Raw genomic sequence first — 56,289 nt, 5'->3', positions numbered from 1 at the left:
GTTCTATCCGTACGGTGATCGCGACTACGTGCTGCGCCGGGCCGAGACGTTCAACGAGATCGGCCGGCTCTGCGCCGAGCGGGGGATGCGGTTCTATTACCACAACCATTATCAGGAGTTCCAGGAGCTGGACGGCACCCCGATCTATCAGTTGATCTTGGATCACACGGATCCGGAGCTGGTCTTCCTCGAGCTCGACACCTACTGGATGTATCGCGGCGGGCAGGACCCGATCGACTGGATGCGCCGCTACCCGGATCGGGTGATTCTGCTGCACCAGAAGGATTTCCCGGCCGACGCGCCGCAGCCGCTGAACCTGTATGACGGCGTGGTCGACCCGTCGGGTCCGATCACCATGGAGTCGTTCCAGGCCACCCTGGAGCCGCGCTGCTTCACCGAGATCGGCACCGGCACGCTGCCGATCCCCGCCATCGTCGCCGCGGCCGAGGCGCTGCCGAATTTCGAGTGCCTGCTGCTCGAGCAAGATCACACCGCGCTGGCCGAGCTCGAGTCCGTCCGGGTCAGTCTCGAGGCGTTCGGCCGTCTGACGGCCTAGGGCAGGTGCTTGCTCGTTCCCTGAGCTTGTCGAAGGGCGAGGCCGGGTTCCGTCGTTGCGTCGTGAGCGCAATGATCATCTGGTCTGCCCCCTTCGACAGGCTCAGGACATGCTTCGACGGGCTCAGGGAACGAGCAGCTAGTGCTTGGCGAGCCAGTCTCGGACCAGGTTGCTCAGCTCCACCGGGGCGTCGTACTGGATCAGGTGACCGGCCTCGGGCACCTCGGTGTAGGTGGCATCGGTGATCAACCCGGCCAGCCGGCGTCCGGTGGTGGTCGGGATCCAGGTGTCGTCGGCGCCCCAGATCACGTCGGCCGGGAGCTCCAGCTCGGGCAGCCGCTCCTCGATCTTGGCCAGGTAGGTCTCGTCGTACTGGGCGATCTGCCGGTAGAAGGCCGGCTGACCCTGGTCGGTGGTCCAGGGCTCGACCAGCGCGGCCAACTCATCCTCGCGCAGGCCCCGGTGGCTGGCCCCGCGGATGTAGGCGTCCAAGATCGCCGCGTGGATGTAGGGCGGCAGCTGGTCCAACACCGTCGGATGATCTTGGACGAACTTGAAGAACGGTGAGCCGCTGGGCGGGATCGCGACGACGTCGACCAACAACAGCGCCGCATACCGGGCCTGCTCGAACAAGGCGGCGCCGAGGCTGACCGCACCGCCGAAATCATGAGCGATCACCAGCGGTCGGTCGAGTCCCCAGTGATCGAGCAGGGCGGCGAAGCCGCGGGCCTGGGTGGCGAAGTCGACCGCATGGTCAGGGTCCTTCGACGACCGGCCGTAGCCGGGCAGGTCCCACAGGTGCACCGTGAACTCGTCGGTCAACGCGTCGGCGTAACGGGACCAGACCACCGACGACCACGGCGTCCCGTGACAGAAGACGAGATCCGGTCCGCTGCCGGCCCGTCCGTACGCTATCCGTCGTCCCTGCCACTCGAACTCGTCCGTCAACCGCATCCGGCCAGCCAACCACACCCGGTCAGGTCACCGGGCGGAAGCCCAGCCGGTGCTGCCGAGACGTCACTTGTGCACCGACACGCCGCAAAACCCGGTGCACTAGTGACGGGTCGGCGGGGTTTTTACCAGATGCGGACGCGGTGGGTGGGGGCTAGGTAGAGGGCGTCGGATTCCTGCACGTTGAAGGCTTCGTAGAAGGCGTCGACGTTGCGGACGATCTGGTTGCAGCGGAACTCGGGCGGGGAGTGCGGGTCGACGGCGAGGCGCTGCAGGACGGTCTCGTTGCGGGCCTTGGTCTGCCAGACCGCGGCCCAGCTGAGGAACAGGCGCTGCACCCCGGTGTAGTCGTCGATCGGGGCCGGATCCTGATCCCCGGTCGCGATCCGCCAGGCCTTGAGCGCGATCGACAGGCCGCCGAGGTCGCCGATGTTCTCGCCGATGGTCAGCGAGCCGTTGACCTTGTGGCCGGGCGTCTGCTCCGGCTCCAGGGCGTCGTACTGCTCGACCAGGGTCGCGGTCCGCTGCTCGAAGGCGGCCCGGTCATCAGCGGTCCACCAGTCGCGCAGGGCTCCGTCACCGTCGCAGGTGGAACCTTGATCATCGAAGCCGTGGCCGATCTCGTGGCCGATCACGGCGCCGATCGCGCCGTAGTTGACCGCGTCGTCGGCGTGCTCGTTGAAGAACGGCGGCTGCAGGATCGCGGCCGGGAAGACGATTTCGTTGCGCAGCGGGTGATAGTAGGCGTTGACCGTCTGCGGCGTCATCATCCACTCCTCGCGGTCGACCGGCTGGCCGATCTTGGCGAGGTTGCGGCCGATCTCGAACTGGACCGCCCGGGCGACGTTGCCGACCAGGTCGTCCCGGATGATCTCCAGCGAGGAGTAGTCGCGCCACTTCGACGGAAAGCCGATGTGCGGCCGGAACTTGCCGAGCTTGTCCAACGCCTGCTGCTTGGTCTCCGCGGTCATCCAGTCCAGGTCGGTGATCGACTGCCGATAGGCCTCGATCAGGTGCCCGACCAGCTCGTCCATCCGCTCCTTGGCGGTGGGGGAGAAGTGCCGGTCGACATAGACCTGACCGACCGCCTCGCCGAGCGAGCCCTCGACCAGCTCGACGCCGCGCTTCCAGCGCTCCTTGAGCTTCGGCGTGCCCGACAGGGTCGTGCCGTAGAAGGAGAACCGCTCGTCGACGAAGGCGCTGGAGAGGTACGGCGACAGCGAGGAGATGATCTTCCACCGGGCCCAGGCGCGCCAGGAGTCGAGCCGGTTGCGGGTCAGCAGTGCCGCCGCCTCGGAGAAGAAGGACGGCTGGGTGACGACCAGCTCGGCCATCAGTTCGCGGTCGATGCCGAGGCCCGCCGCGTACTCCGGCCAGTTCAGGTCGGGGTAGTTCGCCTCGAACTCGGTCAGCGACATCAGGTTGTACATCAGCCGCAGGTCGCGGCACTTGACCTTGTCCCAGTGCGCGGCGGCGATCTCGGTCTCCAGGTCGAACACCCGCTTGGCCTGGGTGGCCGGGTAGTCGACCCCGGCCAGCTCGAACGACGCCGAGATGTGCTCCTGATACTTGGTCCGGATCTCCGCGTGCGCCTCCAGCCGGTAGTACTCCTCGTCCGGCAGCCCGAGCCCGGACTGGCCGACGAAGATCACCGACCGGTTCGGGTCGCCGGGGTCGGACTCGACGTCGATCGCGACCAGGCCGGAGATGCCGCGGCGGAAGAAGCCGCCGAGCAGCCGGACCAGCTCGGCCGGCGTGTCCACCTGGTCCACCTCGGCCAGCAGCCCGGCCAGCGGGGTCGCGCCGGCGGCCTCCACGGCCTCGGCGTCCATGAAGCTGGCGTACAGGTCGGCGATCTTGGCCTCGTTGCTGCCCGGCGCCCCGTCGGTGATCCCGGTGATGATGTCCCGGACGGCCGCCTCCGCCGCGTCCCGCAGCCCGATGAAGACGCCGGCCATCGGCTTGTCGTCCTCGATCGTGGTCTCGGCGATCCAGCGGCCGTTGACGTGGCGGTACAGGTCATCGGTGATGCGTACGTTGCGATCGAAGCTGGAGAAGTCGATCGCCGGCACGGCGGCAGTCTCAGTCACGCAGGCATGGTAATCCAGGGCGAAAAGCGCCGCGCCGATTGCTCCGGCTCAGTAGTTGCTGGTCCAGGTGATCGGGTACGGCTCCTTGGCCAGGTCGGTGCTGATGATGTAGCCGCGCAGCTCGTCTTCCCAGGAGTTGTTGTTGAAGGTGATCGGCTTGCCGTTGAAGGTCCCGGTGCCGGCGAACCTGATCCGGAGTTTCACCTCGCCGCTGACCTCGGTCGGCGCGCTGCTGTCCAGGTTCACTTCCACGGAGTCGAAGGTCTCCTGGAGCAGGGTCCACCGGACCGAGCTCTCGTCGATCTTCTGCCCGGTGCCCGGCGTGATCAGGTTCGGGCAGTTGTCCGGGGCGAGCTTCTTCTGCGTCAGGCAGGCCTTCAGCGACTTCTGGGCGGCCTGGATGAAGGCCTTCTTGCCGGCGGCGGTCACCGCCGGGGCCAGGTCCGAGACCTCGACGGTCTCGCCGAGGTCGGCGACCAGCAGCACGTTGCTCTTGCCGTAGTCGATCGTCTTCAGCCCGCTGCTGAACTCGTACGAACCCGGCAGCAGTTGCACGCTGTCACCCTCGGCCTTGACTCCGTTGATCAACATCGGCAGCTGCGCGACCTTGACGCCGGACAGGTCGACCTCGGCGAAGGGGTTGATCAACTTCCAGGTGTCGTCCAGCTTGGTCAGGGTGAACGTCTCGCTGACCGTTTCCTGGCCGAGCTGGAAGCTGGCCTCGACGGTGGCCGAGCCGGTCTTGGTGCCCTCGACCTCGGGCACCGTGATCGCCGTCAGCGGAGCCCGGTCGGCCGACTTCTGCAGCACGTCGTCGGTGAAGTACGGATTGTCGGTGGGCGGATCGGCGATGAAGCCGAGCACGGTCGCGGCCTGCCCGGCGGCCAGGCCGCCCAGGTAGGCCTGGACCGCGCTGGTCGGCGTCGCGCCCGGCCGTTTGGCGGCCTCGTTGGCGCGGAACACGACGACGCCGCCGACGACGCCGAGCAGGACCAGGGCCAGCACTCCGGCGCCGATGATCACCAGCAGCTTGACGTTGCTCTTCTTCGCCGGCTGCGGCCCGGGGCCGCCCGGCGCCGCCTGATACCCGTAACCGGTCTGCTGGCCGGCGTACGGGGACTGGCCGTCATAGCCGGCCTGGTTGCCGTAACCGGTCTGCTGGCCGTAGCCGGTCTGGTTCCCGTAGCCGGACTGCTGGCCGTAGCCGGTCTGGTCACCGTGACCGGGCTGTTGGCCGTAGCCGGGTTGCTGACCGTAGCCGGGCTGCTGACCGCCGTACCCGGACTGGCCCCCCGGCGGGTACTGACCACTCATCCTTCGAACTCCGTCGCACTCGTGTGGATCGCCCCCGGACGGGTCTCGGTCAGTATTCCTGCTGCCAGAAGACTTCCCTCGGCTCCTTGGTCAGGTCAGTGCTGACATAGAAGTACTGCCACTTGTTCGACCAGCTGTTGTTGTTGAAGGTCCCGGGGTTCCCGTTGATCGTTCCGGCCGCGGTGAACAGGAACTTCAGCTTCAGCTTTCCCTTCGTCATGTAGCTTCCGTCGCTGTTGGCGACCAGCCCGCCCTTGAACTCGTCCCAGCCTGCCTCCGGCGACGACCACCGGATCGTGCTCGCCGTGACCACATGCCCGGGGCTCGGGTTGATCCGGTTCGGGCAGTTGGGCGGTTTGACCGCCTTCTGCGCCAGGCAGGCCTTCAACGACGCCTTCGCGGCGGAGACGAAGGCCTTGTTGCCGGCCTCGGTCAGGGTCGCCACCGGCTCCGGCAGGTCCGGCGTCTCGGTGAGGCTCTTGACCAGGAACTTGTCGTCGCCGTACCCGATCGAGTTCATGCCCGAGGTCAGTTCGTACGAGCCGAACAGCAGGTTGGCGGTCTCGGCCTCGGTCTTGACTCCGTTGATCAACATCGGCAGGCCCTCGAGCCTCAGGTCGGTCAGGTCGACGGTGGCGAAGACCTGGTCGATCTTCCAGTCGTCGCCCACCTTGGTCAGGGTGAACCGCTGGTTCACCTGCTCGTCGCCGAGGTTGAAGGTGGCGTCGACCGCGGTGGTCACGCCCTTGGGCGGGGTCTCGGACACGGGGACGTTGATGCCGCTGATCGCGGCCCGCTTCTGCGACGCCGCGAGCACCTCGTCGGTGATCAGGCTCTTGTCCGGCGGCGGCTTGGCCCCGAAGGACAACGCCTCCTCGGCCCGGCCCGCGGCCACCGCCTCGAGGTAACCCTGGACGGCCGCCGGCGGCTTGGCGGCCGCGGCCTTCTGGGCGTTGTTGAAGAGCGCGACGCCACCGAACACGCCGAGGATGACCAGCGCCAGCGCGCAGATGCCGAGGATCAACAGCAGCCGCGTGTTCCGTTTCTTCGGCGGCTGCTGCGGCTGCCCACCGTACTGGCCCGGGCCGTAGGGGCCCTGCGGCCCGCCCGGACCCGCCAGGTAGCCCGGAGTCCCCGGGCTGCCGGCCGTCGCGCCGGGTGACTGCTGGAAGCCGCCCTGGCCATAGCTCGGCGGGCTGCCGGCGCCGGACTGGGGGCTGCCAGCCCCGGGTTGTCCATAGCCGGGCTGCTGGCCGTAGCCGGGCTGCTGACCGCCGCCGGGCTGCTGACCGTAACCGGGCTGCTGTTGCCCGTAGCCGGGCTGTTGACCGCCCGGGCCGGGCTGTTGACCGCCGTATCCGGGTTGGCCGCCGTAGCCGGGCTGCTGCCCGCCGTAGCCCGGGTCCTGGCCGTAACCGGGTTGCCCACTGCCGGGCGGCTGACCATACCCGCTGTCCCCCGGCCCCTGGCCCGAGTCACCCTGCGGATTGTTCCCGTAGGGTCCGGGCTGGCCTCCAGGCGGGTACTGACCACTCATCGCTGGACTCCATCGCATCGTCTGGACCCCCTGCGGTGGTCCACTCGGAAGCCAACCTTACCGATCGGTCGTCCCACCTGAGGGGCCCGGCTCGGCGGTGTCCGGGTGAAGAATCAGGTACGAATGCGGGACCGGCGGGCCCGGAGCAGTCCGTAGGTGGTGAGCAGCATCAGGGCCAGCCAGACCAGACCGAACCCGATCCACCGGCCGAAGGACATCTGCTCACCGAAGTAGGCGACGCCGAGGATGAACTGCAGCGTCGGCGCCAGATACTGCAGCAGCCCCAGCGTGCTGAGCGGGACCCGGGTCGCCGATGCCGCGAACAACAGCAGCGGCAGCGCGGTGATCGGTCCGCTGGCGATCAGCAGCAGGGTGTGGCCCCAGCCGAGGTGGCCGAAGGTCAGCCCGCCGGTGGCCTGGAGGAAGATCAGATAGCCGAGCGCGATCGGTGCCAGATAGGCGGATTCGATGGTCAGGGTCTCCACCGCGCCGGCGTTGATCTTCTTCTTCAGGAAGCCGTACAAGGCGAACGAGACCGCCAGCACCAGCGATACCCAGGGCGGCCGGCCGTAGTCGACGGTCAGCACGACCACCGCCACCGCGGCCAGCCCGACGCACGCCCACTGCACCGGGGCCAGTCGCTCGGACCAGATGATCACGCCGAGCAGGATCGACAGGATCGGGTTGATGTAGTAGCCCAGCGCGGTCTCCACCACGTGCCCGTTGGTCGCGGCCCAGATGAAGACGCCCCAGTTGACCGAGATCACCACCGCCGCGCCGGCGAGCATGATCAACTTCGGCCGGACGAGCATCCCGCGGAGTGAGCCGCGGGGGACCAGGATCAGCCACAGGGCGAGCGAGACCAGGAAGGACCAGACCACCCGGTGGGCCAACAACTCCACCGCGCCGGCCCGGCCGACCAGCGGCCAGAAGGCGGGGAACAGGCCCCAGAGTCCGTACGCGCTGAGGCCGTAGAGCGTGCCCTTGCGCAGCCGGGAATCCTGATCGCCCGGCGTCGTCACCCGCGGGTCACAGCGAGTGCGTGGAGATCACTCCACGTCCCAGGTGTCGCCTCCGGCGATCATGGTCTGCAGATCGTCCTCGGAGCCACCCTGCTGGGCGGCCAGCACGAGCTGGTCCCGGCTCAGGTCGTCGTAGGCGGGGGCCTCGACGCTGCGGAAGACGCCGATCGGCGCCCGGTGCAACACCCCGGCGTCGGTCAGCCGGGACAGCCCGAAGGCGTACGACGGATCGGCCCGGTGTTGATCATGGATGACGATCGACTCCAGGCCGACCTCGGACACCTCGGCGACGCTGAAGTCGCCGGTCTTCGGGTCGCGGATCACGCCGAGCCGGTTGTCGGTGCCGAAGACGATCGGCTCGCCGTGCCGGAGCGGGATGATCGCGTCGGCGTTCGCGTCGCGGCCGTTCAGCTCGTCGAACGCGCCGTCGTTGAAGATCGGGCAGTTCTGATAGATCTCCACCAGCGACGAACCACGGTGCGCCGCGGCCTCCTTGAGCACACCGGTCAGGTGCTTGCGGTCGGAGTCGATGGTCCGGGCCACGAAGGTGGCCTCGGCGCCGAGCGCCAGCGAGATCGGGTTGAACGGGTTGTCCAGCGAGCCCATCGGCGTCGACTTGGTCACCTTGCCGACCTCGGAGGTCGGTGAGTACTGGCCCTTGGTCAGCCCGTAGATCCGGTTGTTGAACAACAAGATCGTGAAGTTGACGTTGCGGCGCAGGGCGTGGATCAGGTGGTTGCCGCCGATCGACAGCGCGTCGCCGTCACCGGTGATCACGAACACCGCCAGGTCCTGCCGGGCGGTGGCCACGCCGGTCGCGATCGCCGGTGCCCGGCCGTGGATCGAGTGCATCCCGTAGCTGTCGACGTAGTACGGGAACCGGGAGGAGCAGCCGATGCCGGAGACGATCACCGTGTTCTCCTTGGCGATCCCCAGCTCCGGCATGAAGCCCTGGAACGCCGCCAGCACGGCATAGTCGCCGCAGCCGGGGCACCAGCGCACCTCCTGATCGGAGGTGAAGTCCTTCCGCTTCAGCGGCTCCAGCGACAGCGGCACCCCGGCCAGGCCCGGGTATTCCGGCCGGCCGGCGTCCTGGGGGCGGGAACCGTTTGCGAGCGCGGTCACCGGCTCGCTCCTTCCAGCTTGTCGATTTCCTGTTCAAGATCAACGGCGAGCTCGCCGAGCGAGATCGGCAGCCCGCGGACCCGTGAGTACGACTGCACGTCGACCAGATACTTGGCCCGCAGCAGCAGGGCCAGCTGGCCGAGGTTCATCTCCGGCACGATCACCTTGTCGTAGGACTTCAGGATCTCGCCGAGGTTGGCCGGGAACGGGTTCAGGTGGCGCAGGTGGGTGAACGCGATCTTGCGACCGGTCTTGCGCACCCGGCGGACCGCGGCCACGATCGGGCCGTAGGTCGAGCCCCAGCCCAAGATCAACACCTTGGCGCCGTCGGAGCCGTCGTCCTCGTTCACAACAAGATCGGGAATGTCCTGGACGATCCCGTCGATCTTGGCCTGCCGGGTCCGCACCATCGCGTCGTGGTTGGCCGGGTCGTAGGAGACCGCGCCGGTGTCCTTGGCCTTCTCGATGCCGCCGATCCGGTGCTGCAGGCCGGCGGTGCCCGGGATGGCCCACGGTCGGGCCAGCGTCTCGGGATCCCGCCGGTAGGGGTAGTAGACCTCGGCGCCCTCTTTGTCGGTGCCGTTCTTGGCGGTGGCGAAGCCGGGATCGATCGGCGGGATCGCCGCGATGTCCGGCACCTTCCACGGCTCGGCGCCGTTGGCGATGTAGCCGTCGGAGAGCAAGATCACCGGCGTCCGGTACTTGATCGCGATCCGGGTCGCCTCGATCGCGGTGTCGAAGCAGTCCAGCGGCGACTGGGCGGCCAGGATCGGGACCGGCGCCTCGCCGTTGCGGCCGAACATCACCTGCAACAGGTCCGCCTGCTCGGTCTTGGTCGGCATCCCGGTGGAGGGGCCGGCGCGCTGGATGTCGCAGACCACCAGCGGCAGTTCGGTCATCACCGCCAGGCCGATCGCCTCCATCTTCAGCGCGATGCCCGGCCCGGAGCTGGTGGTCACGCCCAGGTGCCCGGCGAAGCTGGCCCCGAGGGCGGCGCCGACGCCGGCGATCTCGTCCTCGGCTTGGAACGTGGTGACCCCGAACCGCTTGTGCTTGGACAGTTCGTGCAGCACGTCGGAGGCCGGAGTGATCGGATAGGCGCCGAGGAACAGCGGAAGGCCGCTCTTCTTGGACGCGGTGATCAGCCCGTACGCCAGCGCCACGTTGCCGGAGATCTGCCGGTAGTGACCGGACGGCATCGGGGCCGGCTCGACCTGGAACGTGTTGGCGAAGACCTCGGTGGTCTCGCCGAACGCGTACCCGGTCTTGAAGGACGTGATGTTGGCGTCGCGGATGTCCGGCTTGGAGGCGAACTTGGTGGAGAGGAACTTGATCGTTCCCTCGGTCGGCCGGTGGTAGAGCCAGGACAGCAGGCCGAGCGCGAACATGTTCTTCGCCCGCGACGCGTCCTTGCGGCTCAGCCCGAACTCCTTGACCGCCTCGACGGTCAGCTGGGTCAGGTCGAACGCGTGCAGCTGGTAGGCCTCCAGGCTGCCGTCCTCGAGCGGGTTGGCGTCGTAACCGACCCGGGCCAGGTTGCGCTTGGTGAAGTCGGCCGTGTCGGCGATGATCAAGCCGCCGCGGGGCAGGTCGGCGATGTTGGCCTTGAGTGCCGCCGGGTTCATCACCACCAGCACGTCCGGCCGGTCGCCCGGCGTCATGATGTCGTAGTTGGCGAAGTGCAGCTGGAAGCTGGAGACACCCGGCAGGGTCCCGGCCGGTGCCCGGATCTCGGCCGGGAAGTTCGGCAGGGTCGAGATGTCGTTGCCGAAGACCGCCGCGTCGGCGGTGAACCGATCGCCGGTGAGTTGCATGCCGTCGCCGGAGTCGCCGGCGAATCGGATCACCACTCGATCGAGCGTCTGGACGGTTGTCACCCGGGATGCCTTCTTCCTTGGCGTCGTCTGACTGCGGGGCCGAGTCCGAGGAGAGAGCCCCGGTACGGGTGTCGGCCGCGGTCGCAGTCACCCATCATAAGGCGACCCTGACTAGACCCAATCCCGATCCACGGGATGGACCGGTGTGGCCGCTGTGACTCCTCACACCTTGTCCTCCGTCATCGAAGAACTTCCACAATAGGTACGGACTATTCTACTTGGCGAAATCATGATCCGCCGAAGGGTCCGTGACGGCTGACGGGTAGTGTGCGCCGACGATGGCATTCCAGGTCATTCAGACACGGAGGTGGTCGTGACCGGCAGGGCGCCGCTGCGCGCGGGAGTGGTGGGCCTGGGGGTCGGCCGAGGGCACATGCGGGCCTACTCCGAGTTGGACGGCGTCGAGCTGGTCGCGCTGGCCGGGCAGGAGCCCGATCAGCTCGCCGGGCTGGGTGCCGACTTCGGCGTCCGACGGCTTTATCCGGACTGGGCGACCATGATCGCCGACGGCGACCTCGACGTGATCAGCGTCGCCACCCCGACCGCGCTGCACGCTCCGATCGCCGTTGCGGCGCTGAACGCGGGGATCCACGTCCTGTCCGAGAAGCCGATGGCCGAGTCCCTGGCCTCAGCCCGGTCGATGGCCGAGGCGGCGCGGTCCAACGACCGAGTGCTCGACATCTCCTTCAATCAGCGGCAGCGCGGCGCGGTCCGGGCGATGCGGGAGTTGATCACCTCCGGGCAGCTCGGTGAGCTCTATTACGCCAAGGCCGGCTGGCTGCGGCGGCAGGGAATCCCCAGCCTCGGAAGTTGGTTCACCCGGTCGACCCTGGCCGGCGGCGGGACGATGATGGACATCGGCGTGCACATGCTGGACATGGCGCTGCACCTGCTGGATGAGCCCGCGGTGCACTCCGCGTCTGCGGCCGGCTATGCGGTCTTCGGTCCGCGGGGTCGAGGAGGGATGGCCGGCCGGGCGCGGCCGGTCGCGGATCCGGACGGCCGGGTCGCCTTCGAGGTCGAGGATCTCTCGACCGCCTTCCTTCGCCTGTCCGGCGGGGCGACGCTGCTGCTCGAGGCGAGTTGGGCGCAATGGATCCCGCATGATCAGTGCTACGTGACGGTCTACGGCACGGAGGGCGGGGCGAGCTATGAGTGGGGCGGGCCGCCGAACGCCCCGTACCAGCGGTTGAACGTGTGGACCGAGGTCGACGGGACGCCGGCCGTGCTCCAACCCCTGGTGCCGGAGAACGGCGGCATTCGGGCCACCGTGGGCAACTTCCTGGCCAAGGTGCGCTCCGGGACCTCCGGTGACCATTGGGGAGAGGAAGCGCTACGGCGGGCCGCGGTGGTGGAGGCGATCTATGCCTCGGCGGCCGAGGGAGCGGAAGTGTCGCTGGACTAGCAGAGTGGTGTCGAACGGTGACACCCTGTCTATGGGTCCCGGTCGAGCCGCTCGATCGCGGCCGCAGCGGCCGTATCGAGGTCGGCCAGGACGGTGCGGATCCGGTCGGGATCCTGACCGAGCGCGTCATGGAAAACGGTCAGGGCTCGGCGGAACGCGGGACGGCAGGTCTCCAGACAGGCCCGGCCGGCGTCGGTCAGCTCGACCCGATAGGAGCGAGCGTCGAGGGGGTTGGCGCTGCGGCTCACGTGACCGCGCCGGTCCAGGGCGGCCAGGTGCCCGGTCAGCGTCGAGCGCTTGACGCCGAGTCGTTGGCTGAGCTGCCGCGGCGTCATCGGCGCGATGCCGAGTTGGCTGTAGACGGCGAATTCCGCCGGGGTGACTCCGGCGCCGATCAGTGCCACCTCGACCAGCCGGCCGATCCGCTGATCGAGGACGTGCAGGTCGAGCAGGAGATTGCCGTCGGCGCTGCCGATCTGGCGAGCCTCGTCGCCGTCCGTCTCGTTCGCCATGGGGTTCAACCTACGAGTCTCGCCATCCGGCCGCGGCCGATCGCGATTCGGGATATAGTCCGAGCTCGTACTAGTTTCGTCCCGGGGGATGAGCCATGGGCATCGCCGCTCGCATGATCAAGATCGCCGTGGTCGCGATCGCGCTGACCTGCTCGGCCGCCGTGGCCGCCGCCGGCCCCCGGCCCGTCGAGTACGTCGTCTCCGAGACACCCGGCTTCCTGCCGGAAGGGATCGCGATCGATTCGGCCGGCACCATGATCGTCGGTTCCGATGGGACCGGGGCGATCAACCGCGGCGACGTGGGCAACCCCCGGCTCACGTCGCTGCCGGTTGACGGTCTGTCCGATCGGGGCAAGACGTTGGGTGTGCACCTGGGCCCGGGCGGCGAGATCTGGTCGGTCGGTCGTGATCAACTGACGGTGCACACGCCGCGCGGTCGGCTGATCCACCGCCGCTCCGCCGCCGGCGGCCCGCTCGGGCCGTCCGACCTGAATGATCTTGTCGTCACCCGCACCGCCGTCTACGTCACCGACTGGGCCAACCCGATCGTGTATCGCGCCACGGTGCGGGGCGGCCGGGTCGGGCCGCTGGAGCCCTGGCTCGATCTGCGGCCCGCGTTCCCCGGCTTCCCGGCGCAGTTCTGGCTGCTCAACGGGATCACCGCCTCGGCCGACGGCCGCACGCTGCTGATCGCCTCGAACGGGACCGAGGCGGTCTGGCGGGTGGAGGTCGCCGGGCGGGAGATCAGCCGGCTCGATCTCGGCGACCAGAGCTTCGGCGCCGACGGGCTCGAGCTGGTCGGCAGCACGCTCTACGGGGTGCTCAACTACGGCGCGCCGCACGGGGTCTATCTGGCCGACCTCGATCCCGCGCTGCGCCGCGGAACGATCACCCACCGGCTGCTCACCGACGCGGCGGGAAAGCCGTTCGCGTTGCCGTCCACGGTCGCCGTGCATCGCTGCCGGTTGTACGTCGTCAACAGCCAGCTGGACCAGCGGCCGGGCCGGCCGCCGTACACGGTCAGCGCGCTGCCCGATCCTGCCTGCTGAGCCCGGCCCGACCGGTGGTCCGGGTCGGCTCAGAGGATCCAGGCGGCCGAGATCACCAGCGGCAGCAGGCCGAGCAGGACGAGCGGGTGCCAGGGTTTGCGGCGGTTGATCACCAGCGTCGCGACGGCCGCGACGATGCCGATCACTCCGGTCATCACCCAGAGGCCCAGGGCGCGCTCCCGGCCGAGGTCGGCTTCGCCGCGGACGGCGAGGTAGGCGGCGAGGGCGACGGTCAGGAAGCCGAACACGACCCAGACGATCGTGCTCATCACCAGGCGCTGGACCAGGTCGAGGCTCTGTTCCTCGGCCGCCCGGGCCGAGTCGCGCCGGCCCGGATCGGGATCGGACATGGCTTCCTCACTTACTTCGTGCACGAATTGTTCGCGTACAAAGTATAATGCGGTCGTGGCTGAATCCATTCCCGCCGAGGTCGAGGAGCCGGATCTGCTCGCGCTGGAGCAGCAGGTCTGCTTCGCCCTCGCGGTCGCATCGCGGACCGTGATCGGGCTCTATCGGCCGATCCTGGAGCCGATGGGGCTGACCCATCCGCAGTATCTGGTGATGCTGGCCCTGTGGCAGCACGGCTCGCTCTCGCTGCGGGAGCTGACCGACCTCGTCTCCAATGACGCCGCCACCCTCTCTCCGCTGGTCCGGCGGCTGGCCGAGTCCGGCTACGTCCGACGCGACCGCGATCCCGACGACGAACGCAGCCTGCGGATCTCGCTCACTCCCCGCGGCCGGCGGTTGCGACAGAAGGCACTCGACATCCCGCCGACGATCATGAAGAAGCTCGACATGGACCTGGCCGAGGTCCGCCGCGTCCACGCCTCCCTCACCGATCTGATCAAACGAGCCACCACCGACGCCCCCTAACCCAGGATTGCGAGCCGCACGAGCATCGAAAGCCGCCGCGCGACTGCTACTGGCCGACGCGAGTGTTACAGCCGTCGCGTGGGCCGATAGGAGTCGCGTCGCGGCCTGACCCAGGGTCGGCGCGCTTGGGTTCAGCGGGTGTTGTGTCCGGGGTTGCGTCGAGTGTGACGTTATCGACGCCCGGTCGCCGGATCGGCGTCGTTAGGGTCACACTCGGTGCCGCCCGTCCGGCGGCCGGCCGCCCGGGTGCACTCCATGCCCAACCTGCCCTTCATCGCTGCGCTTGAAATCCCTCCCGCGACGCATCCGGTACGGCACCGCGACTCGGCGAGTGTCCAACCGGGGTCTCGCGCGCTTGGCTGAGGTTTCGGAGACTTTCTCAGTGGCCAATGGAGCGGCTTCGGGTGCTGCTCGCGTCGGGTCCGCCCTTGGTGCGTCCTTTCCGGCCGTCAGGCCGAACCCAGGAGAGGAACCGGCTGGCTTGCTCTTCGACAGCTCAGGGAACGAAACAAGCGGTCAGGGAGCCGTGGTGGCACGGGTGAGCAGGGTGCAGAGTTCCTGGATCCGGGTGATCAACTCCGGCGGCTCGTGGGCCTCGAACTCGAAGCCGAACAGGCCGACGTACAAGATCAACTCGTCCAGTGAGTCGGAGCCGGCGACCAGGGTGCAGCGGTCGTCGCCGGCCGGCTCCAGGTAGCCGACGGACGGGGTGATCCGGTCGGCGGCGACCTGGGCCGGCACGTGCAGGGTGAAGCGGCCGGTGTAGCGGTAGCCTCCGGTCGAGAAGCGGCGGACGGTCCCGCTGGCAGTGTCGACCTCGGGCGCCTCCCGGGGCGTGAAGCGGGGCCCGGTCGGGGTCCGGGGCCGGAGCCGATCGAGCCGAAAGGTGCGCCAGTCGGCCCGGTCGAGGTCCCAGGCGAGGAGGTACCAGTGCCGGCCGGTGTGCAGCAGCCGGTGCGGTTCGGTCCGGCGCCGGCTCGCGTTCGGGCCCGAGGCGTAGTCGAAGCGGAGCTGCTCGTGCGCCGCGCAGGCCGCGGCGACCGCGGCCAGCACGGCCGGGTCGACGGCGGCGGTGCCGGCCGGGACCGGCACGGTGACGCTGCCGAGGGTGCGGACCCGGTGCCGCAGCCGGGACGGCAGCACCTGTTCCAGCTTGGTCAGCGCGCGCAGCGAGCTCTCCTCGATCCCGGCGACCGTGCCCGCGGCGGCGGTCCGCAGCCCGATCGCGACGGCCACCGCCTCGTCGTCGTCCAGCAGCAGCGGCGGCACCCCGGCGCCCGCGCCGAGCCGATAGCCGGCGACGCCGGGCGTGGTCTCGACCGGATAGCCGAGGTCGCGCAGCCGTTCGATGTCGCGGCGCACGGTCCGGGCGTCGACGCCGAGCCGCTCGGTCAGTTCGGTGCCACTCCGCGGCACCGGGCCCTGCAGCAGGGACAGCAGCCGGAGCAGCCGGGCCGAGGTTTCTCGCATGTCGTCAAATCTCTCGTCAGGCTAGGGCCGTTTCCGCCCTAGGTTGATCCTAGTGTCGTTCTCATGAACCACGAGACGATCCATCCCTTCCGCATCGAGGTGACTGACGAGGAACTGGCCGGCCTGCACGCGCGGCTCGATGCGACCCGCTGGCCCGCGGCGCTGCCCGGCGACGACTGGGACACCGGCGTCCCGGTCGGCTGGCTGCGTGAACTGGTCCGCTATTGGCGCGAGGAGTACGACTGGCGCGCGGCGGAGCGGGAGCTGAACGCGTACCCGCAGTTCAAGACCGAGCTCGACGGCCAGCCGATCCACTTCCTGCACGTTCGATCGACCGAGGCCGACGCGTTGCCGCTGCTGCTGACCCACGGCTGGCCGGGCTCGGTGGTCGAGTTCCTGGACCTGATCGGGCCGCTGACCGACCCGGTCGCGCACGGCGGCGAGGCCGCGGACGCCTTCCACGTGGTCATTCCCGCGCTGCCCGGCTTCGGATTCTCCAGCCCGGTCACCTCGTCGGGTTGGACGGTGCAGCGGATCGCCCGGGCCTGGGACGAACTGATGGGACGGCTGGGCTACGACCGGTATGCGGTGCAGGGCGGCGACATCGGTGCCGCGGTCTCACCGGAGGTCGGCCGGGTCGCGCCGGAGCGGGTGGTCGGCGTGCACGTCAACGGCGGTCCCGGCCCGTTGCCGCCGCTGCCGATGGCGGACGAGGAGCGTGCCTCGCTGTCGTCGTTGGATCAGGATCGGGTGGCCCGGGTCGAGGCGTTCCTGCAGCAGGAGTTCGGCTACATCGCGATCCAGTCGACCCGGCCGCAGACGCTGGCATACGGGCTCGTCGATTCACCCGTCGGGCAGCTGGCCTGGCTGATGGACAAGTTCCGGGAGTGGACCCACCCGCAGCAGGCCGACCCCGGCGACGTGATCGGCCGGGACCGGCTGCTCACCAACGCGATGTTCTACTGGCTGACCGGCACCGCCGGCACCGCCGGTTATGTCGGTTACGCCCAAGATCAACCCTGGGGCGTCGGCAACGAGAACTCCGGCGTGCCCACCGCCGCCCTCGTCTTCGCCCACGACGTCGGCATCCGCCGGTACGCGGAGCGCGAGAACACCATCACCCGCTGGACCGACGTCGACCGCGGCGGCCACTTCGCCGCCCTGGAAGAACCGGAGCTGTTGATCAAGGACGTCCGCGAGTTCTTTCGAGACCTCCGCTAGCTGCCAGTTCGTTCCCTGAGCCTGTCGAAGGGCAAGTCACAGTCGTCAACTCCTCAGACACAGCAGGAGCATCATCGGGCCTGCCCTTCGACAGGCTCAGGGGACGAACACCCAAACCTCGCTTGACCAGGGTCGCGGCTATTTGTGGGCGTCGGGGCGGCGGAGGGGGCCGGTGCCGCCTTGTTGCCAGGGGTGCGGACCTTGCTCGGGGCGGTAGTTGACGCCTTGGGCGTCGAGGCGGATCAGGTGCTGGGCCAGGCGGGTGGAGAACTCGGCCCAGTCGCGGTCGGCCGGGTCGGACCAGGCGACCTCGGCGTGGGCGCAGGCGCGGGGATAGAGCATGTAGTCGACCCGGCGGGTGGTCGGCATGTATTCGGTCCAGACCTGGCACTGGGTGCCCAGGATTCGATCATGGAGCTCGGCCGGGATGCCGTCGGTCGGCTCCAGCGAATAGACCCGATCGGTGGTGACCAGGCCGCCGATGCCGTACTGCTCGTCATGATCATCGCTGGGGTAGTAGTCGAAGTACGTGTGCGAGGTCGGCGCCATGATCACCTCGCCGCCACCCTGGGCCGCGGCGACGCCGTAGCTGGAGTTGCGCCAGGCCATGGTGACCGCGCCCTCGAGCAGGCCCTCGTCGTTGATCTCGTCCCAGCCGACCAGCTGCCGGCCGCGCTCGGCCAGCCAGTCCCGGAGCCGCTCGGTGAACCAGCGCTGCAGTTGCTCCGGCCCCGCCAGTCCGCGCTCGGCCGCAAGCCGCTCGGTGGCCGGGTTGCCGATCCACTCGGTCCGTGGGCACTCGTCGCCGCCGACGTGCACGTACCGGCTGGGGAAGATCTCCAGCAGCTCGGTGTAGAGATCGAAGACGACCGTGAGGGCGTCGTCGGTCATGTTCAGCACCTCGGGGAAGATGCCGAAGGTGGTCGCCGTCTGATAGCCGGACTCGGGGTGGTTGCCGAGCTCCGGGTACGCGGTGAGCAGGCTCAACACGTGGCCGGGGAACTCGAGCTCGGGCACGATCGTGATCCCGCGCTGCTCGGCGTAGCGGACCAGCGACCGGAGTTGATCTTGGGTGTAGAAGCCGCCGTGCGGCGTGCCGTCACCATGATCATCGAGGTGCCGCTTCGTCTCCGTCCGCCAGCTGCCGAGCCGCTGCAGCTTCGGGTACTTCTTCGACTCGAACCGCCAGCCCTGATCCTCGGTCAGGTGCAGCTGGAAGGTGTTGTACTTGTGCAGAGCCAGCAGATCGACGAACCGGAACAGGTCGCCGAGCGGCATGAAGTGCCGGCCCACGTCGAGCATCACCCCGCGCCAGCCGAACCGCGGCCGGTCCTCGATCGTGACGCAGTCGATCGCTTGATCATCCGTGCTCGGCGCCGGCCGGAGCACGGCCGGCGGCAGCAGCTGCCGCAGCGTCTGGATCGCCCAGTTGACGCCCCGGTCGTCCGCCGCCGAGATGGTGATCTTGTCCGGCGTCACTTCCAGCCGGTACGCCTCCGGCGGCAGGTCGGCCTCGCTGATCACGAACGCACCGTCGTCGGCCGGCAACAGGTCCAGCCCGGTGCCGGGCGTCAGCAGCCGGCGGGCGATCGCGGCCCAGGCCGGCGGCGCGGCGATCCGGAGATCATGATCGAAGACGAACGTCCCGGACCCAGCGGTCACGGACGTCGGGCGAGGCAACAGGTTCACCAGCCCAGCCTAAGACTCGGCGCTTGTTTCGTTCCCTGAGCCTGTCGCAGGGCAGGCCAGATCAGGCTTGCCCTTCGACAGGCTCAGGGGACGGTTGGGGTCAGGAGGCCGCGTCGACGCGGGCCAGGAAGGCGGCCCGCTCGTCGTCGCTGAGGAGGATGCAGAACTCGTTGCCCTCCGGGTCGGCCAGGGTCATCCAGCCGGCGCCGTCCCGGCGGTGGTCGGCGACCTCGGTCGCGCCGAGGCCGAGCAGCCGGTCGATCTCCCCGGCCTGGGTCAGGTCGGTCGGGCGAAGATCGAAATGGATCCGGTTCTTCACGGTCTTGCCCTCGGGCACCTCGATGAACAGCACCTGGAGCGACCGGTCGGCGGACATGATCATGCATTCTTCGTGGCCGGGCTCGTTCGGATCGTCGGGGTCCTCGGACAGACCCAGCACGTCGGCCCACCAAACCGATTGGGCGTAGGCGTTCTTCGCGTCGATGCTGGTGTGAGAGATCCGGCTGGTCATGGCGCTAGCTTGCCAGTCGTTGTCCGGGGACGTGCGAAGGGCGCCATCCGGATCGGATGGCGCCCCACGGATTCGATGACCGGATCAGCGGTTGCCACCCTGAAGATCGTCGGCCTTGTCCTGCAGATCCTGGGCGGTGTCGCCGACCCCGGCGGCCGCGTTGTGCGCACCGTCGTCGACCGCGTTGGCGGCTTCCTGCACGGCCGGCGAATCGGCCGCGTCGGCCACGTTCTGGACCCCTTCGCCGACGGTGTCGGCCGCGGCGGCGGCGCCGTCCTCGACCTTGTCGGCCGGGGTGTCGTCACCGTCGAACCGGTCCTTCACGTCGTCGACCAGATCCTCGGCCTTGTCCCTCGCGACCTCGGCGAAGTCCTCGGCCTTGTCCTTGGCGGCCTCGAAGCCCTCCTTGGCCTTCTCGCCGAGCTCGCTGGCCTTCTCCTTGATTTCATCGAACAGACCCATTGCCATCTCCTTCGTCCAATGTCCCGCTGGCGTCGTCATCCTAGGGCTGGAAAAGTACCGGAAAACAGTCCTGACCGCAGAATTCTTCGACCGGTCGTTTCCTGCGCGGCGGGATGATCTTGGCCGGCAAGATCAACTGGACTCGCGGACCACCAGTCGGTACGACACGCGACGCCGGGCCCGGGGACCGGAGCGGGGGATCTCGCCCGCCGCCATGCCGAGTGCGAGCCCGACCGCCGCCGCGGCGACGCCCTGCACGTCGAGCGCCAGAGTGGTCAGTTGCGGGGAGACGTACGTGCCGAGGCTGAGGCCGTCGAATCCCGCCACCTTGATCTGTCCCGGCACGTCGATACCGGCTCGGCGCAGCGTCTTCAGCGTGCCGCAGGCCGCAACGTCGTTGAAGGCCATGATCGCGTCCGTGCCCGGATGATCTTGCAGGATCGCCTGGCTGCCGGCGGCCCCGGCGGCCATCGAGTTCTCGATCACCTGGGTCACCGGCGGCTCGATGCCGCGAGCTCGCATCAGGTCGACGAAACACTGGCCGCGGCGGGACAACGGTCCGGGCGGAGAGATATCGAGCAGCACCGGATGCCGCACCCCGCGATCGAGCAGATGGTCGACCAGGTCGGCCATGGCCGGCTCGAAGTCCTGCTCGATGCCGCCGACCGTCGCCCCCGGCTCGCTGTCGAACTGGACGCAGGGCAGGTCACCGAGTTGATCAAGTCCCTCGGAATCGTTGAGGTACCCGAGCAGGGCGTCGACCTGGCCGGCGACCTCACTCAGCAGCTCCTCCCGATCGCCGGCGTGGATCTTTTCGGCCACGATGACGTTCCAGCCCTGCTTGGCCGCCTCGCCGATCACTGCCGAGGCCAGCTCGGGATAGTACGGGTTGGTCAGATCGTCGACCACCAGGCCGAGGGTGTGCGGCTCCGGCTTCACCAGGCCGCGGCCGAATCGCGACGGGCGATAGCGGAGCCGCTTCGCCGCGGTCAGCACCCGGTCCTTGGTCGCCGGGTTGATCCCCGGCATGCCGTTCATCGCCCGGGTCACCGTCTGCCGGGACACCCCGGCGGCCGCGGCGACGTCGTTGATCGTCGCGCGGTGCGCCGGGGTGGCGGCGGACTTGGATCGGGCGGTCATGGTGGCTGAAGGGTAACGAGCCGGAGGTCGTCGGCCCAGCAGATTTCAGTCCGACGCCAGGTCGAGATAGGCGACCTGCTCCGGCGTCAGCTTCACCTTCAGGGCGTCGATCGAGGACCGGGTCTCGGCGATCGAACGCGGCCCGAACAGCGGGAACGTCGGGAACGGCTGGTGCAGCACGAAGGCCAGCGCGATCGCCGTGGCCGCCACGCCGAACTCGGCGGCGACCTTCTCCGCCCGGCGCAGCCGCTCGAAGTTCTCGTCGCTGTAGTAGCAGCGCACCAGTTCCTCGTCGGACCGGTCATCCGGGCGGGCCCGGCCGGTGAAGAAGCCGCGGGCCTGCGACGACCACGGCAGCAACGGGATCTGCCGCTCCGCCAGCCAGCGCTTCGACTCCGGGTCGGTGGCGTGCCGGCAACCGTTCCACGGCACGTCATAGGCCTCGGCCAGCCCGAAGTGGTTGCTCAGCAACTCGAAGCCCTGCTTGCCGGCCGTGCGGGCGTACGCATTCGCCTCGTCGATGCGCTCCGGCCGCCAGTTCGAGCCGCCGAAGACCTTGATCCGGCCGGCCTTGACGTGCCCGTCGAGGACGTCGACGAACTCGCCGACCGGGATGTCCTCGTTGTCCCGGTGCATCAGATAGATGTCGGCGTAGTCGGTGCCCTGCCGCTCCAGCGACTCCAGCAACTGCCGGGTGATCGACTCGGGATCGCAATGCGGCGTGTGCGCGCCCTTGGTGATCACCACGACGTCCTCGCGGACCCCGCGGTTGCGGATCCACTGGCCCAGCAGGGTTTCGTGCGCGCCGCGGCCGTAGATGTAGGCGGTGTCGAACGCGTTGCCGCCGAGGGAGTAGAAGTGATCGAACAGCGCCGAGGCGTGGGACAGGTTGGGCTGGTTGTCGCAGCCCATCACCAGCCGCGAGACCCGCTTGCCGATGCCGGCGATCTCGCCGTAGATCATCGTGCTGTCGTCGACCCGGAGTGGCTGCCCCGAGACGGTCGGGATGTCGGCGTCGTCGGCCTCGAACGGGTAGCGCAGGCTGATCGCCTCGCGCCAGGCGTCCAGGGCCTTGGCGTTGCCGAGGCTGTCGTCGAGGCTGATCTCGGTCGTCTCACCGACCCCGACCGCGGCGGCCAGGCCGTCGGCCTCGAGCGCGTACGGCTTCGCCTCGAAGGTGAGCTCCTGCGGGTCCTGACCGGCCACGGTCAGGGTGAGGACGGGCTGCTCGGACAGGGTCCAGGGGTCGCTGAGCTTGATCAGGCCCTTGGTGCCGTACACGGTGACGGAGGATTCGCTGACCCGGATGCCGGTCCGGGCGGACGCGGTGACGCCGCCGGCGAAGCTCAGCTGGGCGACGCTCCAGACATCCACGCCGCCGTCGACGGTGCCCTTGGCGTCGAGTGAGATCGGGTCGAGGAACGGCTTGCCGGCCGCGGCGCCGGCGATGGCTCGCGCGTACGAGATCGGGTAGCCGCCGACGTCGAGGATGCCGCCGCCGGCGAGATTCGGGTCGAACAGCCGGCCCTCGGAACGCCCGGTGGCGAACGCGAACGCGGCGTCGATGTGCACCAGGTCGCCGATCGTGCCGTCGCCGACCAGCTCCAGCACCTTCTTTGTCTGCGGGTGGAAGCGATACATGTAGGCCTCGACCAGCACCCGGTCGGCGGCGCGGGCCGCGTCGACCATGGCCATCGCCTGGCCGTGGTTGGGCGCGATCGGCTTCTCACACAGCACGTGCTTGCCGGCCTGCAGCGCCGCGATGGTCAGCTCGGCGTGGGTCGTGTGCACGGTGGCGACGTAGACGGCGTCGACCTCGGGGTCGGACAGGACCGAGTCGTAGTCGCCGGACTTGGCGGCGCCGAACTCCTCGGCGAAGGTGCGGGCGCGCTCGGGATCCGAGCTACCGACCGAGACCAGCGAGCCGTACTGACTCGAGCTGAGCTGGGTGGCGAAGCGGCGGGCGATGTTTCCGGGACCGATGACGGCCCAGCGAACGGCATTGACCATGAGTGTGCGGCTCCGAACAGTGAGGTCTCAGGTTCCCGACCGGTCTTGGCCGTGAACGTTCACAGCACGATCACGCTAACGCGGCCGGACACGTCGGGTCAACCACTTTGTGACCGGCCGGAGGGTTGACAGAGGGGACCCTTTCATAACAGCATCGTGAGCGTTCACGATCATGTGCTTCTGCATGCCCGACAGCTCTCAATGATGAGGAGTGTGGCAATGACACGATGGTCCCGCCGGGGTTTACTCGGGCTGGGTGCTGCTGCCTTGGCGGCGGGGTTACTCCCCGGCTGCGGGCAGACCTCGATCTCCGCGGACCCGCGCGAGCTGGTGCTGTGGTACTGGAAACGTTCGGTCAGTCCGAAGCTGCTGGAGCAGGCGGCGCAGCAGATCCCGGGCACCGACATGCGACTGCGCGCCGACACGATCGGCGGCACGTTCGACACCAAACTGCGCACCAGCCTGGCCGGTGGCAGCTACATCCCCGACATCTCGGGCATCAACTCCAACGCCTCGCTGTACTTCCTGGCCGAGGACAAGTTCCTGGACTTCAACCAGTACGGGGCGAAGGACGTCGAGGCCGACTACTACCCGTGGAAATGGAAGCTCGGCACGACCCCGACCGGTCGCTTCTGCTTCTGGCCGATGGACACCGGGCCGACCGGCTTCTACTACCGCTCCGACCTGTTCGCCGAGGCGAAGTTGCCCAGCGAACCGGAGGAGGTCAGCGCGCAGACGCGCACCTGGGAGGAATGGATCGAGGTCGGCCAGAAGCTCCGGACGAATTCGGACCGGGCCATGGTGAACGCCGGCAAGAGCCTCTACAACCAGTTCATCAACGCGAGCTCCGAGCGTTACTTCGATGATCAGAACCGGCCCTTGTACGAGAACGACAACAGCACGGTCCGGCAGGCCTGGGAGCTCGCCATGAAGGCGATCCAGGCAGGAGTCACGGCCGGCTTCACCTCCAACACCAGCGGTGATCAGAACTCGGCCTGGGTGAGCGGCAAGACCGTCGGCAACGTGGAGGCGGTCTGGTGGGGCGAGATCCTGAAGGACACGGCCCCGGACACCGCGGGGAAATGGCGGATCGCCAGCCAGCCGGTGAAGCCGGGCAACAGCGGCGGATCGTTCCTGGCGGTGCCGGCCGCCTGCAAGGATCCGGAGGCCGCGGTCGCGTTCATCCGGTGGCTGACTTCGCCGGAGAACCAGGCGGCGACGTTCAACGAGATCCAGCTGTTCCCGTCGACGCCGGCGTCGTTCACGTCGGGCTCGATGAAGGACGAGTCGGGATTCTTCGGTGATCAGGACGGGTTGGCCTTCTTCGCCGAGGCGGCGAAGGCGGTGCCGACCACGTTCGTCAGCACGTACGAGGCCCAGGTCTCGTTCTTCGGCAAGGAAGTCGACAACGTCGAGACCAGTGGCAAGGATCCCGAGCAGGCGTGGGACGACGCGGTGAACCAGTGCAACAAGGTGCTGGCGAAGCGGGGGGTGTTGGGATGACCACGACCACGGAGGCCGCGCCGGCCCGGGCCGCGCAGACGCCGGAGCCGCGGCAGCGGCCGAACCCGTTGCGGAAGTTCCTGCCGCAATATCTGGCGATCGCGCCGTTCTACATCCTGTTCCTGATCTTCGGACTGTTCCCGATCGTGTTCTCGATCTTCCTGTCCTTCACCGACTGGGACGGGATGGGGGAGATCAAGTTCGTCGGCCTGGCGCAGTATCAGTACCTGCTCACCGACGAGCGGTTCTGGAACGCGGTGGGCAACACCTTCATCATCTGGTTCATCTCGACCATCCCGATGCTGTTCCTGGCTCTGGTGATCGCCTTCCTGCTGCACTCCAACATCAGGTTCAAGGGCTTCTACCGGCTGGCGTACTTCATCCCGAACGTCACCTCCATGGTGGCCATGGCGATCGTCTTCGGGTCGGTCTTCTCCGACTCGTTCGGCCTGGTCAACTCGGCCCTGACGGCGCTCAACCTGGACGAGGTGCCGTGGTTGTCCTCGGACTGGGGGATCAAGATCACCATCGCCGTGATGGTGATCTGGCGGTTCACCGGCTACAACGCGATCATCTATCTCGCCGGCCTGCAGGCCATCCCGACCGAGCTGTACGACGCGGCCAAGGTCGACGGGGCCAGCACCTGGCGGATCTTCTCCTCGATCACGGTGCCGATGCTGCGCCCGGTGATCCTGTTCACGGTGATCACCTCGACCGTCGGCGGCTTGAGCCTGTTCACCGAGCCGCAGGTGTTGCTCGGTAACGAGGGCGGCCCGAACGAGGCCGGCATGACGATCGTGCTTTACCAGTACACGCAGGCGTTCGTGCAGTTCGACTTCGGTTACGGCTCGGCGATCGCCTGGGCTCTGTTCATCATCGCGGCGGTGTTCGCGATCATCAACTGGCGGCTGGTCCGGGAGCGAGACTCGATGAAGATCAAGCCCGGTCGTAACGAGGGGGCGGCGAAATGACCACACTGCTCGATCGGCCCACCGATCCGGATCAGGGCCGCCGGGACCGCAACACCGTCCGCCGCAATCTGGTCGGCCGGATCGTGACGCACGCCTGCATCATCGTCGGCGTGCTGCTGTCGCTGTATCCGTTCTACTGGCTGGTGGTGATGTCGACCAACACCACGGCCGAGATCTTCGACTATCCGCCCAAGCTGACCTTCGGTCCGCACCTGATCGAGAACCTGACCAAGGTCGTGTCGAGCATCGATCTGATCGGTGCCTTGATCAACACCCTGTTCGTCTCGCTGGCCTGTGCCGTGCTGGTCATGTTCTTCGACTCGCTGGCGGCGTTCGCGTTCGCCAAATACCACTTCCCGGGCAAGAACGTGCTCTTCGTGATCTTGATCGCGACGTTCCTGGTGCCGGGCAGCCTGTCCCTGGTGCCGAGCTTCGTGCTGATGTCGGAGATCGGCTGGGTCGGTCGCTTCGAGGCGCTGATCATCCCCGGGGCGGCGAACGCGTTCGGCATCTTCCTGTTGCGTCAGTTCGCGGCCGGATCGATCCCGGACGAGCTGGTGGAGTCGGCCCGGATCGACGGCGCCGGCTTCTGGCGGACGTACTGGAACGTCGGGGTGCCGATGCTGCGCAGCGGGCTGGCGTTCCTCGGCATCTTCACCTTCATCGGCGCCTGGAACGACTACGTCTGGCCGTTGATCATCCTGGTGAATCCGAAGCAGCAGACCCTGCAGACCGCGCTGCAGACGCTGAACTCGATCTACATCACCGACTACAGCATGGTGATGGCCGGCGCCCTGATCAGCGTCCTGCCGCTGATCGGGATCTTCATCATCGGCTCGCGGCACTTCATAGCCAACATCGCGGCCGGTGCCCTGAAGGGCTGACCGCGACGAGTGGACAACGGGGAGGATCTCGCCGGGTACTCCCGGTCGGATCTTCCCCGTTGTCGTTGGTTACGCGATCCCGGCGGCCGAAGCGGCGGCGCTCAGCACGGCGCGGACCATGGCCGGCGTCAGCTTGCCGGTGAACGTGTTCTGCTGCGACACGTGGTAACAGCCGAAGACCGCGAGCGGCGGTCCGCCGTCACGGGCCGGAAGATCAACTCGGGCGGCGTGGCCGAAGACCGGCCGGGGCACCGGGACCCGCCAGGCGGCTTCGTTGAGCACCGGCAGCAGCGCCTGCCAGCCGAACGCGCCGAGGACGACGACCGCTCGAACCGTGGGGCGGAGCAGCGCCAGCTCCTGGACCAGCCAGGGCCGGCAGTTGTCCCGCTCGGCCGGCGTCGGCTTGTTGGCCGGCGGCGCGCAGTGCACCGGCGCGGTGATCCGGGTCCGGTGCAGGGTGAGGCCGTCGCCGGCGTGCACCGAGGTCGGCTGCGACGCGAGCCCGACCGCGTGCAGGGCCGCGTACAGCACCTCGCCGGACCGGTCACCGGTGAACATCCGGCCGGTCCGATTGGCCCCGTGCGCCGCAGGGGCGAGCCCGACGATCAGCAGCGCGGCGTCGGCCGGGCCGAACCCGGGCACCGCCCGGCCCCAGTAGGTCTCGTCCCGGAACGCGGCCCGCTTCTCCCGCGCGACCTGTTCCCGCCAGTCGACCAGCCGCGGACAGCGCCGGCACTCCGACACCGCCCGGTCGAGATCTGCCAGCGTCGGCGGGGTGTGACCTGTCATCCGCCAACGCCTCCACCGCTGGGCCGCGGGTCGATGGTCGGCGAGGTGCCCAGCGGTGTGGATCCGATCATCGCCGCTTCGGGCTCGTCGATCAGGCCACGCTCCCGCAGTCTGGTGATCGCGCGGCGGCGCTGATCGAGTCGCTTCTCCCGTACCGCCGGCTCCAGGGCCGCGACGAGGTCGAGCACCTGCTGCCGGTCCGGCGAGCCGACCGTTCGAAAGTGCCTCGGAACCGGTGCGCGGCGGCCGCGGGAGCCGAACAGCACGGCCGTCAACAGCAGCGCAGCCGCCACGACCGTCGCCCAGACGGGGACGGAGGCCGGTGCGAAGCCGAGGACGTCGACCCCGCGGTCGTGCCCGAGCTGCCACAGCGCGAATCCGCTGCAGACGACGGCGGCGGCCAGATATCCGATCTCGGCGGCGGCTGAGTGACGGTCGGTGGTCAACCACCGATAGGCGATTCCGGCCACACCGAGGAAGACGACGACGAAGCACCAGGCGGTGAACGGGACCCCGAGGTCGTCACTGAGCGGGCCGGCCTCGCCAACCGTGCTGGTCACGCCACCCTGGGTGCTCAGAATCGGGCCGCCCATCGTGCTCACGCCCCCGACGAGTGCGAACAGGCAGCCCAGGCCGGCCAGCACCCGCAGTGTGTTGCGACTCCGGGAGGTGCCGCGTTCCTGGCCGAGCGCTCGGAGGATGTCGTCATGTTCCTTCAGGACATAGAGATCCAGGTCGGCCAGCCTGAAGCCGTACCGCGGGACGGTCTTGGCCCAGGTCCCCACATTGATCGTCTGATTCGCCATCCGCGTCCTCGTCGTCAGCAGCCCGCCGTGGCCCATCGACCCGACACCGGTGACCTGCTCACGACCAGCGCGTACGCAACCGTCACCGATAGTTGGTGAACTGGATCGCGAAGTCGAAGTCCTGGTCCTTGAGCAGGGCCTGCACGGCCTGCAGATCGTCCCGCTTCTTGCCGCTGACCCGGAGCTCGTCACCCTGGATCTGAGCCTTGATGCCCTTCGGCCCCTCGTCCCGGATGATCTTGGAGACCTTCTTCGCGTTCTCCTGGGTGATGCCCTCGGTGACGGTGGCGGTGATCTTGTACAGCTTGCCCGAGGAGCGGGGATCGTCGGCGTCCAGCGACTTCAGGCTGATGCCGCGCCGGACCAGCTTGGACTGGAAGACGTCGAGCACGGCCTTGACCCGCTCCTCGGAGACGGCCTCCATCTCGATCTGTTCCCCGGACCATTCGATCTTGGCGTCGGTGTTCTTGAAGTCGAACCGTTGCCGGACCTCCTTCGCGGCCTGGTTCAGCGCGTTGTCGATCTCCTGGCGATCGACCTTGCTGACGATGTCGAACGAACTCTCTGCAGCCATTCCTACCTCCGCTGGATCGTGTGTCGGCGTAGTGGACCGAGCCTATTCTGCTCAGTCCGTGCGCGCCGGGTCAGTGGGTGACGGCTCGGGCCCGGTCGTCGAGGTCGGCGACGAGGTCGGGCAGTCGCCGCAGCTGGTCGCCGATCTGCCGGTCCGCCGCGTCGGGATCCAACCACCGGGGCGGTGGCTGAAGGCCGAGCACCACCCGCATTCGGATGCCGAGGGACGCCAGCCGGTGTCCGGCGGAGCCGATGAACAGATCCGCTCCGACCGTGTCGATCCGGCCGCCGGCCTTTCGGTAGCAGTCGAGGATCGCCCGGACCCGGTCCGGACGATCGTGGCCGAAGCGGAGGGCGACCTGGCCGGCCTGCATCGCGGCGCTGTAGGGCCAGACCGTCTCCCAGTCGATCAGGACCGGTCCATCGGCCGCGATCAGCACGTTCTGTCGGTCAAGATCGCCGTGGGTGACGACCCAGTCGGGGGCGCTCGCGTACCGGCTGCGCAGGCGATCGGTCAACCGCTCGATGAACGGCAACCGGCGCCGGGCCGGACCGGCCCAGGCCCGCCCGCCCAACTCGGCGGCGTCGATCCAGGTCCGCCAGGTGGCATCGTCGTGGATCCCGAGCGAGTGCCAGTCGCGCTCGTCGTCGGCCGGGATCAGGCGGTGCAGCGTGGCGAGGGTCTGCCCCAGCCAGGGGGCGATCTCGTCGTCCGGGGACAGTGGTCGGTGATCGACCCAGGCATGGGCGCGATACCAGCCGTGACCGGTGATCTTGGTGCACCAGCCGACGTCCGGCCGGACCGGAGCCACCGGCTCGGGCGTGCGGATCCCGGCCTCGCTCGCGACCCGCTCCAAGATCATCGCCCGGTCCACGTACTCGCGGCGGAGCTCCCCGGCGGCCGGGACGATCTCCTTGACCACGAAGCGGTCGGTGCCGATCGTCCATCGCCAGGTCGGGAGATCGCCGTGCCGCAGGGGTTCCAGGCTTCCGCCGGGGGAGAGTCCGAACGCCTCCGCCAGGCGATCGGGGTCGATCATCAGACGCTGAATCCGAACAGGCGTCCCTCCCAGAGCGGCTGCTCCCGGCGGTAGAACCGATGCGCGTCGACCCGGCCGTCGGCCGAGTCGAGCTCCAGGTGGACGGCGCCGTGCTCGCGGGCCCAGCCGCGGGCGGCATCGAGCAGCCGCTTGCCCAGCCCCTGCGACCGCCCCTGCGGATCGACCGCGAGATCCTCGACCCAGGCCCGCGGTCCGAACCGGACGGAGTCGATGTCGCGATAGACACTGCAGAACCCGACGATCGTGTCGGCCGGGTCGACGGCGAGGAAGACGGCGGACCGCTGCATGTTGTTGATCACGCCGTGCAGCCGCTCGACGGCCGTCGCCGGATCCCAGTCCGCGGGCCGGCTGCCCGGCGGTGCGAACAGCCACTCATAGACCCCGGCGAGCCTCTCGGCATCGTCGCCCCGCGCACTCCTGATCGTGATGTTGGCCATGCTCGACACTATGCCGAGACCACCCCCAGCCTGGGGCTGACCAACCGCTTTGGGCAGTCCGCCGATCTGTTGCTATTGTTCTGCCCGCTGAGTCCTCAGCACGGCAGGTTGCCCGAGCGGCCAAAGGGAGCGGACTGTAAATCCGCCGGCTCAGCCTACGTTGGTTCGAATCCAACACCTGCCACATCAGTGAGAACACCCCCTGACCAGGAAGAACAGGTCAGGGGGTGCCATCGTTCCAGTCCAGATGTGTCCGGCTGAATCCGGCTATCTACGGGTATCTGTGTCACATACGTGTTAGGCGAACAGCTGCCGGGCAGATCTAGCTCGCTCGCACCGGCCGTGTGCGGAGTGGTGGGTCGCCGAGCCCCTTCCATGTCTACCTGGCCGGTCACACGGTCGCTGAGACAGCGAAGCTCACCGGCGTGCAGCCGACCCAGGTCGGCCGGATCGGGAAGCGGGCCGGTGCCTCCCGCCGCGGCCAAGTACCCAAGCCTGCCGCCGACAGGATCGAGCCGCGGCCGTTCGACCGGGCCGCGGCCGTGCACGTCGTGGCGCCAGCCCGTGGTGCTGTCTGCTGCTGTGATCATCCGATCCCCGGCGGGGCGCCGGCTGTCTCGGTTCCCGGCCTCGATGGCCGCGGCCTGGCCCACACAGACTGCGTCTCGTCGCCGGAGCGCCCGTAATCTCGATGACAAGCACGCGACGGTATCGTCCGTTGAGCACTGCCCCTGTTCCGTTTGGGCGACGGCCGGCCTGACAACCGAGGAATCGCCCGATTTTGAAACGCAGAGCCGGCCGATGACGGATACTTTTGCGTAACTGCTGGAGCGGCGAAATGGGGGACGAGTAAGGGGCGTCTCGCTCGACCAGGCGTCGGAACGACCCTCGGTTGACGTCCTGCGCGTCAACTCTGCCTGATAGAAACCCCGAAGTTTCCTCACTGTGGAGGTCAGTCGATAATGTTCTCAGTTAAAAAACGATCGTGCGCGGCACTGTTCACACTACTCGTCATCGCTAGTGGTCTTTCGGTAGGAACAGACGCGGCTGCTGAAGAGCCCGATCCTATCGAGATCGTACAGGTTCCAATCGATGACGCTTTCGCGAGGATCCAGCAAGTAATCCAAGAGCGACCTGACTGGGCAGAGTTCTATGGTGGCGCGTCCGCCGACGTCGAAGGCGGGTTGTTGGAGGTGTTTCTGACCGGAATGGCTCCGTACGAAATGCGGGAAGCAATACGCCTAGCAGCTGGCGACGTCAGACTTCGAATCGGTGTGTCCAGATTCAACCAGAGCAAGCTCATGGCCGAGGCCGAGAGTCTTGCGGATTCCGATCCAAACGTCGCCGGCGTTTCAGTTGCCAGCAACGGCGACGGCCTCATCGTGAACCTGATCGAAACCCCAGCGGCACGGTCATCCGATGCGAATCCATACGTGCTCGAATATCACACAACCGGGCCGATTGTCCCTGCGGTTGCAACAAGACAAAATGACAGTAGCGCAGCACCCGGCTGGAAGTCTGGTGCTCGGATTAAAAGCTTCTCATGCACGACGGGATACGCAGTCCGCAAGGACTCTCGAGACTACCTGATCACTACTGCACATTGCCAAGAGTCGGGCCGGACCGCAACGGACGGGGCAGGATCCACGATCGGAACGACATCGGGACGTGACGCTGCTGATGATCAGATGTACATCTCTGCTTCAGCGGCCGCCCCTCGCCAGTATGACAAGGCGTGGAACAACACGGCCGGAGTCTACAAGAATGTGGTTGGTGCAACCCCGAGCTTGGCAAATACCCTTGTCTGCACGTCCGGCTCCTACACAGGAGTGAACTGCGATATCCAAATAGCTTACGAGAACCATTAGTTCAGGTTGACGCCGGGTATGTCCGGAAATACTACGGGCAAATGGGGTGCGCTTGCGGTCCGCCGCACTTCGTCGCTTCGAGCACTAGGTCAGGGAGATAGTGGCGGACCAGTCCTGAAGAATACTTCAGTTCTGGCCGATATTCGAGCTGCTGGTATGATCAGTGGCGGCTACGGCGAGGTGAGCTGTGCTGGCATCGCCACTACGCCGCCCGCAAAGTGCTTTAATAAACTGCTCTATATCAAGAGCCAGGACCTCACAGATGGTGGATACGCGCTTAAGGTTCGATAACCGACTTCCCGCGCTGTGGGCAGCCCTGGTGACGGTCATCGGGTTGTCGTCGTGCGCCTTGGTTGGACCACCGCAGAATCCGGATCCATCGCCTCCTCTGACGTCAGCCACGCCGAGGCCGGCGAGCTGTCCGACAGACGGAGAGGAATTGGGCCTGGGGTCGTACCCCCTTGAGCAGCCGATCGTCCCCTCACCTGATACTGATCTTTCCCAACTGATCTGGTGCCATTGGCCGGGCGAACCCCGGGCTAAGCAGGTGCGAGTCGAGGAACGGGCGTTAACCCTCACAGAGCAGCAGCAGGCGACTCTGAGGCTGCCCGACACAAAGCTCGAGCCCAACACCGCTTGCCCGGCCCAGGCACCTATCCAGCCTTACGTGCTCGCCCGTCTGGACAACCATCGCGCCGTGCGAATCAGATTGCCCCAGGACGAGTGTGGGAATCCACGGCCCGAGGTGATCGGAACTCTGACCGAGGCACGGTACGAGGTGGTCCGGGAGTTCACCGTGAAGGGGCTCGGCGCTATTTGACGGCAACGGGTCGTGACAAAAACTCCGGTCGGACGAACGTCGACGGTAACCGATCAAGGGCGGCATCATGTGCGGGCCAAGATGGCCACCGTACCGTCATGACAACGGTGTCAGTTAGGGCATGCCGCGAGTGGTCCGTTACCAGGTGCCCAGATGACGATCGGCAACCTTGCTGCCCATAGAACTGAGCAAATGAACGAGCAGGGTCCTGATCGCATTGAATGACTTGAGAAGGGGTCCGCCGTTTTCCAGCAGCTTCCGCAGCACGACTTCAGTCTGAGTGCGCCAGCCGTCGAAGTCGTCAGGGTGACCGGAATTGGCTGCCCGAATCTGGTCGTCGATGAGCTCCAGTTTCGAGTCAGATCCATACCTCGCAGATTAGCGCCGCACTTGGAGTCCGTCCGAAGAATCCGGAAGGTTGTGCAATCCTGAACGGAGGAGCCCTCGGCGCGGGCCGCAGGTCGGCGTCTCTCGCGAGGTGAACTCGAACCAGTGCCCGCCCGTCCGTGTTAGATCCGTGTCAGATGGCGGTCTGATGGGTGCGAAGCTGGCGCGAAACACCTAGTCAGAGCCTCGTTGCATCAACAGGTGCTTAGCCACTGTAAATCCGCCGGCTCAGCCTACGTTGGTTCGAATCCAACACCTACCACACCAGCGAGAGTACCTCCTGACCAGGAAGACAGGGTCAGGAGGTGTCTTCGTTTCCAGCCGGCGTCGCAACGGCATCCTCGACGATCCGCCGGCGACTGTCGGACGCGGCGCTCGACCGTCGGGTCTGAGATGATCGCGAATCCGAACCGGTCCAAGATCCGTAGTGGGGTGTCGATCGGTAGTCACTTCGGGATGGTTGGGCTTGGCCGGCCAGAGAGCGGGATGTGATCGAATGTCCGTCAATTCGCCGTACCTTGCCGGGTACAAGGGCTACCCAGAGGACGACCTGACTGTTGCGGCGGCCAAGATCGTGCCGTGGGATCCGGCCGAGGTCACGAATCCGTACGACATCGAGCTGGTGCTGTCGCGTCTACCGACTCCGGACGAGACGCACCTTCTCAGCCAGGCGACGATCATCGGTTCGACGGACTGCCTCCGATTCGCTGACGACTATGCCTACCTGAAGGTCAGCCAGTCGATTGAGCGCGTCGAGGCCGAGAAGAACGATGTCTTGGCGACGGTTCAGTGGGTATCGACGACGGCACGCCAGAACCACCAGGACCGCCTCAGGACACGGGCCGACGCCACCCGTAGGCTCGCCCGAATCAATTGGCGCTGATTCTGAACTGGAGCCGGTCGCCGCGCCGCTAAGCCTGGCAAGGAGGATCGCGGATCGTGCACCTGTCGGTCGGCACCTTCAACGTCTGGAGGATCGGTGAGCCGTGGCGCTATGCCGCCGATCGGAACATCGTCCGTGGCGCCGTGGCGGGAAGCGCTGCAGTCACGATGCGGCCAGAAGGGGGAGTCTGGCGCCGAAGGCTGCCGCTGATCGCCGACGTGCTGGGCCGGGCAGAACTCGACCTGGTTGGCCTGCAGGAAGTCGCCGACGAGGGAACGGGCGGCGGTTCAGCGGGTGAGGCGCTCTCCGCGCGGCTCGGGATGAATTGCGCGGATCAGCCGGACGGCCGGCTTGCCGTTCTCTCGCCGCACAAGATCAGGTCTTCGGTTGCCGTCGCGTTGCCGACGGGAGAGGCGTCGAAGGAGGCCGAAAGTGGCTACGGCTCGGCGAGCATCCTGCATGCCGTAGTGGCGACTCCTGGTGGCGACACGAACTTCGTGGTGGCCCATTGGTCACCCCGATCGGCCTCGGCTCGAACCGGGGCGGCCCGGGCCCTCGTCGACTACGTCGCTCGCCTGGCGGAGACTCGCTTGGTGGTCGTCGGCGACCTCAACACGGTCGGCCCCGAGGCGCCGGAGCTTGAAGTCCTGCGCCAGGGTGCCCGGCCGTTGATCGACGCCTGGCCGACGATCCATCCGCAACTTCCCGGATACACGATGCCCAGCCACGACCCGGTCGTGCGGCTGGACTACGTCTTCCTGAGCCGAGACCTTGTCCCGGTGGAGGTCCGGCTGCTCGGGGGAACGCCGGATCGGGATGGGTTCTACGCATCGGACCACCTCGGCGTCCAGGCAACGGTCCGCCCGGGAAGCTGACCGGAGCTAAGCCAGTGAGTCATGAAACGCCGAGGTCAGCCGGCCGGGCTGAGGATGAGGCCGCGATTCATCGGGCCGTCGAATTCCAGGGTGATCGGCTCGACGCTGCCGCCGAGTGCGACGTGGTGCGCGGTGATCGCCGCCAGCAAGGCTTCGCGGCCGAGCTTCGTCCCGGTGGCCCAGAAGTTGCAGCAGGGTACGACGAGCACCGGCACCCGGGTCGCCGACTCGACCACCGGGCGGAGCGCCTGATCGGGATGCAGCCCGATCACGAGGTCGTAGTAGTCGGCCATCTCCGCGGCATAGAGGTCCGGCCGGCTGGCGACTCCCTTCAGCGTCCAGCCGCGCGGATCGATCACTTCGGCCTGCAGGTTGTAACGCTTCGACAGCAACCGGGACAGCATCCCCTGGCCGCCGGCCACATCGGCGACGAACCTCGCCTCGGGAAACCGGTCGGCAACGAACGCCGCCACCACCTCGAACCGGCCGGCGGCACCGTGAAACGCATGTCGGGCCACAGGCTGGACGATAACCCGACGGCTGACCATGAAGATCACCTCGGCCGCCGCACCGCGATCACCGGAGCTGGACGGGTAGGCGAAGATGGGCCGGATGCAAGGCAGGAACCCCGGCGACTCGTGCCGGATCGTCGGCACCAAGTGGGGCGGCTCGGCCCACTTCGAGATGTCGGGCGCGTTCCTGGGGGCCGGCGAGGGCGGATCGTGGATCGGCATGGCCGCGGGCTGGATCATGGAGCGGGCCACCCGGACCCTGACGATCCCGTACGCCTGCGTCTTCCATGTCCCGGAGCGGGGCGGCTATCTGGCCCGGTTCGGCGATCCGGAGTCCGCCGTCGGCGCCCCGGTGTACGTCGACATCACCACGATCCCCACGTGGACAGGCAGGTCGGCGCACGTGGTCGATCTTGATCTCGATCTGGTCCGGGAACGGGATGGTCGGGTCACGGTGCTGGACGAGGACGAGTTCGCTGCCAACTCCGCCCGGCTCGACTATCCGGCTGAGGTCATCGCGGCGGCCCGGCACAGTCTCGGCGAGGTGCGAGCCATGATCATCGAGCGGGCCGGCCCGTTCGGCGCCGGGTTGACCGAACTGTTCGCCCCGCTGAGAGCTACGCCCTAGTCGAGGTGTTCATGATCAGGTCGGTGGGGTCGACGTGGTGATCATCGTGAGGGATGCTGCGATCATGAGCTTCCGATTCCCGCGCAGCACGCCCGCCGAGCAACAGGTCGACGCGACCGGCGTGCAAGCCTTCCTCGACACGGTCGAGGCGGCGGCGGACCTCGAGCCGCACAGCCTGATGATCGTGCGCCGTGGCTCGGTGGTCGCGGAGGGCTGGTGGGCTCCGTACAGCGCGGACCGGGTGCACCTGCTCTACTCGCTGAGTAAGAGTTTCACGTCGACCGCCGTCGGGTTGGCCGCTGCGGAGGGTCTGCTCGACCTCGACGATCCGCTGGTCTCCTACTTCCCGGAATTCGACGCCGAGATCACCGATCCGCGGAGTCGGGCGATCCGGCTGCGGCACGTCGCCTCGATGGCCAGCGGGCATCGGCAGGAGATGATCGAGGCGGCGCGCCGGGCCGACCCGGACGAGCCGATCCGGGGCTTCCTGCTCTCTCCGCCGGAGGAGGAGCCGGGCAGCGTGTTCGCGTACAACCAACCCTGCACCTACGCCCTGGCCGCGGTGGTGCAACGCCGGTCCGGGATGCGGCTGACCGAATACCTGCGGCCGCGGTTGTTCGATCCGCTCGGCATCGGCGAGGTCGGCTGGCAGCGCGACGCCCGGAGCCGCGAGCTCGGCTTCAGCGGCCTGCACGCGCGGACCGAGGACATTGCCAAGCTCGGCCAGCTCTACCTCCAGGGCGGCGTCTGGCAGGGGGAGCAACTGCTGCCCGCCGAGTGGGTCCGGGAGGCGACCCGCTCGCACGTCGCCACGACCGCGTGGCCGACCGTCGACTGGCAGCAGGGCTATGGCTTCCAGTTCTGGCAATCGCGGCACGGCTTCCGAGGCGACGGCGCGTACGGCCAGTTCTGCCTGGTGCTGCCCGAGCAGGAGGCGGTGGTGGCGATCACCTCCGCGACGATCGACATGCAGGCGTTGCTGGACGCGGTCTGGGCTCACCTGTTGCCCGCGCTCGGCGCGGCCGACGGGCCGACCGACCCGGTCGCCGACGAACTGCTGGCGAAGCGGCTCCGCTCGCTCACGCTGGCGCCGGTGGCCGGGTCCGCCACCCCGCCCGGCGGCCTCGACCGCTGGACCGATCAGCCGTTCGCGGTCCCGGCTGCGGCCGATGCCGTACGTCTCGTCGATGCGGTACGACTGCTGGGCGGCGAGGCCGAGCCACGGCTGGAGCTGACCACTCCGACGGGGATCCTGACCGCTCCGATCGGGATCGATCGCTGGACCGTGACCGAGCGGCCGGCACCGATGGCGTGCTCCGGTGGCTGGCTGGACGACGACACGTTCCGGGCCGAGGTGATCATGCTGGACACGCCGCACCGGCTGCTGCTCAGCTGCCGGCTGCCCGAGCGGGTGGCCGAGGTCGGTTGGCGCGAGCCCCCGCTGCACGGGTTGCCGCTGGCCGAGATGCGCAGCGGCGGCGGGTGGACCTGAGCCTGTTGATCATGGTCGCTCGCATGATCAACTCAAGGCCGCGCCGGCCCGGGCGAACCGCTCGGACCAGTCGCGCAGCAGGGCGATCAGCTCAGGTGAGTCGCAGGCGGTGATCTCCGCGCCGGTCACGCCGACGGCGAAGGCGGCCCACTGCAGCGAATCGGCGGTGATCTTGACCCGGCAGTGCCCGGCGTCGAGCTCGGACACCTCGCTCCACGGGCCGATCTGGGCGCGGACCGCGGCCGCGTCCGCGGCGAGGTCCAGCTGGACCCGGTGCTGGCCGGACCGGCGCCGGCCGGCCTCGACGAACGCGGCCGCGTTGCCGCCGGGCAGTGGCCGCGGCGCGAACCGCTTCCCGGTCAGCTCCGGCCGCTGCATCCGGTCCAGCCGGAAGCTCCGCCAGGCGCCGCGGTCGAGGTCGTACCCGACCAGATACCAGCGCCGGCCGAACTGGACCAACTGCGCGGGCTCGATCCGACGCTCACTTTCCCGGCCGTCGGCCGCCTGGTAGCCGAAGGTGACCCGCTCGTCGTCCCGGCAGGCCTGGGCCAGCAGCACCAGCGCCTCCGGATCGGTGTTCGGTGGCGCGCCCCAGACGGGCGCGGCCGTCGCCGACCGCAACGCCTCGACCCGGCGGCGCAGGCCGCGGGGCATCACCTGGATGACCTTGGCCAGGGCCCGGACCGACGCCTCGGCGATGCCGGTCAACGAGCCCTGGGCGGCGGTGTGCAACCCGACCGCGAGGGCGACCGCCTCCTCGTCGTCCAGCACCAGCGGCGGCAGCGACGCCCCGGGAGCGAGCTGATAACCGCCGCCGACGCCGCGGCCGGCCTCGACCGGATAGCCGAGCTCGCGCAGCCGGTCGACGTCGCGCCGCAGCGTCCGGACCGATACGTCGAGCCGGTCGGCGAGCTCGTCGCCGGTCCAGTAGCGGTGGGTCTGCAACAGGGACAGCAGCCGCAGCGTCCGGGAGCTGGTGTTGGCCATGAATCCATCTTCGCTCCATTTGAGGACAGAAACTGGCAACTATTGTTTCTAGCGTTGTTCTCGTGCCCGAGGGAACGGCCCGGCGGGCGGTAGGAGAGGACCAAGATCATGAGCGCCACCACCATCACCCCCGACGTGACCACCGCCACCGGCGAGCGGGCCGACCTGTTGGACAGCCTGGCGAAGGCGCGTCATTTCCTCCGGTTCACCGCGCGTGACCTGACCGACGAGCAGGCCTCGGAGCAGAGCACGGTGAGCGAGCTGACGATCGGCGGGTTGATCAAGCACGTGACCCTGGTCGAGCGGAACTGGGCCAGCTTCATCGTCGACGGGGCGGACGCGATGGGGCCGGGCAAGGACTTCGACGAGATGACCGAGGAGGACTGGGTGGAGTTCGCCGACAGCTTCCGGCTGACCTCGACGGAGACGCTGGCCGGAGCCCTGGACGCGTACGCCGCCGTCGCCGCGCGGACCGATGAGCTGCTGCGGGAGTTGCCGTCGCTGGACGCGGCCCAGGCGTTGCCGAAGGCGCCCTGGTTTGCCGAGGGCGAGTGGAGTGCCCGTCGGGTCTTCATCCACATCGTGTCCGAGACGACCCAGCACTCCGGCCACGCCGACATCATCCGCGAGTCCATCGACGGCGCGAAGAGCATGGGCTGAGCCAACCGGCGACAATGGTCGCGATGATCATCGTGCCGGAGGACTGGGAGCCGCTTGCCGGGGCGGAGGGCGCGGCCACGGTCGGGGTGTGGCGGGCCCGGGTCGGCGGCGAGCGGTGGATCGTGAAGCGGCTGGCCCGGCCGGCGGAGGAGGGTGATCGGCGGTCGTTCCGCTGGTGGCGGCGGGAGCTGGAATTCGCCCGATCCGACCTGGCCGGGCGACTGGCCGGTCTGCGGGCTCCGCGCTACCGGGTCGAGGAGGACGACGCGGGGGCCACGCTGTGGTCGGCGGAGATCAGCTCCCGGCCGGTGCCCGACAAGATCGCCGCCCACGCCCTCGGCCGGCTGACGACGACGCGGATCGAGGATCCGGGGTGGTTTCCGGTCGGCCGGCTGCGGGACCGCGTGGGGCTGGCCGCTGCCGCCGGTGGCGTCGAACTGCTGGATCCCGATCATGGTGACCGCGACGCCCTGACCCTGGCCCGCCGGGTCTGGGATCGGCGGGCCGCCGTGCTTGATCGGCTCGATTCGCTGCCCCAGGTGCTCTGTCACGGCGACGCGCTGCCTCGCAATCTGTTGCGTCACGACGGATCGACCGTGACCGCGATCGATTGGGATCAGCTCGGCTACGGGCCGATCGGGGCGGATCTGGCCAGCTTCGGGCTGTGGGCGGGCAGTCCGGCCGAGTCCCTGCTGCCGGCCTTCACGGCGGGGGCCGGGTCGGTGCACCGGCACGCCGTCGTCGACGGGCTGGCGTGCACGACCTCCTTGATCGGGGTGACCCGGGCGATCCGCGCGGCCGGGGTCGAGCAGGCGGACGGCGCCGGTCCGGTGGGGCCCTATCGGGCTCGGCTCGACCGCTCGGTATGGTCCATGATCAGGACGCTCGCGGTTGTGCCGTGATCAACCCGAGTGCGTACGAGATCGGCCGTCGGCCGGGCATCGAGGGGTCATGAGGACACTGGGTTTCGTCGATCATCATCTGGCCAACTACCACGCCGACGTCTTCCTCCGGCTGCTGCGCACCTCGTTCGCCGACCGGGGTGTCGAGGTGATCGGCTACGAATCCGATCCGGTGCCCGGCGGGGACTGGTGCGACCGAAATCAGGTACGGCGAGCGGACTCGATCGACGCCCTGGTCGACGAGGCCGACGCGATCCTGATCTTGGCACCGGACGACATCGACACCCATCCGGAGTTCGCCCGGGCCGTGATCCGCGGGGCCAAGCCGGTGGTGCTCGACAAGCTGCTGGCCACCAACCTCGCCGACGCGCGCGCGATCGCCGAGCTGGCGCGGGGCCACGGAGCGCCGGTCCTGAGCAGCTCGGCACTGCGCTATGCCGTCGAGCTGGCCGACCTCCTGCCGGCCGGTCCGCCGATCGAGGCCGGCTTCGCCCGGGGCTTCGGCGACTGGGATCGGTACGGCATCCACACCCTCGCCGTGGCGACCCGGATCGGCGGCTTCGGCGTCCGGCGGGTGATCGAGACCGGCACCGTCGCGGACCGCTGCCTCACCCTGGACTACGGAGATCATCGGGTGACGGTCGACTGCCACGCCGGCGACAACGCCGCGGCGGCACTCGGCTGGAGCGGCGGCTTCCGGGTCGCCGGGCAGTGGTCGACGACCAAGATCATCGATCATGAGGGTTTCTACCGCCGCACCCTCGGCGCCTACCTCGACTTCTGCGCCGGGGCGACTCCGGATCAGAGTCTTGATCAGGCCGTCGAGCTGGTCGCCCTGCACGCCGCGTCGGATCAGTCCTTGGCCGCGGACGGCGCCTGGATCGAGATCGCCTCGATCGTTCCCTGAGCCTGTCGGCGCTTTTTCGTTCCCCGGCCTGTCGCTTGTTCGATCCCTGGCCTGTCGCTTGTTCGTTCCCTGAGCCCGTCGAAGGGCAAGCCAGGTCGCTGCCACTTCGGTTCGGCCTCACGGCCGGAAAGAGGCGCCAAGGAGCGGGCGGGTTATGGCGGTCCGCCGCGTCGTGCGGCCGGGCGCCGGTGTTCGGCGGCGAAAGTCGCCAGCTGGGCATCGACTGTGACGTTTCCCGGCCGTTTCGTGCTCGGTGAGCCGGGAAACGTCACAGTCGATGATCCCGACCACAGCGCAACCGGGTGCCCGGCTGGTGTTCCCAGGAAACGCCGCAACCCGCCCTTCCTTGGCGCGGTTTGATCCTCGGCGCGACACCACGACCAAGATCATCGGCGGATCCGGGCTGAGAGCGGCTGTGATCAATCCAGGCGGTAGACCTCGAGCGGGCCGGGGTCGGGGTGCGGCGGGTCCCACGGTCGATCCTTGTTCGACGGCCTGCTTTCCCAGCGCAGCAGATAGCGACCCTCGGGAGCCGTGCCGGCGTCGGCCGGGGCGTGCACGAGCATGCCGGGGAAGGTCGAGCGCACGGTGGTGATCTCGGGCGGGAGTTGCGGGGTGTCCAGCTCGGCGATCGGCCGCAGGCCCGGCGACAGGACCCAGGTCCGGGCGTGGCCCTGGCAGGTGAAGTCGACCCGCAGGTTGCGGTCGGGCAGCGGCACCGCGCCGGTGACGGTCACCTCGAAGCGCAGCGTGCCGCCACCGCCGATCGCCCACCGGCCCGTCCAGCGGCTCACCTTCCTGATCACCCAGTCGCGGTGTTCGCGGCGGGCGACGTAGACCTGGGTGTTCCCGTCCGCGTCGTACTTGTGATACGTGATCATGATCCGGCCATCGGCGTCGAAACCGATCTTGGTATTGCCGTTGATGATGCCGCCGTTCATCGGCACCGGATCGATCACCTCGCCGGTTGCAAAGGTGATTGGCAACGTGAGGGGTGTGCCGTCGCTGCGCTCCCAGGCCCGGAGGTCCCGGCTCCGGGCGTACGACAGGTGCTGGTTCGTGGCCGCGTCGCCGGAATCCCGCCACACCCACGCGACGTGGTAGAACCCGTCGGGTCCCAGCGTCGGACCCTCGACGTAGGCGTTGCGCAGGCCCTCGCCGTCGTGCAGCGGCTGATCAAGGAGCCGCCGCCACGTTCCGGCCGCGCTGTCATAGAGGTTGTAGAGGTCGACGCCGTCGCCGCTGCTGCCGTCGCGGTAGCGGAAGATCAAGTCGCCGTCGGGGTTGGTAAAGAACCGCGGATAGGTGACCCGCTGCTCGGTGCCGGCATCGACCATGATCGGCATCCGGACCAGCGACGCGACGTCGCCCGGCCGGGTGCTGCGGAAGTAGACCAGCGGCACCACGTGCATGTTGCCCGAGACGTGCAGCTGCCCGGCCCTGTCGATCGCCAGAGTGACGTAGTTGTGGCTGTCCCAGCCGACGACCGAATCCAGACCCTGGCGGATCCAGGTGGTCTCGCCCAGGGTGCGCTGGGCCACGGTCATCCGCCGCTCCGCGTCGTAGTACGCGACGTACTGTTGATCACCGTGGGTCAGCAGCGCCTGGCCGACCGAGTGACCGGACCAGGTCGGGCCGACCTCGCTGTGCTCGACGACGCTCTCATCCGCGCTCGGCAACTCGTACGGCACGCCGTCGAACGGCACGAACTGCAGCGGCCCCGGATCCGGCGGGTCGGCGGCCGGCGTGGTGGTGACGGCCTCGATCCGGTCGACGCCGATCTCGCCGGAATTGGCGTAGAGACCGACGCTGCCGGCGCTGAGCAGTCGGGCCAGCGGCACCACGAACGGCCCGTCGAGCAGAGTCGCCGCCCCGTCGGTGATCATCAGGTCGATCACCCCGTAGCTGCGCGATCCGATCGACACGCGGTAGTCGGTGTTCCGTTGCACGGGCACCGGGCCCTGGGCGATCAGGCTGCCGCCGTCGACGACAGAGCGGGTGACCTGGAGCAGTTGCCAGGACGGCGGTCGGCTGTCGGCGCGGGTGACGATCCGGACGGCGTAGTAGCTCTGCGTCCCGTCGCCGTGATCGATCAGGTTGAAGGCGACGCCGCACCAGTGGTCGTACTGCAGACAGCGGAGCGTCGCCTCGACCCGGAACCGGGCACCGAGCTCGAAGCCGGTGCGCGCGATCACCCGCTCCGCCGGCCCGGCAGGCGTGCGCAGTCCATGATCAACCAGCTGCCAGTCGCCGCGCAGCGCCGCCCAGTCGTCGCCGGGCGCGCCGTCCGCTCGATCGAACTCCTCCACCCAGGACACCTCCGCGGCATCGTCGGGGAGACCGTCGTCGGCGGCCGCGTGGTCGGTGGTCCGCAGGCTCACCGCGACCGCGGCGGCTCCGGTCAGTTGCAGCACTCGTCGTCGAGTCGTCGCCATGGGATCGCTCCTCATCCACAGTCCCGGCCGTGATCAAACGTCGGCAGTTGGGGGCGTGATATCGAACCTAAGCGACGAACTCTGCGGGTGCAATGGATTGCACTCAGTTGTCTTGCGGTTCCGGCCCCGGGGCTGCGCCGGACTGGTCGAGCAGTTCGGTCATGATCATGCCGAGCCGCTGGGTGAGGGCGTCCTCGAAATCGAGGGTGCCGTCGGTGAAGCCGGTCTCGGCATGGGTCAGCTCGTGCAACAGGTCGCCGCAGAAGTCGGCCGGGTCGGCCAACCGGTCCCGCCGGATGACGATCCGCTGCGCCGCCGGGTCGTACAAGCCGAAGATCATCCGGCCGGAATCGGCCAGCCGCATGGTCTCCGAGACCAGGATCTCGCGCACCCCGATCCGGTCCGGGTCGATGCCGAGGCGGTCGATGATCTCGTCGGTGAGGGCATACACCCGGGTCTCGGCCGCGGTGAAATCGCTCGGGTCGACGAACTCGAAGCTGAAGCCGTCGTTCCAGGCCTCGCGGTACGCGTCGAGGTCGAGCATCGGGCGTCCCTCGAGATCCTCCAGGCCGCCGATCTTGGCCGCCAGATCGTCGGGCACCAGGACCAACCGGTAGCCCTCCTCCCGCGCGTACTCCACCTGCGGGCCGCCGAACGCGAGCTGCCCGGCGGTCACGAAGACGATCTTGTCGTGGCTGGCCAGCACCCGGCAGGCGTGCAGCTTCACGTCGTTCCAGGACAGCTCGTCGTGCATGCCGCCGGCCCGGTAGTTCTCCAGATCGTCGGCCAGCGGCCGGGCGACCGCGGCCGTCTCGCATTCGGTGATGATCGCCTTGACCCGGTCGGTGTAGGCGGTGCGGCCGACGTTGCTGCGCTCGCGGTTGAGGGCTTGGCGCAACGCCTTGGTCAGGCTGGTGATGTTGTAGGAGAACAGGAAGTTCTCCTCCTGGGCGACCAACAGACCCTTGACGTAGATGTTGGCCGGCGCGCCCGACGGTCGGGCCAGCACCTGCCCGTAGCGGGTCTCCTCCAGCAGTTGATCACCGCTGTATCTCAGGAAGTACCGCTTCGCCGTCGCCACATCGTCATCGGTGACGCCGCGCAAGGTGATCATTGTGCCCCGGTGATCACCGGTCGGCGGGTGCACCCCGGCATGCAGGGTGCGGATGTCCGGGAAGCCCTCCTTGGACCGCAGCTCGGTAGTGATCTCGCCGTGCGATGAGCTGACCGTGACCGCGACGCCGCGGCGGTGGAAGACCGCCAGCGCGTCCTTCAGTCCCATGCCGAACTGGCCGATCACCTCGTCGTGCTGGCGCTTCTCGGCGTTCTCGTTCTGGGTCAGATGTTGATAGCGGACACCGCGGCCGAAGTCCTTGATCCGCCATTCGTCGTCGAGCTTGGAGATCTCCGGCTCGGCGGTCCGGGTGATCATCTGCTCGTCGAGCGCGTTCGCGATCAACTCCCGGATGGCGAACGCCACCGGCCAGTGCTCGAGCACCTCTTCGATGTTCAGGTCGAAGTAGTTGGCGTCCGTTCCCGAACCGATCATCCTGAAAATCTACGCTGTGCCGGCGGACGCCGTACGGTGAACCGGATGAAGGTGTGTGTGTACGGAGCGGGCAGCATCGGCTGCTACGTCGGCGGCAGGCTCGCCGCCACCGGGACCACCGAGATGTTCGTCGGCCGGCCGCGGATCGCCGACGAGACCGCCGAGCACGGGCTGCGGCTGACCGACCTGCACGGCGCGGAGTTGCGGGTGCCGCCGGATCGGGCCCGGGTGATCACCAAGGCGCTCGACCTGACCGGTGTCGGACTCGTCCTGGTCACAGTGAAGTCCGCCGCCACGGAGTCGGCCGCCGCCGAGCTCGCCGACGTGGCCCGGCCCGGCACGGTGGTGATCAGCCTGCAGAACGGGCTGTGCAACGCCGCGATCCTCCGCCGCGCCCTGCCCGAGCGGATCGTGCTGGACGGAATGGTGCAGTTCAACGTGGCGCACCAGGGCGGCGGCCACTTCCACGCCGGCACCGACGGTGGGTTCGCGGTCCGGGCCGATCCGGCCCTGTCGCCGTACCTCTCCGCGTTCGAGCGGGCCGGGCTGCCGCTCGCCCGCCACACCGAGCTGGCCCCGGTGCAGTGGGCCAAACTGCTGTTCAACCTCAACAACGCGGTCAATGCCCTGTCCGGCCTGCCGCTGCGGGAGGAGCTGTCCGATCGGCGCTTCCGCCGCTGCTATGCGCTGAGCCTGGCCGAGGCGCTGCGCCTGCTGCGCCGCGCCGAGATCCCGGTCGCCCGACTCACCCCGCTGCCCCCGAGCTGGCTGCCGCGCCTGCTGACCGCGCCGGATGCCGTGTTCACCCGGCTCGCCGCGTCGATGCTCAAGATCGACCCGCACGCCCGCTCCTCGATGCTGGACGACCTCGACGCCGGCCGGACGACCGAGGTCGACGAACTCAACGGCGAGGTCATCCGGCTGGCCCAACGGATCGGCCAACGTGCCCCGGTGAACGCTCGGCTGGTCGAGCTGGTCCGCGCCGCCGAAACCGGTGGGCGTCGGAGCTGGACCAGCCCCGACCTGCTCGCCGAGCTGCGGGGAGCGGGGACCGAGCCTTAGTGTCGTGTTGCCCACAGAGACACCTCACAGAACTTCCTGACCCCGCCACTAGCCGCGATCTTTCGTGATCTTGGTGGCGACAGGTTCGGCCGGCCAACCGGAACGTTCGTCCTGAAGCGGAAAGTGGGATGGTCGGGGTTTCGAGGTCCCGTTCAGAGCGAGCGCTCGCGCTCCCCGAGTGCGGTGGCATTCCTGTCGCTGCCCGACCTCGGCGCTGTGGTCGTGGCCAGACGAGGCGGCCGTCCTGACGGGTGCACCGTCACAAATCGGGGGTGCAACCCGGTCCCATCGGCGATTTCCGGTCCCGCTGGGCGTTGCGCCCCCGATTTGTGCCAGTGCGCCAGCTCGCCCCGCCGACCACCCCGTCAGCAAGGGCACTAACGATCAGTTGAACCCGCTCGGCGTGAGGTCGCGGAAACCCGGCAGCGAGACCGGCCTCGGCTGGATGCGCAACCCAGCCGCAGCCCGGGGACACCGAACCCGAACCAAGAACATGAAGGATCGAGGCTAGGGCAACGACCTCCCTGGAATTCGACCACCAGTCGAGGGGGTCACCCGCGACACGCCGCTCAGGCTGGAGTCGCCCGCTAGCTGGTGGTCGGATTCCAGGGGCTGTGCCGGAGAATTGACGTGGCCTACCTGCCGGGGAGCGGAGTGTTGATCATGGAGCTGGACGTATGCCCGATCTGTCGAAAGCAGAGCGGGGAGGGGCCACTGGTCGGCCCGGTGATCTTCGTCAATGAGCTGGTCTCCGTGACCCACCGGCCGGCCGGTCCGGCGGGCTACGTCTTCATCGAGTCGCGGCGCCATGTGCCGTATCTGGATGAGCTCACCGACGACGAGGCCGCCGCGATCGGTCGGGTCCGGTCCGCCCTGGCCCGCGGTCTGCGGGCCGAGCTCGACGTCGAGTTCGTCCATGCCCAGGTCTCCGGCCGCGGCGTTGCCCACTTCCACGAGCATGTCTTCGTCCGACACACCGGCACCCCGGACGAGATCGACTGGTGCCAGCAGTGGCCCGATGCCCCGCTGGGCGACATCGACGACCTCGCCCAGCGCCTGGCCCGCCATTTGGCCTAGCGACCCTTGATCACCTTCGCCGCCTCGATCTGCCTTGCCGCCTCGATCACCTTTGCCGCCTCGATCAGCTTCGCCGCCTTGATCGGCTTTCCGCCGCGGAGCGCCAGACGACCATCGGACGCCCCGGCAGTGCAGCCGAACCCTGCACCCAGCACCTCCGCCCCCTTTGCTCGGCCTCCGCGGCCCCTGTAGCTGGTGCGAAGGGGCAGGAATAGGGGCGAGGCTGGCCGTTGGTGAGTCGGCCTGTTGCGTTGGGGCCGACAGGGGCGGTGCCCGCGGTGCTCGAGGTCGGCGGATGGTGAGGAACGTTCCACCGAGGGAGTCACTCTCTTCGCCCCACTTGCTATGCCATCGCGGCCTCTGTAGGTGGTGCGAAGTCGCAGGAAAGGGCGCGAAGTCGGTGAGTGGCGGCGGCGGCTGGTTGCGGTGTCGCTGGCCGGTGCCGGTGCCGGTGGTCGGGTCGGTGGCCGGGGTCGGCGGTTGGTGGTGGGGCGGGTGGGTCGGCTCGGGTGATCGCGCGTTCTTCGCGCCCTTTGCTCGGTCTTCGCGCCGTCTGTAGGTGGTGCGAAGTGGCAGGAAAGGGCGCGAAGTCGGTGGCTGGCGGCGTCGGCTGGTTGCGGTGCCGGTGCCGGTGGTCGGGTCGGTGGCAGGGGTCGTCGGTTTGGTGGTGGGGGCGGTCGACTCGGGTGATCGCGGGTTCTTCGCGCCCTTTTCTCGGTCTTCGCGCCGTCTGTAGGTGGCGCGAAGTCGCAGGAAAGGGCGCGAAGGTGCTGGGGCGGGCTTCGGTGCCGGGGTCGCTGGGTCGGGTTGGGTTGGGTTGGGGCGGGCGGGGCGGGACGGCGCCGCCGGGCGAGGGGGATCGCCCGGCGGCCGTCGGTTGCGGTGATCAGTTGATCACCGCTGGCGTGGGGTGAGGACGAGGACCGCGGCCGCGGCTACGACGGCGACGATCGCACCGGTCAGGAAGCCGGCGCCGAATCCGGCGACGGAGGTCCCGGCGATGCTGGCCGCGGCCATGCTGGAGACGACGGCCGCGCCGAGCGAGGCGCCGAACTCGTGGAAGGTGCTGACGATCCCGGAGGCCAGGCCGGCCTGCTCCGGCTCGACCTGGCCGAGGGCCGTGGCCGAGGCGACCACGAACAGGGTGCCGGTGCCGGCGGCGGCGACCGCCACCCCGATCACCAGCGGCACGGTGCCGGGGACGAAGGCCGGGACGGCCATGCCGGCCGCCGCGACCAGCAGTCCGACGACGCCGAGGGTCCGGGCGCCCAGCCGGCCGATCAGCCGGCCGCCGAGATTCGCACCGCCCATGGTGAACAGCGCCACCGGCAGGAAGAGCAGGCCGGTGATCAGCGGATTGAAGCCCTGGTAGTCCTGCAGGTAGAAGGTGCCGAGGAAGAAGACCATGATCATCAGGGCGGTGGCGACCATGATCAGCACGGTGCCGGTGGCGACCGGGCGCCGGATCAGCAGCCGGACATCCATCAACGGGCTGCCGGCGGTCAGCTGCCGGGCCACGAAACCGACGTAGAGCAGGGCCGCCGCGATGATCAGGCCGATCGTCAGGGGCGAGACCCAGCCGCGGTCACCGGCCCCGATCAGGGCATAGATCAGGGTGCCGGTCGCCGCGGTGACCAGGATCGCGCCGGCGATGTCGAGCCGGCCGCGAGTCGCCGGCCGCGGCAGGATCGGCAGCTGCTGCCCGAGCAGGAAGACCAGGATCAGGCCGACCGGGACGTTGACGAAGAAGACCCAGGGCCAGCCGGGTCCGGCGGTCAGCAGCCCGCCGAGCAGCACGCCCAGGGCGGCACCGCTGCCACCGAGCGAGGCCCAGATGCCGAGCGCCTTGTTGCGCTCGTCACCGTCGAAGATCGTCACCACCAGAGACAGGGCCGCGGGGGAGAGGATCGCCGCGGCGAGGCCCTGGGTGACGCGTCCGGCCAGCAGCATCGGGCCGGAGACGGCCAGTCCGGCAACCAGCGAGGCCGTCGCGAACAGGACCAGTCCGATCAGCACCAACCGGCGGGCGCCGAACAGGTCGGCGGCGCGTCCGCCGAGCAACAGCAGGCCGCCGAAGGCCAGCGTGTAGCCGCTGACGACCCAGGTCAACGTTTCCCGGGCGAGGCCGAGATCGGTGCCGACGTGCGGCAACGCGATCGCGACCACGGTCACGTCGAGGATCAGCATCAACTGCGCGATGCCCACCATCCAGAGAATCCGCCACCGCCGCGGATGGGCCCCGGGTTCGGCCGGGGCGGGGGCCAGGTCAGCCATCAGAACTCCTTAAGTCGTACATCAGTGTTCAGGTTATGTACGGTAGCATAACCCGAACACAAGTGTTCAACTTATTGGAGGAAAAGATGGCGGCCGGCTCTTCGACCCAGCGCACGCGGGCTCTCCGGGCCGACGCGCAGCAGAACGTCGAGCGAATCCTCGAGGCCGCGATCGGCTGCCTGGGTCACAACCCGGAGGCGAGCATGGCCGACATCGCGAAGTGTGCGGGCGTCGGCCGGGTCACGCTCTACGGGCACTTCCCGTCCCGCGAGAATCTGGTCGAGGCCGCGCTGACCCGGCTGCTCGCCCGCGGCGAGGCGGCCCTGAGTGAGGTCGACCTGTCGGCCGATCCGGGTCGGGCCCTGGAGGCGCTGATCACCTCGAGTTGGCTGCTGACCGCCCAGGCCGGGGCCCTGCTGGAGGCGGCACAGTCACTGCTGCCGCCCGGCCGGGTGCACGAGTTGCACGCCGCCCCCGAGCAACGGGTGATGGACCTGATCCGGCGCGGCCAGGCTGAAGGCGTCTTTCGCGATGATCTTCCGGTCGCCTGGCTGGCCAACGTGATGCACTATCTGATGAAGGGCGCCGCCGCCGATGTCGCGGCCGGGCACCTCGACCCGGCCGAGGTCCCGCGCCTGATCACCGTCACCGCGCTGTCGGCCTTCACCCCACCCTGACGCCGAGTTGTCAGAACTGAGTTGTGCCCTGACACAACTCAGTTCTGACAACTCGGCTAGTTGAGGGGGACGGCGAACCAGCCGCCGACGTCGTGCCGGCCGGCGGCGCGGGCGGCTCGCTGGGCGCCGGTGTTGGATAGGTGGATGGTGCCGATCAGGACTTCGCCGGAGTCGGGCAGGGCCCGGGCCAGCAGGGTGCTCAGGTAGCGGCCGCGGCCGGCGCCACGACCCGACTCGGTCAAGATCAACTCGTGCACGGTGAAGCCGGGCAGGCCGAGCTTGGAGGTCGCGGTCGCGGCGACGTAGCCGATCCACCGGTCGTCGGCCAGCACGTCGAACAGCAGCCCGGCGGCCATGGTCTCAGCCAGGTCTTGTTGATCTTGCAGCGCGGCCTGGCGCCGGTGCCGGGGGTGCCGCGCATCGACCGCGTCATAGGCCGCCTTGGCCTCGGCGTAGTGCTCCAGGTCGGTCGCGATCCGGAACCGCAGCCCATCCGGTACGGGTCCGGAACGAAGATCACGAAGCGGCGCCGCCAGGAACCGCTTGTCCGGGCCGGCCTCGGGAAACCGCTCCGGCGGTTCGGCGCTCCACACCCGCAGATAGTCGGGCCGCAACTCGCCGAAACAGGAGCGCGCGGCGTCGGCCAGTGGCGCCAGGTCGGCCGGGGTGACGGCGCGGCTGAGCACCGACGCGTCGACGAAGGGCAGGCTCCGGTCGCCGCCCTCGTAGCGCATGCTCAGCATCACGTCCAGATCGTCGGAGACGGCCAGCCAGCGGTTCAGCATCACCTCGATCGGCCGGCCGGGCGCAAACCGGTCCCGCCGGAGCCGCGCCACCTTGCGATCGGTCGACAGCATCACGTCGTCTTCATGATCACGCGCGAGCTCGGCCAGTCGCACCTGCTCGTCGGCCCAGCCGACGGTGAGCGGGTGTTGCTGCGCCAGGGTGAACCGCGCCAGCGTCATCGGGTCCGGGATCTCCTGCACCGGCTCAGGATAATCGCCGGCGTCGGCTGATCATGGCCGAATAATCGCTGGCCTGACGGTGATCCGGAACGTACCGTTGAATCACCGACCTGCTCCGGCCGGTGTCGAAGGCCTGCTGACGCACCCGGAGCCAGGCGCCTCGACGGGACCCAGCACGCCCGTCGACCGGCCCTGGCTCCGGGTGCGTCTGCATGTCGTTCATGATCGACAGCGCTTGTTCCGTTCCCTGAGCTTGTCGAAGGGCCAGCCCGATCTCCGGCCGGATTCGCCGCCAGATGATCACCTGGCTTCCCTTCGACAGGCTCAGGGAACGGAACAAACGGCCCTTCGACAGGCTCAGGGAACGGAACAAACGGCCCTTCGACAGGCTCAGGGGAAGGAACAAGCGGGCTCAGGGGACGGAACGAGCGGTTTGGGGGAGATGGCCGCGGATGGAGTAGAGGGCAGGGAGGTCGGGGATGCCGGGGGCGGTGTCGGTGGGGGAGAGGGTGGTCGGGGCATGATCATCGGCGGGGTGCTCGTGCAGGAAGTCGATCATGATCCCGGCGTCGATCAGCGCGGTCAGCACCTTCCCGACGGGATGGATCCACTCGTGGGTCTCCTGATGGGTCAGGCCGACATCGCTGACCGCGTACGAGGCGTCCTCTGCGGTGATGCTGGGCTCGGCCGAGCCGAAGTAGCTGCCGGTCAACTCGAGGCCCGCGCCGGTCTGCTGCAGCAGCATGCCCAGCGGATGCAGGTCGAGCAGATAGAAGACGCCACCCGGGCGGAGCAGTCGGGCACAGCTGCGGGCCCAGGCGGCAAGATCGCCGATCCACATCAGCACGCCGCGGGTGGTGAAGACGAGGTCGTACGTCTCCCCCAGGGTCTCGGCCGCGGTCAGCACGTCGCTCTGGACGAAGCGGGCCGGAATCCCTGTCCTGATTGAGAGTTCGCGAGCGAACTTGATCGACTCGGCGGAGAAGTCGACACCGGTGACGGTGCCGCCGCGGTGGGCCAGGGAGAGGGTGTCCAGGCCGAGGTGGCATTGCAGATGGCAGATCGAGCGACCGGAGACGTCGCCGATCTCGGCCGACTCGACGGCGCCGAGGCGATCCGGATCGGCGATGAAGCGTTCGATGGCGTAGTGATCGGAGCGTGCGTGGTGCGGGGTGACCTCGTCCCAGAACGCCAGATTGATCTTGGAGTGCTCGTCCACCCCGGCATCCTGGCACAGGTCAGCGCGGAGCCCGGATCCCGTACTCGTGGATCTTGCGATAGATCGTGGCCCGGCTCATCCCGAGCGAGCGGGCCGCCTTGTCCTTGTTGCCGTTGCTGTCGGCCAGGCTCTGCACGATCGCGTCCCGCTCCAGCGACTCGAGCTGGGTGAGCTGGCGGCGGCTGATCGCCTGGTGATCGGCGGGCAGCTCGGAGGCGAGGATCGCGCCCTGCCGGCGGCGATGCCGGACGACCTGCTTGAGCACCTGATACAGCTCGCCGGTGTTGCCGGGCCAGGTCGAGCGGGACAGCTGTTGCAGCGCCTCGGGCGAGCAGGTCAGTTCGCCGCCGCGGCCGAGCCGGCCCAGGAAGAACGGCACCAGCCGGCGCAGATCCTCGATGTGGTGCCGCAGCGGTGGCACGTCGACGGTCAGCGGAAACAGCGTCAGCAGCGAGGTCAGGTCCGGCTCCGTCGAGCTGCCGGGAGTGAGAGTGACCGCGACCCACAGACTGCCGGCCCGTTGTTCCCGCGCGGTGTCGAGGACGCCGACCAGCTCCTCCAGCTGGCTCGGGTCGAGCCGGTCGACATGTCGGATCGCCAGCGCCCGCACGGTGTCGTCGAGCAGTTCGGCTTCCAGGTCGGCGATCCAGCCCTCCGCGGTCGTGGCGGCATCGACCACGGGAAACGGTGTCGCCGGGTGGTTCAGCTGGTTCGCCGCGCGGGCCAGGGCGAGCTTGCCGACCCCCGGCTCGCCGCTGAGCACCAGCCATTCGCCGGCCCGGTAGGCCCGGTCCACCGCGCGACAACTGCCCAGCCACAGCGGACCGGTGCCGACCACGCCGGGCAGGATCGGCCGGGCCGGTTCGCGCGACTGGGCCGGGCGCGCGGGCTCGACCGGCAGCGGGGTCAGCTGCACGATGCCGCCGCCGGGTCGATCCGGATTCACCGGCCGGCAGGAGATCCGGACCCGCCGGCCGCTCGGCAGTTCGATCAAGGTCGGCGCGCGGCGCCCGCCGGCCAGCAGCTCGGTCGCGTGCCGCAGCAGCATCGGCTGATCGGCCGAATCCAGCACCTGCCGGGCGGAATCGTTCATCAGCACCAGATCCCGGTCGATGGCGATCACCATCTCGCCGGACCGCCGGCTCGCCTGCAGATAGACCTGCAGCAGCTCGAGCTCGCGGGCGCTGGTGTCGTTCAGCAGCGCCGTCCGGATCTGGTCGGCGGTCGTCTTGGCCAGCGCGATCAGCAACGACCCGGCGTCCTTGCGCCAGCAGGTCAGGTCGACCGCGCCGACGGTCTTGCCGCTGATCGGATGCTTGATCGGCACCCCGGCGCAGGCCAGATCCTCCAGATCCTCGGCGTAGTGCTCGTGCCCGAACACGTGCATCGGCCGGCCACCCTCGAGCGCCGTACCGATGCCGTTGGTGCCCGCGAACTGTTCGGCATAACTGAAACCGGGCGCCAGCTTCACCTTGTCCAGGTGCTGACTGAGCCGCCCGTCGGCGGTGAGCCGGGTGAGCACCATCCCGGTGCGATCGGTGAGGATCACGCTGATCGGCTGGCCGTCGAGATGATCATGCAGCCGTTGCAGCACCGGGTCGGCGCTCCGGGCCAGCGGCAGTTCGAGGTCGGGATCGGCGATGTAGGGCAGCTCGATCCGGTCGGCCGGGAGATTCCAGTGCCGCGAGCGCTTCCAGGACGCGAGGATCGTGTGCCGCACCTCGCGGGGATGTACGGGTTCCGCCGTCAGGAATCTCAATCTCGCGGCGGCCAGCTGCTCGTCCATGGACGCGCCCTCCAAGGTGTTACAGCGCACCGCAACCAGGCCCCGTTGCATGGTGCCGCCACTTCGAGGGTAACCGGTGACCTCCGCTGCGGTGTCTCAAATTGAGACCTTCGGCCGGCAAGGCCCGCCGTGTGATGCGTACGTGGACGACGGGTGCCACGCGATCTTCCGCGGAGGTGCGGCATGGACGAGCAGACGTACAACCCGTGGACGATCGTCAATCTGGTCTTCGAGCACCTGGTCGACCAGGGACTGCACCCCGTCCTCGGTGAGACCGGTGATCCGGGAGCGGCCGCGGAGGCGCTGCTGACCGCACTCGGGGTCTCCCCGTTGGCGGAGGGCAACACCCGCGTGGTGCAACAGAACCGCGATCGCTTGACCGAGCTGCGGCAGGCGGTCCTCGGTGACCCGAAGGACCCGGCCTGAGTCTCATATTGAGACCTGAATCACAGTGCCGCGGAGTTTGAATTCCTGCAAGCAATCGAGCCGGACCCCGTCGCCGCGTGTTCCGGCCAGATCCCCGTTGTGACGGGCCGAGCCGAGGGTCGCGGTGTAGCGACCGAGTGACGTGAGGAGTGCCATGAGTCGACAGAGTGTGGCGAGGGCCCACCAGAAGATCCAGGAGCTTTCCTGGGATCCCGTTTACCACGAGCCGGTGTCGCAGTACGGGACGGATTACACGTTCCGCAAGGCACAGAAGAAGGACCCGCTGAAGCAGGTCCTGCGCTCCTACTTCCCCATGCAGGAAGAAAAAGACCACCGGGTGTACGGCGCCTCCGACGGCGCGATCCGGGGCAACATGTTCCGGCAGGTGCAGGAGCGCTGGCTGGAGTGGCAGAAGCTGTTCCTGAGCATCATCCCGCTGCCCGAGATCTCCGCGGCGCGGGCGATGCCGCTGCTGTTCCGGACCGTGCCGAACCCTGAACTGCACAACGGTCAGGCGATCCAGATGATCGACGAGGTCCGGCACTCGACGATCCAGCAGAACCTGAAGCGCCTGTACATGAACAACTACATCGATCCGGCCGGCTTCAACTCCAGCCTGCGCAACTTCCAGAGCGACTACTGCGGCACCATCGGCCGCCAGTTCGCCGAGGGGTTCATCACCGGTGACGCGATCACCGCGGCCAGCATCTACCTGACCATCGTGGCCGAGACGGCGTTCACCAACACGCTGTTCGTGGCGATGCCGGCCGAGGCCGCGGCCAACGGCGACTACCTGCTGCCGACGGTCTTCCACTCGGTCCAGTCCGACGAGTCGCGGCACATCAGCAACGGGTACGCGACGCTGCTGATGGCCCTGGCCGACGAGGACAACCACCAGCTGCTCGCTCGTGATCTTCGCTATGCCTGGTGGAACAACCACCGGGTGGTGGACGCGGCGATCGGCACCTTCATCGAGTACGGCACCAAGGACCGCCGCAAGGATCGGGAGAGCTACGCGGAGATGTGGCGCCGGTGGATCTACGACGACTACTACCGCAGCTATCTCGTGCCGCTGGAGAAGTACGGACTGGAGATCCCGCACGACCTGATCGAGGAGTCCTGGGACCAGATCTGGAACAAGGGCTACGTGCACGAGGTCGCCCAGTTCTTCGCCACCGGCTGGCTCGCCAACTACTGGCGGATCGATCCGATGACGGACAAGGACTTCGAGTGGTTTGAATACAAGTACCCGGGCTGGTACGACCGCTACGGCAAGTGGTGGGAGAACTACAACCGGCTGGCCACACCCAACGGTCACCACCCGATCGTGTTCGAGGACGTGGACTACGAGTATCCGCACCGCTGCTGGACCTGCATGGTCCCGTGCCTGGTCCGTGAGGACATGGTGATGGCCGAGGTCGACGGGCAGTGGCGGACGTACTGCCACGAGATGTGCAAGTGGACCGACGAGACCGCCTTCCGGCCGACCTATCAGGGCCGGGAGACACCCAACATGGGCAAGCTGATCGGCCACCGGGAGTGGGAGACGCTCTACCACGGTTGGAACTGGGCCGATGTGGTCAGCGACATGGGCTTCGTCCGCGACGACGGCAAGACCATGGTCGCGCAGCCGCACCTCAACCTGGATCCGAAGAAGATGTGGACCCTTGATCATCTTCGTCGGTGCCCACCGTTGCAGAGCCCGAACGTGCTGCTGAACGAGATGTCGGAGAGCGAGCGGAACGCGTTCGCGGCCCGCTACGTCCGCGGCGGCCCCGCGGGGCGCGCTCCGGTCGACGACTGAGTAGCCCCCCGGCGGAGCGGGAGGGTTCGCCCTCCCGCTCCGCGCCACCCGAACCCGCAACGACGACCGGAGAGGACGGGACTGTCATGGGCGAGAAGCACGTGGTCCGGTTCGAGCCGGTCGGGATCGAGATCGAGGTGGACGAGGCCCAGACGATCTTGCGCGCGGCGGCCGAGCAGGGCGTGATGCTGATGCACGGCTGCAAGGAGGGGCAGTGTGCCTCCTGCAAGTCGTTCGTGCTGGACGGCGACGACAT

The 56,289-nt window shown here is 68.3% G+C and carries 52 protein-coding genes and 1 tRNA gene (2 of these 53 only partly in view); 23 read left to right on the top strand and 30 right to left on the bottom strand.

Features of this window, described 5'->3' with window-relative positions; genetic code table 11:
• Nucleotides 1-556, top strand: partial view of a sugar phosphate isomerase/epimerase family protein gene (locus FNH24_RS10445; RefSeq protein ID WP_152362115.1) — the 3' portion only. The gene continues 302 nt to the left of window position 1, outside the view; only the last 556 of its 858 coding nucleotides appear in the window; its start codon lies off the left edge, out of view; it ends in the stop codon at nt 554-556.
• 138 nt (nt 557-694) lie between these two features.
• On the opposite strand, the gene FNH24_RS10440 is transcribed toward FNH24_RS10445, so the two are convergent.
• The 7 genes from FNH24_RS10440 to FNH24_RS10410 all read right to left on the bottom strand — a co-directional run bounded on the left by FNH24_RS10440 (nt 695) and on the right by FNH24_RS10410 (nt 10,472).
• Nucleotides 695-1,510, bottom strand: coding sequence for an alpha/beta fold hydrolase (locus FNH24_RS10440; RefSeq protein ID WP_152362114.1), 816 nt, complete (start codon nt 1,508-1,510; stop codon nt 695-697).
• Nucleotides 1,511-1,632: 122 nt separating this feature from the next.
• Nucleotides 1,633-3,597, bottom strand: coding sequence for a M13 family metallopeptidase (locus tag FNH24_RS10435; protein WP_152362113.1), 1,965 nt, complete (start codon nt 3,595-3,597; stop codon nt 1,633-1,635).
• A 48-nt stretch (nt 3,598-3,645) separates the two neighbouring features.
• Nucleotides 3,646-4,911 (bottom strand): sulfur globule family protein, encoded by a 1,266-nt coding sequence (locus FNH24_RS10430; RefSeq protein ID WP_152362112.1) that lies wholly within the window; start codon nt 4,909-4,911, stop codon nt 3,646-3,648.
• 49 nt (nt 4,912-4,960) lie between these two features.
• Nucleotides 4,961-6,448 carry a hypothetical protein gene (locus FNH24_RS10425; protein ID WP_152362111.1) on the bottom strand — a complete coding sequence of 496 codons (1,488 nt, stop codon included), beginning with the start codon at nt 6,446-6,448 and terminating at the stop codon, nt 4,961-4,963.
• A 113-nt stretch (nt 6,449-6,561) separates the two neighbouring features.
• Nucleotides 6,562-7,470: an EamA family transporter RarD gene (rarD, locus tag FNH24_RS10420; RefSeq protein ID WP_152362110.1), complete on the bottom strand. Its 909-nt coding sequence runs from the start codon at nt 7,468-7,470 to the stop codon at nt 6,562-6,564.
• A gap of 27 nt (nt 7,471-7,497) precedes the next feature.
• Complete coding sequence (locus FNH24_RS10415) at nt 7,498-8,595, bottom strand: 2-oxoacid:ferredoxin oxidoreductase subunit beta (RefSeq protein ID WP_152362109.1); 1,098 nt, start codon at nt 8,593-8,595, stop codon at nt 7,498-7,500.
• Complete coding sequence (locus FNH24_RS10410; protein WP_152362108.1) at nt 8,592-10,472, bottom strand: 2-oxoacid:acceptor oxidoreductase subunit alpha; 1,881 nt, start codon at nt 10,470-10,472, stop codon at nt 8,592-8,594. Before FNH24_RS10410 ends, FNH24_RS10415 begins: the two co-directional genes overlap by 4 nt.
• A gap of 313 nt (nt 10,473-10,785) precedes the next feature.
• On the opposite strand from FNH24_RS10410, the gene FNH24_RS10405 reads away from it, so the two are divergent.
• Nucleotides 10,786-11,877 carry a Gfo/Idh/MocA family protein gene (locus FNH24_RS10405; RefSeq protein ID WP_246186833.1) on the top strand — a complete coding sequence of 364 codons (1,092 nt, stop codon included), beginning with the start codon at nt 10,786-10,788 and terminating at the stop codon, nt 11,875-11,877.
• A 29-nt stretch (nt 11,878-11,906) separates the two neighbouring features.
• Here FNH24_RS10405 and FNH24_RS10400 read toward each other — a convergent pair whose 3' ends face one another.
• A complete protein-coding gene (locus FNH24_RS10400; RefSeq protein ID WP_152362107.1) occupies nt 11,907-12,389 on the bottom strand; it encodes a MarR family winged helix-turn-helix transcriptional regulator in 483 nt (160 codons plus the stop codon).
• A 95-nt stretch (nt 12,390-12,484) separates the two neighbouring features.
• Between FNH24_RS10400 and FNH24_RS10395 the strand changes: the two genes are divergently transcribed.
• Entirely contained in the window at nt 12,485-13,438 is a 954-nt protein-coding gene (locus tag FNH24_RS10395; RefSeq protein WP_152362106.1) for an SMP-30/gluconolactonase/LRE family protein, read from the top strand.
• Between the two features lie 29 nt (nt 13,439-13,467).
• Here FNH24_RS10395 and FNH24_RS10390 read toward each other — a convergent pair whose 3' ends face one another.
• Nucleotides 13,468-13,788 carry a hypothetical protein gene (locus FNH24_RS10390; RefSeq protein WP_152362105.1) on the bottom strand — a complete coding sequence of 107 codons (321 nt, stop codon included), beginning with the start codon at nt 13,786-13,788 and terminating at the stop codon, nt 13,468-13,470.
• Nucleotides 13,789-13,843: 55 nt separating this feature from the next.
• On the opposite strand from FNH24_RS10390, the gene FNH24_RS10385 reads away from it, so the two are divergent.
• Nucleotides 13,844-14,311 (top strand): MarR family winged helix-turn-helix transcriptional regulator, encoded by a 468-nt coding sequence (locus tag FNH24_RS10385; protein ID WP_246186832.1) that lies wholly within the window; start codon nt 13,844-13,846, stop codon nt 14,309-14,311.
• Between the two features lie 516 nt (nt 14,312-14,827).
• Here the strand turns inward: FNH24_RS10385 and FNH24_RS10380 are convergent.
• On the bottom strand, nt 14,828-15,781 hold the full coding sequence (locus FNH24_RS10380) for a helix-turn-helix transcriptional regulator (protein WP_152362103.1): 954 nt from the start codon (nt 15,779-15,781) through the stop codon (nt 14,828-14,830).
• A 63-nt stretch (nt 15,782-15,844) separates the two neighbouring features.
• On the opposite strand from FNH24_RS10380, the gene FNH24_RS10375 reads away from it, so the two are divergent.
• Entirely contained in the window at nt 15,845-17,002 is a 1,158-nt protein-coding gene (locus FNH24_RS10375) for an epoxide hydrolase family protein (RefSeq protein WP_152362102.1), read from the top strand.
• A gap of 138 nt (nt 17,003-17,140) precedes the next feature.
• Here FNH24_RS10375 and FNH24_RS10370 read toward each other — a convergent pair whose 3' ends face one another.
• From FNH24_RS10370 to FNH24_RS10350, 5 genes are all read right to left on the bottom strand, one after another.
• A complete protein-coding gene (locus tag FNH24_RS10370; protein WP_152362101.1) occupies nt 17,141-18,691 on the bottom strand; it encodes a beta-N-acetylhexosaminidase in 1,551 nt (516 codons plus the stop codon).
• 100 nt (nt 18,692-18,791) lie between these two features.
• A complete protein-coding gene (locus FNH24_RS10365; RefSeq protein ID WP_152362100.1) occupies nt 18,792-19,202 on the bottom strand; it encodes a VOC family protein in 411 nt (136 codons plus the stop codon).
• Between the two features lie 84 nt (nt 19,203-19,286).
• Nucleotides 19,287-19,664, bottom strand: a complete 378-nt coding sequence (locus tag FNH24_RS10360) for a YtxH domain-containing protein (protein WP_152362099.1) — start codon at nt 19,662-19,664, stop codon at nt 19,287-19,289.
• A 132-nt stretch (nt 19,665-19,796) separates the two neighbouring features.
• Nucleotides 19,797-20,804 (bottom strand): LacI family DNA-binding transcriptional regulator, encoded by a 1,008-nt coding sequence (locus tag FNH24_RS10355; RefSeq protein ID WP_152362098.1) that lies wholly within the window; start codon nt 20,802-20,804, stop codon nt 19,797-19,799.
• A gap of 45 nt (nt 20,805-20,849) precedes the next feature.
• Nucleotides 20,850-22,814 carry an aldo/keto reductase gene (locus FNH24_RS10350; protein WP_152362097.1) on the bottom strand — a complete coding sequence of 655 codons (1,965 nt, stop codon included), beginning with the start codon at nt 22,812-22,814 and terminating at the stop codon, nt 20,850-20,852.
• A gap of 219 nt (nt 22,815-23,033) precedes the next feature.
• Between FNH24_RS10350 and FNH24_RS10345 the strand changes: the two genes are divergently transcribed.
• The 3 genes from FNH24_RS10345 to FNH24_RS10335 are packed head-to-tail and all read left to right on the top strand — an operon-like array spanning nt 23,034 to nt 26,172.
• On the top strand, nt 23,034-24,317 hold the full coding sequence (locus FNH24_RS10345; RefSeq protein ID WP_217428144.1) for an ABC transporter substrate-binding protein: 1,284 nt from the start codon (nt 23,034-23,036) through the stop codon (nt 24,315-24,317).
• Entirely contained in the window at nt 24,314-25,288 is a 975-nt protein-coding gene (locus FNH24_RS10340; protein ID WP_152362096.1) for a carbohydrate ABC transporter permease, read from the top strand. The genes FNH24_RS10345 and FNH24_RS10340 overlap by 4 nt, the downstream gene beginning before the upstream one ends.
• Nucleotides 25,285-26,172: a carbohydrate ABC transporter permease gene (locus FNH24_RS10335; protein ID WP_152362095.1), complete on the top strand. Its 888-nt coding sequence runs from the start codon at nt 25,285-25,287 to the stop codon at nt 26,170-26,172. The genes FNH24_RS10340 and FNH24_RS10335 overlap by 4 nt, the downstream gene beginning before the upstream one ends.
• Before the next feature lie 69 nt (nt 26,173-26,241).
• On the opposite strand, the gene FNH24_RS10330 is transcribed toward FNH24_RS10335, so the two are convergent.
• From FNH24_RS10330 to FNH24_RS10310, 5 genes are all read right to left on the bottom strand, one after another.
• Nucleotides 26,242-26,961, bottom strand: coding sequence for a uracil-DNA glycosylase (locus tag FNH24_RS10330; RefSeq protein WP_152362094.1), 720 nt, complete (start codon nt 26,959-26,961; stop codon nt 26,242-26,244).
• Nucleotides 26,958-27,767: a hypothetical protein gene (locus FNH24_RS10325; protein WP_152362093.1), complete on the bottom strand. Its 810-nt coding sequence runs from the start codon at nt 27,765-27,767 to the stop codon at nt 26,958-26,960. The genes FNH24_RS10330 and FNH24_RS10325 overlap by 4 nt, the downstream gene beginning before the upstream one ends.
• A gap of 82 nt (nt 27,768-27,849) precedes the next feature.
• On the bottom strand, nt 27,850-28,341 hold the full coding sequence (locus FNH24_RS10320; RefSeq protein WP_152362092.1) for a YajQ family cyclic di-GMP-binding protein: 492 nt from the start codon (nt 28,339-28,341) through the stop codon (nt 27,850-27,852).
• Between the two features lie 70 nt (nt 28,342-28,411).
• Nucleotides 28,412-29,380: a phosphotransferase gene (locus FNH24_RS10315; RefSeq protein WP_152362091.1), complete on the bottom strand. Its 969-nt coding sequence runs from the start codon at nt 29,378-29,380 to the stop codon at nt 28,412-28,414.
• Nucleotides 29,380-29,838 carry a GNAT family N-acetyltransferase gene (locus FNH24_RS10310; protein WP_152362090.1) on the bottom strand — a complete coding sequence of 153 codons (459 nt, stop codon included), beginning with the start codon at nt 29,836-29,838 and terminating at the stop codon, nt 29,380-29,382. Before FNH24_RS10310 ends, FNH24_RS10315 begins: the two co-directional genes overlap by 1 nt.
• Before the next feature lie 102 nt (nt 29,839-29,940).
• On the opposite strand from FNH24_RS10310, the gene FNH24_RS10305 reads away from it, so the two are divergent.
• The 4 genes from FNH24_RS10305 (at nt 29,941) to FNH24_RS10290 (ending at nt 34,671) form a co-directional block, all read left to right on the top strand.
• Nucleotides 29,941-30,022, top strand: a tRNA-Tyr gene (locus FNH24_RS10305).
• 778 nt (nt 30,023-30,800) lie between these two features.
• On the top strand, nt 30,801-31,706 hold the full coding sequence (locus FNH24_RS10300; protein WP_152362089.1) for a chymotrypsin family serine protease: 906 nt from the start codon (nt 30,801-30,803) through the stop codon (nt 31,704-31,706).
• Nucleotides 31,707-33,409: 1,703 nt separating this feature from the next.
• Complete coding sequence (locus FNH24_RS10295; RefSeq protein ID WP_152362088.1) at nt 33,410-33,796, top strand: hypothetical protein; 387 nt, start codon at nt 33,410-33,412, stop codon at nt 33,794-33,796.
• Between the two features lie 56 nt (nt 33,797-33,852).
• Nucleotides 33,853-34,671, top strand: coding sequence for an endonuclease/exonuclease/phosphatase family protein (locus FNH24_RS10290; RefSeq protein WP_161606080.1), 819 nt, complete (start codon nt 33,853-33,855; stop codon nt 34,669-34,671).
• Between the two features lie 35 nt (nt 34,672-34,706).
• Here FNH24_RS10290 and FNH24_RS10285 read toward each other — a convergent pair whose 3' ends face one another.
• A complete protein-coding gene (locus FNH24_RS10285; RefSeq protein ID WP_152362086.1) occupies nt 34,707-35,189 on the bottom strand; it encodes a hypothetical protein in 483 nt (160 codons plus the stop codon).
• 94 nt (nt 35,190-35,283) lie between these two features.
• Between FNH24_RS10285 and FNH24_RS10280 the strand changes: the two genes are divergently transcribed.
• Entirely contained in the window at nt 35,284-35,811 is a 528-nt protein-coding gene (locus FNH24_RS10280) for a ribonuclease FAU-1 family protein (RefSeq protein ID WP_161606079.1), read from the top strand.
• 64 nt (nt 35,812-35,875) lie between these two features.
• Nucleotides 35,876-37,303: a serine hydrolase domain-containing protein gene (locus FNH24_RS10275; RefSeq protein ID WP_152362084.1), complete on the top strand. Its 1,428-nt coding sequence runs from the start codon at nt 35,876-35,878 to the stop codon at nt 37,301-37,303.
• A 27-nt stretch (nt 37,304-37,330) separates the two neighbouring features.
• On the opposite strand, the gene FNH24_RS10270 is transcribed toward FNH24_RS10275, so the two are convergent.
• A complete protein-coding gene (locus tag FNH24_RS10270; protein WP_152362083.1) occupies nt 37,331-38,290 on the bottom strand; it encodes a helix-turn-helix transcriptional regulator in 960 nt (319 codons plus the stop codon).
• A 108-nt stretch (nt 38,291-38,398) separates the two neighbouring features.
• On the opposite strand from FNH24_RS10270, the gene FNH24_RS10265 reads away from it, so the two are divergent.
• From FNH24_RS10265 to FNH24_RS10255, 3 genes are read left to right on the top strand one after another with little or no spacing between them, the layout of a single operon-like run.
• Nucleotides 38,399-38,950, top strand: coding sequence for a DinB family protein (locus FNH24_RS10265; protein WP_152362082.1), 552 nt, complete (start codon nt 38,399-38,401; stop codon nt 38,948-38,950).
• 23 nt (nt 38,951-38,973) lie between these two features.
• Complete coding sequence (locus FNH24_RS10260; RefSeq protein WP_161606078.1) at nt 38,974-39,852, top strand: aminoglycoside phosphotransferase family protein; 879 nt, start codon at nt 38,974-38,976, stop codon at nt 39,850-39,852.
• Between the two features lie 49 nt (nt 39,853-39,901).
• Complete coding sequence (locus FNH24_RS10255) at nt 39,902-40,759, top strand: Gfo/Idh/MocA family oxidoreductase (protein WP_152362080.1); 858 nt, start codon at nt 39,902-39,904, stop codon at nt 40,757-40,759.
• A 419-nt stretch (nt 40,760-41,178) separates the two neighbouring features.
• Here FNH24_RS10255 and FNH24_RS10250 read toward each other — a convergent pair whose 3' ends face one another.
• Both FNH24_RS10250 and FNH24_RS10245 read right to left on the bottom strand, forming a co-directional pair.
• A complete protein-coding gene (locus tag FNH24_RS10250; RefSeq protein WP_152362079.1) occupies nt 41,179-43,194 on the bottom strand; it encodes a BNR repeat-containing protein in 2,016 nt (671 codons plus the stop codon).
• 103 nt (nt 43,195-43,297) lie between these two features.
• Nucleotides 43,298-44,743 (bottom strand): ATP-binding protein, encoded by a 1,446-nt coding sequence (locus FNH24_RS10245; protein ID WP_152362078.1) that lies wholly within the window; start codon nt 44,741-44,743, stop codon nt 43,298-43,300.
• 45 nt (nt 44,744-44,788) lie between these two features.
• Here FNH24_RS10245 and FNH24_RS10240 point away from each other — a divergent pair, with 45 nt between their 5' ends.
• Nucleotides 44,789-45,805, top strand: coding sequence for a 2-dehydropantoate 2-reductase (locus tag FNH24_RS10240; RefSeq protein ID WP_152362077.1), 1,017 nt, complete (start codon nt 44,789-44,791; stop codon nt 45,803-45,805).
• A gap of 630 nt (nt 45,806-46,435) precedes the next feature.
• The gene (locus FNH24_RS10235) at nt 46,436-46,882 is read left to right on the top strand and encodes an HIT family protein (protein WP_217428143.1); all 447 of its coding nucleotides are present in this window, start codon (nt 46,436-46,438) and stop codon (nt 46,880-46,882) included.
• On the opposite strand, the gene FNH24_RS31420 is transcribed toward FNH24_RS10235, so the two are convergent.
• Together FNH24_RS31420 and FNH24_RS10230 are read right to left on the bottom strand one after the other, a co-directional pair.
• A complete protein-coding gene (locus tag FNH24_RS31420) occupies nt 46,879-47,037 on the bottom strand; it encodes a hypothetical protein (protein WP_161606077.1) in 159 nt (52 codons plus the stop codon). The two genes, FNH24_RS10235 and FNH24_RS31420, sit on opposite strands and share 4 nt — an antisense overlap.
• Before the next feature lie 739 nt (nt 47,038-47,776).
• Nucleotides 47,777-49,156 carry an MFS transporter gene (locus FNH24_RS10230; RefSeq protein ID WP_152362076.1) on the bottom strand — a complete coding sequence of 460 codons (1,380 nt, stop codon included), beginning with the start codon at nt 49,154-49,156 and terminating at the stop codon, nt 47,777-47,779.
• Nucleotides 49,157-49,242: 86 nt separating this feature from the next.
• Between FNH24_RS10230 and FNH24_RS10225 the strand changes: the two genes are divergently transcribed.
• Nucleotides 49,243-49,833 (top strand): TetR/AcrR family transcriptional regulator, encoded by a 591-nt coding sequence (locus tag FNH24_RS10225; protein WP_152362075.1) that lies wholly within the window; start codon nt 49,243-49,245, stop codon nt 49,831-49,833.
• Nucleotides 49,834-49,889: 56 nt separating this feature from the next.
• On the opposite strand, the gene FNH24_RS10220 is transcribed toward FNH24_RS10225, so the two are convergent.
• From FNH24_RS10220 to FNH24_RS10205, 4 genes are read right to left on the bottom strand one after another with little or no spacing between them, the layout of a single operon-like run.
• On the bottom strand, nt 49,890-50,819 hold the full coding sequence (locus FNH24_RS10220) for a hypothetical protein (RefSeq protein ID WP_246186831.1): 930 nt from the start codon (nt 50,817-50,819) through the stop codon (nt 49,890-49,892).
• Nucleotides 50,820-50,823: 4 nt separating this feature from the next.
• The gene (locus FNH24_RS10215) at nt 50,824-51,204 is read right to left on the bottom strand and encodes a hypothetical protein (protein ID WP_152362074.1); all 381 of its coding nucleotides are present in this window, start codon (nt 51,202-51,204) and stop codon (nt 50,824-50,826) included.
• 6 nt (nt 51,205-51,210) lie between these two features.
• The gene (locus tag FNH24_RS32435; protein WP_281351025.1) at nt 51,211-52,017 is read right to left on the bottom strand and encodes a class I SAM-dependent methyltransferase; all 807 of its coding nucleotides are present in this window, start codon (nt 52,015-52,017) and stop codon (nt 51,211-51,213) included.
• A gap of 19 nt (nt 52,018-52,036) precedes the next feature.
• A complete protein-coding gene (locus tag FNH24_RS10205; protein WP_217428142.1) occupies nt 52,037-53,803 on the bottom strand; it encodes a sigma-54-dependent Fis family transcriptional regulator in 1,767 nt (588 codons plus the stop codon).
• Between the two features lie 183 nt (nt 53,804-53,986).
• On the opposite strand from FNH24_RS10205, the gene FNH24_RS10200 reads away from it, so the two are divergent.
• From FNH24_RS10200 to FNH24_RS10190, 3 genes are all read left to right on the top strand, one after another.
• On the top strand, nt 53,987-54,229 hold the full coding sequence (locus tag FNH24_RS10200) for a hypothetical protein (protein WP_152362072.1): 243 nt from the start codon (nt 53,987-53,989) through the stop codon (nt 54,227-54,229).
• A 154-nt stretch (nt 54,230-54,383) separates the two neighbouring features.
• Nucleotides 54,384-56,033: a ferritin family protein gene (locus FNH24_RS10195; protein ID WP_152362071.1), complete on the top strand. Its 1,650-nt coding sequence runs from the start codon at nt 54,384-54,386 to the stop codon at nt 56,031-56,033.
• Between the two features lie 86 nt (nt 56,034-56,119).
• On the top strand, nt 56,120-56,289 hold the start of the coding sequence (locus tag FNH24_RS10190; RefSeq protein WP_152362070.1) for an NADH:ubiquinone reductase (Na(+)-transporting) subunit F. It continues 904 nt past the right edge of the window; only the first 170 of its 1,074 coding nucleotides appear in the window; it begins with the start codon at nt 56,120-56,122; its stop codon lies off the right edge, out of view.

Source organism: Microlunatus speluncae (genome assembly GCF_009299835.1).
GTDB classification, from domain to species: Bacteria; Actinomycetota; Actinomycetes; order Propionibacteriales; family Propionibacteriaceae; genus Microlunatus; species Microlunatus speluncae.
The sequence above is the reverse complement of the archived record's forward strand: the minus strand, read 5'-3'. Positions and strand labels throughout refer to the sequence as shown.

Excerpts from the sequence above, each read along its gene's own strand:
- FNH24_RS10295 (WP_152362088.1), top strand. The coding sequence starts at position 33,410 with ATGTCCGTCAATTCGCCGTACCTTGCCGGGTACAAGGGCTACCCAGAG.
- FNH24_RS10425 (WP_152362111.1), bottom strand. The coding sequence starts at position 6,448 with ATGAGTGGTCAGTACCCGCCTGGAGGCCAGCCCGGACCCTACGGGAAC.
- FNH24_RS10360 (WP_152362099.1), bottom strand. The coding sequence starts at position 19,664 with ATGGGTCTGTTCGATGAAATCAAGGAGAAGGCCAGCGAGCTCGGCGAG.
- FNH24_RS10265 (WP_152362082.1), top strand. The coding sequence starts at position 38,399 with ATGAGCGCCACCACCATCACCCCCGACGTGACCACCGCCACCGGCGAG.
- FNH24_RS10260 (WP_161606078.1), top strand. The coding sequence starts at position 38,974 with ATGATCATCGTGCCGGAGGACTGGGAGCCGCTTGCCGGGGCGGAGGGC.
- FNH24_RS10355 (WP_152362098.1), bottom strand. The coding sequence starts at position 20,804 with ATGACCGCCCGATCCAAGTCCGCCGCCACCCCGGCGCACCGCGCGACG.
- FNH24_RS10250 (WP_152362079.1), bottom strand. The coding sequence starts at position 43,194 with ATGGCGACGACTCGACGACGAGTGCTGCAACTGACCGGAGCCGCCGCG.
- FNH24_RS10375 (WP_152362102.1), top strand. The coding sequence starts at position 15,845 with ATGAACCACGAGACGATCCATCCCTTCCGCATCGAGGTGACTGACGAG.
- FNH24_RS10345 (WP_217428144.1), top strand. The coding sequence starts at position 23,034 with ATGACACGATGGTCCCGCCGGGGTTTACTCGGGCTGGGTGCTGCTGCC.
- FNH24_RS10310 (WP_152362090.1), bottom strand. The coding sequence starts at position 29,838 with ATGGCCAACATCACGATCAGGAGTGCGCGGGGCGACGATGCCGAGAGG.
- FNH24_RS10205 (WP_217428142.1), bottom strand. The coding sequence starts at position 53,803 with ATGGACGAGCAGCTGGCCGCCGCGAGATTGAGATTCCTGACGGCGGAA.
- FNH24_RS10315 (WP_152362091.1), bottom strand. The coding sequence starts at position 29,380 with ATGATCGACCCCGATCGCCTGGCGGAGGCGTTCGGACTCTCCCCCGGC.
- FNH24_RS10255 (WP_152362080.1), top strand. The coding sequence starts at position 39,902 with ATGAGGACACTGGGTTTCGTCGATCATCATCTGGCCAACTACCACGCC.
- FNH24_RS10300 (WP_152362089.1), top strand. The coding sequence starts at position 30,801 with ATGTTCTCAGTTAAAAAACGATCGTGCGCGGCACTGTTCACACTACTC.
- FNH24_RS10380 (WP_152362103.1), bottom strand. The coding sequence starts at position 15,781 with ATGCGAGAAACCTCGGCCCGGCTGCTCCGGCTGCTGTCCCTGCTGCAG.
- FNH24_RS10430 (WP_152362112.1), bottom strand. The coding sequence starts at position 4,911 with ATGAGTGGTCAGTACCCGCCGGGGGGCCAGTCCGGGTACGGCGGTCAG.
- FNH24_RS10395 (WP_152362106.1), top strand. The coding sequence starts at position 12,485 with ATGGGCATCGCCGCTCGCATGATCAAGATCGCCGTGGTCGCGATCGCG.
- FNH24_RS10340 (WP_152362096.1), top strand. The coding sequence starts at position 24,314 with ATGACCACGACCACGGAGGCCGCGCCGGCCCGGGCCGCGCAGACGCCG.
- FNH24_RS10280 (WP_161606079.1), top strand. The coding sequence starts at position 35,284 with ATGCAAGGCAGGAACCCCGGCGACTCGTGCCGGATCGTCGGCACCAAG.
- FNH24_RS10330 (WP_152362094.1), bottom strand. The coding sequence starts at position 26,961 with ATGACAGGTCACACCCCGCCGACGCTGGCAGATCTCGACCGGGCGGTG.
- FNH24_RS10390 (WP_152362105.1), bottom strand. The coding sequence starts at position 13,788 with ATGTCCGATCCCGATCCGGGCCGGCGCGACTCGGCCCGGGCGGCCGAG.
- FNH24_RS10230 (WP_152362076.1), bottom strand. The coding sequence starts at position 49,156 with ATGGCTGACCTGGCCCCCGCCCCGGCCGAACCCGGGGCCCATCCGCGG.
- FNH24_RS10240 (WP_152362077.1), top strand. The coding sequence starts at position 44,789 with ATGAAGGTGTGTGTGTACGGAGCGGGCAGCATCGGCTGCTACGTCGGC.
- FNH24_RS10245 (WP_152362078.1), bottom strand. The coding sequence starts at position 44,743 with ATGATCGGTTCGGGAACGGACGCCAACTACTTCGACCTGAACATCGAA.
- FNH24_RS10275 (WP_152362084.1), top strand. The coding sequence starts at position 35,876 with ATGAGCTTCCGATTCCCGCGCAGCACGCCCGCCGAGCAACAGGTCGAC.
- FNH24_RS10400 (WP_152362107.1), bottom strand. The coding sequence starts at position 12,389 with ATGGCGAACGAGACGGACGGCGACGAGGCTCGCCAGATCGGCAGCGCC.
- FNH24_RS10195 (WP_152362071.1), top strand. The coding sequence starts at position 54,384 with ATGAGTCGACAGAGTGTGGCGAGGGCCCACCAGAAGATCCAGGAGCTT.
- FNH24_RS10200 (WP_152362072.1), top strand. The coding sequence starts at position 53,987 with ATGGACGAGCAGACGTACAACCCGTGGACGATCGTCAATCTGGTCTTC.
- FNH24_RS10350 (WP_152362097.1), bottom strand. The coding sequence starts at position 22,814 with ATGGTCAATGCCGTTCGCTGGGCCGTCATCGGTCCCGGAAACATCGCC.
- FNH24_RS10225 (WP_152362075.1), top strand. The coding sequence starts at position 49,243 with ATGGCGGCCGGCTCTTCGACCCAGCGCACGCGGGCTCTCCGGGCCGAC.
- FNH24_RS10325 (WP_152362093.1), bottom strand. The coding sequence starts at position 27,767 with ATGGCGAATCAGACGATCAATGTGGGGACCTGGGCCAAGACCGTCCCG.
- FNH24_RS10440 (WP_152362114.1), bottom strand. The coding sequence starts at position 1,510 with ATGCGGTTGACGGACGAGTTCGAGTGGCAGGGACGACGGATAGCGTAC.
- FNH24_RS10365 (WP_152362100.1), bottom strand. The coding sequence starts at position 19,202 with ATGACCAGCCGGATCTCTCACACCAGCATCGACGCGAAGAACGCCTAC.
- FNH24_RS10270 (WP_152362083.1), bottom strand. The coding sequence starts at position 38,290 with ATGGCCAACACCAGCTCCCGGACGCTGCGGCTGCTGTCCCTGTTGCAG.
- FNH24_RS10335 (WP_152362095.1), top strand. The coding sequence starts at position 25,285 with ATGACCACACTGCTCGATCGGCCCACCGATCCGGATCAGGGCCGCCGG.
- FNH24_RS10320 (WP_152362092.1), bottom strand. The coding sequence starts at position 28,341 with ATGGCTGCAGAGAGTTCGTTCGACATCGTCAGCAAGGTCGATCGCCAG.